The sequence below is a fragment of the Pseudorhodobacter aquimaris genome, from assembly GCF_001202025.1.
Classification (GTDB): Bacteria; Pseudomonadota; Alphaproteobacteria; order Rhodobacterales; family Rhodobacteraceae; genus Pseudorhodobacter; species Pseudorhodobacter aquimaris.
In genome coordinates this window covers 1-56,695 of record NZ_LGHS01000020.1, presented here as the reverse complement: position 1 = coordinate 56,695, position 56,695 = coordinate 1, and the positions used below count along the sequence as shown (strand labels likewise).

Genomic DNA, 56,695 nt, shown 5'->3' with positions numbered 1-56,695 from the left:
AATGCCTTGGCGCGATAGATGCCTTGGGAAAGCTGCAGGTGCCAAGCCAGCGCGCGCCATATGCGATCAGGCCAACCACGATCAGGACCTGCGCCGCCTCGGCCCCCAAGGGGCCAAGCATACCCGACATGACAACCGCCGTCACAAAGGCCACAATCCCCAGTATCGGCACAATCACTTGCCCCAAAGAAACCACAAAAGACCAAACCTCGCGCAGGCTGGAGGTGCCGCCTTCCAGCAATCGTTCTGCAAAGCGTTCAACCAGAAACCGTCCGCGAAATATTGTCAGGATGGCGATCAGCAGCAGGCCGACAATCGGCGGCAGCTTGTCCATAAGGTTGGCGCGCTTTGTCGGCTGTGCCCAATTGTCGGTTGCCTCTGCGCCCAAGGTCTTGCCTGCCTGCACAACCGCAGTCACGGCAGCCGGCCAGTTCGCGGGGTTGATCGGCAAGGGCCAAAGTTGCAAAAGAGCTTCGGCCTGCCGCTCGCGCAAAATCCCGTCAATCTCGCTAATTTGCCCGTCGGCACGGCTATATGCCTCGACGGCCGCAATCGCAGGGGCCTGCGCCACTGAAAGCTGTTTGGCCAGCGCCACACGCCGCTCCGCGATATCGGCCGCCTCTGTCGTGCCTTCCTCGGGAGGGGCACCCAGCGCATCGATCTGTGCGCGGATCGTGCCAATACGCGCAGAATTGGTTCCTTGCGCAGCCAGAAAACGTGTCCGCCACGTTGCGATCTGACTGCGTAGGGCGATCAACGCATCTTCTGTAACATCGGAATCGGCAATCGTCGCATCGGCGTTCTTGGACAGTTTTTCCCAAGCGTCATAATCCAGGGCGGCCTGGGCCGCACCCTCTTCGGTCGCAGGGTTGGCCGTTTGCGCCGGGGCCACGGCCGCAAGGCCAAACCACAAGGCCACGACGGCAAGAAACAGAATAGGGCCGAAAAAGGCCTGCCGCAGCGGGATCATTCTTCGAACACCGACGGGATATTTCGGGAGGCGCGATCCAGCCAATCCGGCACCGGCAACCCTTTGGCATGCAGGAATTCCGGATTGAACAGCTTCGACTGATAACGTGTGCCGTAATCGCACAGGATGGTGACAATGGTATGGCCCGGCCCCATCTCGCGCGCCATACGGATGGCCCCCGCGACGTTGATACCCGAAGAGCCGCCAAGGCAAATCCCCTCTTCCGACAGCAGGTCAAACACAACCGGCAGTGCCTCTGCATCGGGGATGCGGTAGCTGTAATCCGGGGTCAGCCCCTCAAGGTTGGCGGTGATGCGACCCTGTCCGATACCCTCGGTGATCGAGGAGCCGGGGCTTTCCATCTTTCCGGTGGTGTAAAAGGAATGAAGCGCCGCCCCTTCCGGATCGGCCAACCCGATCTTGACGCCTTTGGGCTGAAGGGCCAACGCCATGCCGGCCAAAGTGCCGCCCGATCCGACAGCACAGATAAAGCCGTCAACCTTACCGCCGGTCTGTTCCCATATCTCAGGGCCGGTGGTTTCCACATGGGCCTGCCGGTTGGCAGTATTATCGAACTGATTGGCCCAGATGGCGCCGTTAGGTTCGGTTTGGGCAAGTTTCTCGGCCAGACGACCTGAGTAGCGCACATAATTGTTCGGATTCTTATAGGGCGCGGCAGGCACCTCTACCAGCTCGGCCCCTGCGAGGCGCAGCATATCCTTCTTTTCCTGACTTTGCGTCTCGGGGATCACAATCACCGTGCGAAACCCCATCGAGGCCCCGACCAGCGCAAGCCCGATGCCGGTATTGCCCGCCGTCCCTTCCACAATCGTACCGCCGGGCTTCAATGTGCCCCGCGCCACCGCATCGCGAATGATATAAAGCGCAGCCCGGTCTTTGACCGACTGGCCGGGGTTCAGGAACTCCGCCTTACCCAGAATTTCGCAGCCCGTCGCATCTGACGCCTTGTTAAGCCGGATCAGAGGGGTCTTGCCAATGGCATCGGCCAGATCGCTGTAAATGCGCATGCGAATATCCTTTTTCTGTTGCTCAAGGTGTACGGGGTCGCAGACGACAATTCAAGCCTCGCGCCTAGCCTGCCGCGTCACGAACCTGTGCCCGCAGACGGGCGCGCTCTCGCTCCAGCCAATAGTAGCTGATCAACAGGGGGGCCGATGTCGCCTCCCCCCGCGCGACGAGCGCTGCAAAATCCTCAAACCCCATCAGATGGCCCTTGATATCCTCGGCCTCATCCTCTGCCCCGCCGATGATCGCCGTGCCGTCAGGCAGGCTGGTCAGCGCGACATAGGAATAGATATATTCGATCTTGGCCCCCGGCGAAGGGTAATAAGCCGAAACGGGAAGCAAGCCCCCCAAGGTCAGGCCAGCCTCCTCCAGCGCCTCACGGCGGGCGGCATCTTCGGGGGTTTCGCCCACATCGATCCGCCCGGCGATCGGTTCCAACTGCCACGGCTGAATGTCACCACGCGCAAACGGCCCCATACGGAATTGTTCAACCAATAAAACCCGATCCAGAACTGGATCATAGGGCAGCACCGTCACCGCATCGACCGAGATGAACACGGCCCGCTTCACCACCGGGCTTTGCGTGCCGTCAAAACGGCGGAATGACAGTTCATATTCCTCAACCGCAAAGAAATTCGCATAGGGCTGGCTGCGGTTTTGCACCTGAACCTCACGCTCTGCCAACGGGCGGCGCAGCTCATTCGCGCCCGGCACCGCCGCGCGCAGCCGCCCTGCCCCCCGCAGGACCATCGCGCCGCGACGCTCCATCGGGATTTCTGCGGGGTAAAGCGCCATCATGTCGCGGGCTGTGGCCACAATCACTTGCCCCCAACGTGTCACCCAGTCTTGCAATTGCCACCGCGCGCCGGGCTGCCAAAGCCCTGGCTTTGGCATAAAAACCAACGCCGACACCGTTTGTCCGCCCATGTTGAGCTGACGCTCTTGGGGGACATAGCCAAAGGGACCTTCATAGTAATCGAGCCGTGCAATATCTTCGGCCCCCAGATCGGTCAACAAATAGCCATGCGCTGCCGCGCCCGCTTGCGCAACCACAAGTGGGAAATCATGCCCTTCAGCCCAGTAAACCGCATGATCGGGAAGTAGCGCAGGCTGGAGCGCGGGCAGCCGTCCCAAGACCACCTCCAACAAGGGGAGATGGCACAGTGTACCGTAAATGAACAAAGGTTTCAAAACGTCAATCCCACCGCCGTTTGGCCCATTCGGCCCCGATCCCACCCAGTATTCCGCCCACAACCAACGCGCCCAGAACATCTGCCGTAAAAAGCAGTGCCCCGTATTCCAAAGCAAGTGCAAAGATGTCTACAATTGCCTCCATCGGGCCATCGTAGCGCTTTTTAAACGCTTTGCGCACCATAAGAACAGTGCAAAACAGCAGCATGGCCCATGCCACAATGATCGCGGATGTCCTGATCCCTGTTCCCAGCGCCATGCGGTAACCCCGACCCGTATGACGGCCCATGACCCGCCAGCCGCAAATCACACCGATCAACACGCAAAGCACTGAATACTGTCCGTATTGCATTCCCTCAGGCATGCCCAGTTTGAACGCCTCTCCTGCGAAAAACGCGGTTACACCAAACAGAACGGCTGCGATGAGCTTTGAAATCGTCGGCATTTGGTCCCTGCGAATATATGTTCCGGCCCCTGCGGCCCGGCACAGAGAATATGGCCGAAACATTACGAAAAGGTACCAAAACCCCGCGATTTAGAGTTAGTCAGCCGCGCCGCGCCGCATAGGCCTCCAGCGCGCGATTGCGCCCGACGGACAGATCCACCAAAGGGTCTGGATAGCGCGCCTGCATGTCCAACCCCCAAGCCTTTGGGACAGCGTCGAAAAACCCGCGCGCATCTGGTCCCGGCGGGCTTGCCAGTTCCGCAATGAAACGGTGCCGGTAATGCGCCTTGGGATCGAATTTTTTGATCTGCGTTTCGGGGTTGAACACCCGGAAATACGGCGCGGCATCCGGCCCCGATCCCGCAGCCCATTGCCAGCCCATCGCATTTGAGGCCGGATCCCAGTCAATCAGACAGTCCTCGAACCAGCGCAACCCCACGCGCCAATCTGTCATCAGATGTTTGGTCAGATAAGAGGCCACGATCATCCGCGCCCGGTTATGCATGGTACCAGTGACATACATCTCACGCATGGCGGCATCGACAAAAGGCTCTCCGGTCATGCCGCGCCGCCACCGCTCGGCATCGGCATTGTCGTCGCGCCAAGGGAATTCATCCCATTCCTCACGCCAGTTTTGGGTGGTGATATGGGGCGAGTGATGCAAAAGATGATAGGCAAATTCACGCCAGACCAGCTCTTTGAGGAAATGCTCGGCGCCGGCGCTGCCGTCATGCATCACCCTATATGCAGCATGCCAGATGCTGCGCGGACCGATCTCGCCATAGGTCAGATTTTCGGACAGGCGCGAGGTGGCCTCCTCTGCCGGAAAATCGCGGCGTTCCTTGTAGCGCATCACCGGACCCTCCAGAAAATCCGCCAAACGGGTCTGGGCCACTCCCTCGCCAACCCCTAGGTGGGGGGATACGACCGCCGCGCCGCGGTTCATCGCGCGGCCCATCTGCCAATCTTCCAAGCGGTCACTGTCAGGCCAGACCTCTGGCGGTTGCATCTGCGTGGGGGCGGCAAGCGGGGGCGGAACCTCACGGTTTTTGACATTGCGCCAAAAGGCCGAATAAACTTTGTAATAGCCGCCCTGCCCGGTCTCAACCGTCCAAGGCTCAAACAACAGATGGCCCGGATGACTTTGGGCGTCGATGCCATCGTCGCGCAGGGCGGATTTCACCTGTGTGTCGCGCGTCTTTGCAGGCCCGTCGTAAAGCCGCGCCCAATGCACAGCCCCCGCGCCCAATTGCGCAGATAGTTCGCGCAACACCTCCAAAGCGGGCCCGCGCCGCAAGATCAATCTGCTGCCGATCCCTTCGAGCGCCCGTGCGAATTGGGCCAGCCCAAGCCCCAATCGCCATTTCGCCGCCGCCCCGAGGTTTTCGGTTTCAGGGTCCAGAATGAACACAGGCACCACCGCACGACCGGACCGCGCCGCTTGGGCAAGCATCGGATTGTCCGACAGGCGCAGGTCACGGCGGACCCAAAGAATCAAAGGCGTATCAGGCATCACATTCCGAAATATTATTTGTTTATCCTTTATACGCGACTGGCCAACAAATGGATCATAAATCAGGTCACTACCGCGTCAATTCTTATGGCTTGGCGCAAAGCCCGGAACACAGACATAAAACGCCCAAGGCGCCGCTGTTTTCCCTCTTGAGTGGTCGCGCGCAAAGACCTAGCCTGACGTCAGCAAGCAAAGGTGATGAACATCTTGCGACCGTCCAACATTTAAGGGAATATCAATGAATATCAAAAGCAAACTCCTTCTTGGTGCGGCCTTGGTCGTGGCTTTGCCGCTGACGGCTGCCCAAGCTGCCGACCCCGACCTGATCGTTTTTGACTGGGCGGGATTTGAGGATGAAAACCTGCTCGGCTCTTATATCGAAAAGCACGGGAACATGCCGACCTATGCGCTTTACGGCGATGATGACGAGGCGTTTCAAAAGGTCGCGTCTGGCTTCAAAGCCGATGTTGCCCACCCGTGTTCGCAGATGGTGTCCAAATACCGCGATGCGGGTCTGATTGAGCCTTGGGATGTCTCGCGCATTGCTAACTTTGACCAGATCGCGCCGCGGTTCCTTGATTCCGCGATCTTCAAAGACGACACCGGTGTGTGGTATATCCCCACCGATTACGCCTATACCGCGATTGCCTATAACACCGGTGATGTTAGCAAAGAAGAGGTTGCTTCCGTCGATGTCTTCCTGAATCCGAAGTTCGCAGGCCGCATCTCCCTGCCCGATAACACCGATGACATCTGGTCGCTGGCCCTGCTCGCCACGGGGGTTTCCGATTGGACCAACCTGACCGAGGAGCAATTCCAGGCCGGTGCCGCATGGCTGCGTGAGGCGCACCCCAATGTCGTGGCCTATTGGGCGGACCCGTCGGAACTGTCACAGCTTATGGCGGGGGGTCAGGTGCAGGTTGCATGGACATGGAATGATTCCATCGCCCTTATGCGCGAGGATGGCCACGCGGTCGGTTTTCAACGTCAGGCCAAAGAGGGTGCCGCGACTTGGTTCTGCGGCTATGTGAACCTCAAGGACGCACCCGGCTCTGAGGATAAAGCCTATGATTTCATCAATGCCTGGCTTGATGACGGTTCGGCCAAAGGGCTGATGGACGGGTTCGGCTATGCCTCAACCAACACCCGCGCCATGGAAGCCATCCCGGCAGAAGAGCTGATCGCAGCGGATGTCAGCCCGATCGACACCACCTTGCTTGCGCAAACCCCGATCGACAACCAGATGCGCGACCGTATGCTGGAAGAATTCGAGAAAATCAAAGCGGGGTTCTAAACCCTTCCCCCTGTCCGGTTCATACCGGGCAGGGCCCTTGCCGCCCTGCTATCCCAATATGATCCAGAGCACGCCAAGAATGACCGTCAGGTAAAAGATCATATTGAACATAGAGCGGATCAGCCCCGCATCACCTTTCGGGTCCACCCCGAACCATTCACAGATCTTGGTCCCCGGCCAGAGAAGTGCATCGGCAATTTTCATAGTGCACCTATAATAAGCATTTCATATGCGTAATATATACACCTTCTAAATGCGCATTGCGAATGCTAATTAAAATCATGCAACTTGATAAATTCACCGACTATGCGCTGCGGGTGCTTGTTACCCTAGCCGTTCGCGCCCCTGACAGGGTTGCAGCCGCCGAAATCGCACGGCTTTACGGGCTTTCGGCCAACCATCTGGCCAAAGTCGCAACCGCGCTGGTACGAACGGGTTTTGTCAATTCAGAGCGGGGGCGCGGCGGCGGGCTTCGGCTTGCACGCCCGGCCTGTGGCATCAACATTGGCGCGGTCCTGCGCAGCCTCAAGCAGACAGAGCCGGTGGCGGAGTGTTTTTCCTCCGAAGGTATCTGTCTTATTGCGCCTGCATGTGGGCTGCGCGCCCCTTTGGCCGAGGCCCAAGAGGCGTTTTTTGCCAGCCTCGACCGCTATACCCTTGCGGATGTGACCAAATCCAAAGCGCCGCTTTTGGCCCTTTTAACCCCTTGACCCTGTTACGGATTGGGCATCACCCCGATGACAGGCGCATGAAGGTGGAACACCGCCGCCCAGATCACGACCGCCGCCCCCAGACGCCAAAGGCTCGGCCCCGTTTGCGGGTGCCAGCGCCCCGCCAGCAGGGCCTCAAAAGGCCAGACAGAGGTGTTTTTCGCCAAAGCATCCCAGCGCTGCCGCCCCATAACGCGCTGGTTGCGCCGGTCGATTGCAACCATGCCAAACACAGAGAACGCCGCAAAGCTGCCAAACAACAGCACATGCGCAAGCGTTCCATTCACCACCAGATGCGCCGTTGACCACAGCGCCAAAGCCCAAAGCAAGGGATGGCGCAAAACGCCCGCAATCCCCGGACGGTCGGGATCAAATCCGGTACTCTTTCCACCAAAAGACAGCGGATTGGGCGCGGCAATGCCGAACACCGCAAGCCCCAGCGCCACAGGCATTGCCAGATTGACCAGCCAGCGCTGCCAAAGCGCCTGATCCCACAGCACCACCACCGGTGCGCGCCCCGCAGCCACGATCAGCCAGATCAGCAGAACCGTCGATAAAAGACTATAGGCAAGCGTAAACCCCCGCGCACCAAGCCGCGCTTGCAACACCGCCTTGCTGCGCGGCGCAGTAGGAATACGGTGCGCGGCCATGAACACCGCGAAGGCCACGAAAAACTCTGCCCAAGTGCCAGTCATAATGCCACCCTTTCCTTTGCCGCCCAACCAGTATCACGACATATGCCACAGGGGCAATTCCGGCAAAGACTGATTTCACGCCATCGCTACAGATCTTGCCGGGCAATCCACACGGCCGCAAGGCAAGGCGCTGGTTGACATCTCCTTAAAATTTCTGCGTTACAGATACCCTATAATGACATCTCCACAAGACCGCTTGCGGGTGCTACTAAGCTTGCAACTCCGCGTGGCACCAGCGCCGCCCCATCAGGCGCATTGCTTTTTGCCAAGAGCCTGAACAAAGGATCGCTATGGAAAGTTTTCTGCTCCAAGCTTCAATCTATCTGGGTGCGGCCGTTTTGATCGTTCCACTTGCGGTCAGGCTTGGCTTGGGGTCGGTTCTGGGCTATCTGGCCGCCGGTATCTTGGTTGGGCCGGTGTTGGGCCTTGCAGGAACCGAAAGCGCAGATCTCCAGCATTTCGCGGAATTCGGCGTGGTCATGATGCTGTTCCTGATCGGGTTGGAGCTGGACCCCCGCGCACTTTGGGACATGCGCCACAAGCTGATCGGGCTGGGCGGGCTGCAGGTGGTCCTGACCACTGCGGTTATAGCGCTGGTTGCCAGCTGGCTGGGCCTAAGCCTGCAGATCGGGATAACATTGGGGATGCTGTTCTCGCTGTCATCGACCGCGATCGTCTTGCAAACCCTGTCAGAAAAGAACCTGATGCGAACGGGCGGCGGGCGTGCAACATTTGCTGTGCTGCTGACGCAGGATATCGCCGTCGTGCCAATTCTGGCCATCATTCCGCTGCTCGCGCTCAGCGGCACGGGCCTGCCCGAGGGCGTTACCGCGGCGACCTTTGGCATCTCCAACCCCGGCGAGGTCATCGAGCACCATAGCGCAGGCCCCGCCGAGCCGCTTTTGACGCTGGTGCAATCGCTGCCCGGCTGGGCCGTAACCCTTATGACATTGGGCATTGTTGCGGGCATCATCCTTGGCGGGCACTTCCTGACGCGCCCGGTGTTTCGCTTTGTCCACGCCTCGCGCCTGCCCGAGATGAGTACATTTATCTCATTGCTCATGGTCCTTGGCATCGCCTTTTTGATGATGCTGGTCGGGCTTTCGCCTGCTTTGGGCACATTCCTTGCCGGTGTGGTTCTGGCCAACTCGGAATTCCGGCACCAGCTAGAGGCAGATATCCAGCCCTTCAAGGGCATATTGATGGGTTTGTTCTTCATCACCGTGGGTGTCGGGATCAACTTTGACATTCTGCTGGCCAATCCGCTGCTGGTAGTATCGCTGACGCTGGCGATCATCGCGCTGAAGATGGGCGTCTTGCTACTGCTCTCCTTCATCTTCAAACTGCGCGGCCACAATCGCTGGCTTTTCGCGCTTGGGCTGGCGCAGGCGGGGGAATTCGGATTTTTGATCGTCAGCTTTGCACGCAAACAGTCCATCTTGCCGACCTCCATCGCCGAGATTGTCCTGCTGGTGATCAGCCTCTCGATGCTGCTCACCCCTGCGCTTTTCATCAGCTATGAGGCCCTTGCGCGGCGCATGAAGGCCCGTGAAACCGAACGCCCGGCCGACGTCATTGACGAACAGGGGCGGATCATTATCGCAGGCATTGGCCGTTTCGGGCAAACCGTCAACCGGATCGTCAGGATGTGCGGCGGCTCGACTGTGGTACTCGACAGCGATATGGCCGCGATTGAACAGATGCGCCGGTTTGGCGCCAAGGGGTTTTTCGGCGACCCGACCCGCCCCGAGTTGCTGGAGGCCGCGGGCCTTTCAGAGGCATCGGTGCTGGTCGTCGCCGTGGACAACCCAGAGAACACGCTGAAAATCGTAGCCCACGCCCGCCAGCAACGTCCCGACATCCATATCATCGCCCGCGCTTATGACCGCCCGCATGTATTCGCTCTTTACCGCGCCGGGGCCAATGACATCGTGCGCGAAACCTACGACAGCTCTATTCGCGCCGGGCGCTATGTGTTGGAGAACATCGGCTTTACTGATTACGAAGCCTCAAAGGTTACGCAGACTTATTTCAAGGTGGAACGTGCAGCGCTGCGCGATCTGGCGCAGGTTTGGGTGCCGGGACAGCCTGTCCACCTCAATGACGCCTATGTCGCCCGTGCACAGCAGCTGGAACGCGACCTTGCCGCCGCCATGACCGAGGATATCGACAAAAGCCGGGCCACGCTTGATGCCGCGCAATAGATGCGCCTAGCCGCCCGCAACCCCGGCCTCGGCGAAGGTCGCCATGCCCGAATGGCAGGCAATCGCCCCTTGCAACACCCCAAGCGCCAGTGCCGCACCTGACCCCTCACCAAGCCGCAAGCCCAGTGACAAAAGCGGCTCTTTTCCCAAATGCTGCACCAACGCGGGATGTGCCGTTTCGGCGCTGACATGCCCTGCAACGCAATGGTCCAACCCCTCTGGCGCCAGCTTGGCCAGAACCGAGGCCGCAGCACAACAAATGAACCCGTCAAGGATAACCGGAATATGCAGAACGCGCGCCCGCGCAATCGCCCCCGTCATTGCCGCAATCTCACGCCCGCCCAAACAGCGCAGAACCTCCAGCGGATCGCGGCTTTGATGCAACGCCAGACCTTCGGCGACCACATCCCGTTTGCGTGCAAGCCCTGCGTCATCAACGCCGGTTCCACGCCCCACCCATTCCACGACCGTGCCACCCCACAAGGCACAGCAGATCGCGGCGGCGGGTGTCGTGTTGCCGATACCCATCTCACCGGTCACCAACACATCCGAAGCCGGATCCACCGCATCCCAGCCCGTCTGCAACGCAGAAAGCAGCTCCTCATGCGACATCGCAGGCGCGGCGGTGAAATCGGCTGTCGGGCGGTCCAGGTCCAGTGAATGTACTGACATTTTCGCCCCGAACAACTCTGCCAACTGGTTGATCGCCGCGCCGCCGGTTTCGAAATTTGCAACCATCTGCACGGTCACCTCTGGCGGAAAGGCCGAAACACCGCGCGCGGCAACCCCGTGATTTCCCGCAAAAACGATAACTTGTGGCGCGACAATACGGGGGCGATCTGTACCGCGCCAGCCTGCATACCAAATCGCCAGATCCTCTAGCCTGCCCAATGCGCCCTGAGGTTTGGTCAACTGCGAATTGCGCTGCCGTGCCCGTTGACAATTGGCGTCGTCACGCCGCGCCGCAGCCACAAAAGCCGCCTGAAAATCAGAAATACCTGTAAAATCAGTCTTCACGCGGAGGATCTCCTTGTCGTTTATTGTCGCCTTGGATAACTAAGCAGCAAGGCTTTTACCAGCGCCGATAAGGATAACAACATGCCCCGGTGCAACAAACCCAGCCTTCACGATATCGTCGGTGCCCTGCGGCTGTTGACGCGCCTGCCTCTTCGCCCCGCCATGCAAATCGCTCCGCCGCACGCGGCTTGGGCATGGCCGATGGCCGGGGCAATTGTAGGCGCATTGGCGGCCCTTGTCGCGATGGCAGCGCAGCCCTTGGGGACCGGCGTCGCAGCAGCTTTGACGCTGGCTGCGCAAGCCGTCATAACCGGTGCCCTGCATGAGGATGGTTTGGCCGATACCGCCGACGGGCTTTGGGGCGGCTGGGACAAAGCGCGACGTTTGGCGATCATGAAAGACAGTCATATCGGCACCTATGGTGTCATGGCCTTGCTGGTTGTGGGGCTTGTCCGCTGGTCTGCATTGGCAGGTTTGATCGCGGCCGGACAGTTTTGGGTACTTGTGGTGGTCGGCGCGATGTCCCGCGCACCGATGGCCGTATTAATGGTCCTTTTGCCAAATGCGCGTGGGAGCGGGCTTGCACAAGCCTTAGGACAAATACCACGCGCTGCGGCGGGGGTTGGCGTGTTGATCGGTGCGGGATTCGCGCTCACGCTTGGGGCGTCGGGGTTGTTGGGCCTGTTTGGCATCCTATTGGTCACTACAGGGCTGGCCATGGTTGCACGCGCAAAAATCGGTGGCCAAACTGGCGATATTTTGGGGGCCAGTCAGCAATTGGCCGAAGCCACCGCCCTTTGCCTGATCGCGGCACAGCTGACCTAAAGCAAAACGGCGGCCCCTAAAGAGCCGCCGTATCCAAATCGTTGGAAAGCGTTTATGCCGCGCGCGACATCAGCACGTCACCCACGGTTTTCTGTGCAACCATTTCATCCACACTGGAAACGGCAGCGACCTCACGGGTCAAACGCTCCAAGGCCGCTTCGTAAAGCTGACGCTCGGAATAGGATTGTTCCCGCTGGTCATCCGTGCGGTGCAGGTCCCGCACCACTTCGGCAATCGACAGCAGATCACCGGAGTTGATCTTTTGCTCATATTCCTGCGCACGGCGCGACCACATCGCACGTTTTACGCGGGCTTTGCCTTTAAGCGTTTCCAACGCTTTATTGATCAGATCCGGCGAGGACAGTGACCGCATTCCAATTTCTGTTGCCTTATGGGTCGGAACCCGCAACGTCATTTTGTCCTTTTCAAAGGAGATGACGAACAGCTCCAAGTGGAGGCCTGCAATTTCCTGATCTTCGATGGAAACAATGCGACCAACCCCATGGGCAGGATACACAACAAACTCATTAGGACGAAAGTCGGGCTTTTTGGTCTTTGTCATTCAAATGCTTCCTCGTTAAGATGCAACCCCCGCTGGACGAAAAAAGCCACGCGCAACCAAAACGGCCGCCGCGATCAGATCTTATATCCAGAAATAGTCCCCCAGATGTGCTGGGGCGGGCATGGCATCCCTTGTTTATCTGTCAAGGATCATAGCACAGAATCAGCCTGATTCCAACAGCATAAGAATCGCACCGCCAGCGGGGCCCGCAAACGGGTTTTCTTTAGACCGGAACGGCACATCCAAACGCTCAACCGCCCTCGCCTGGTGCCTCCGAGAAGTACTTGGTCACCTTATCCAATTCACCGTCACGCTCTTCATACCCCGGCAGCGGATCTTTTTTCGAGACGATCACAGGCCAGTTTTCGGAATACTTGCGATTGAATTCCACCCATTTTTCCATATCCGGCTCGGTATCGGGGCGGATGGCGTCGGCAGGGCATTCCGGTTCGCAAACGCCGCAATCGATGCATTCATCCGGATGGATCACCAGCATGTTCTCGCCCTCATAGAAGCAGTCGACCGGACAGACTTCGACGCAGTCGGTATATTTGCAGGCGATGCAGTTATCGATAACCACATAGGTCATGGCTGGCCTCATCCATTTTCGGGGTCGCGAAACGCGTTGGCCCTTTGGATAAATCACCTGCGCCCATCATTCAAGCGGGGATGCTGTCGCAGGGGGCGATGATGGGTCAAGGTCAGTGTACATCGCCTGCGCCTCAGTAGCGGGGCCGCGACGATCATTCAGCCTTTCCACGCGAATAACACGGATTTGGCGGCCCATCGGAAAGGTCAGAACATCACCGGGCCCGACGCTATGGCCAGGTTTGGCTTGGCGTTGGCCGTTAACGCGCAACCTGCCCTTGGTGATGACAGCAGAAGCGAGCACCCGAGTTTTAAAAAAACGCGCGTAAAACAACCATTTATCAAGCCGGATTTTCCCACCGACTTCTTGGGCCGTATCGGGGGCGGCCGTTCCGCCCCCGGATTTTGTCTTTCGGCGCGCCAAAAGATCAGATCTTGCCCTTCAGGGCTGCCAAAGCCGCAAAAGGATTGTCCGGATCGATTTTCTTTTCTGCGCGCGCAGGGCGTGATTCGAATTTCTGCGGGCCTTTTTGGGGTGGTTTTCCGCCCTTGCCTTTGCCCTTGAACCCGCCTTCGGGACGCTTGCCCTTGCCGCCATCAGCGCGCTTGCCCTGCCTGGCCGGACGCTCGCCCCGTGGAGCAGCGCCATCAGCCTGAGGGGCATCACGACGCGCAGGCCGACGGTCGACACGCGGACGTGGGGCCCATGTGAAGGTGATGAAATGCTCCATCTCTACCGCTGGCGCTTCGGATGCATCCCCCTCGGCAACCGTCGCCTCTGGGGCCTGTGCATCTGTGGGGACGGCCTCGGTTGGCGTCTCTTCGGGCACGGCAATTTTGCTTGCCGCTGCGGCTGCTGCGGCTGCCGCGGCGATATCTTCGGCCGTCAGCTCTTTGGGGGCTGCGGGTTTGGATTTCGGACGCTCGCCCTTTTCCCCTTTATACCCGAGGCCACCCATCAAATCGCCGAACTGTTCCAACGTCAGGCCGGTAATCGAAAGCATGTCGGGAACTGCCTCAAACCCGCCACGGCTGTCTTGCCCGCGCAGCAGATCTGCAAGCCGTTCCAGCATATCGATACGGATCGCGCGGTTGCCCGCAGGGCGATAGCCGGCAAGCGTATAGTGTTGCTTGGGCACATCAGGGATGTTCGGGATCGTCACCAAACCGGGGGGCGGGCTTTCTGGAAATTCTTCCAACCCATTGGCAAGGGACCACAAAACCAGTCGCAACCGCGTTGGTGCCGGTTTGAGCAAGGCTTGCTGAAAGATGGTGTACTGACCAAAACGGATACCGTGTTTACGCAATTGCCCGCGGGCTTCCTGATCCAGCGCCTTGACCTCTTCGGCCACGTTTTCACGTGGCAGGATGCCCAGACCTTCGACCATCTGGAACGCAAAGCCGCGCGCGAGGCCCGCAAGGGTTTCATCGCGGCTCATGTTCAGCAAAGGTTCAAACAGCGTCGCCACCTTGCGGTCAATAAAATGCTGCAAGCGGCGTTTCACCTTTTCGGCGATCTCGGGGCCTGCGTCCTCATCAACAAAGGCCTCAACACCGGGGCGCAGCGCATCCGCGCCCGCAACCAGCTTGCCCATCGCAGAGCTGCCCCACATCAGGCCGCCTTGCTCGGTAAAGTCCAACTCCGTATCCGGCGCATTGTAAAACTTATCCGAGCGCAGGTGGAATTCAGGCTTGAGCGCCTGCACCGCAGCCTGGCGCAATGTGCGCGCTTCGTCCGCCGTGGCGGTCGCATCCTGACGAAAGCGAAAGCCTTCCAGCCTCCCCACAAATTCGCCCTCTACCGTCACTTCGCCTTTGTCATTCACCTCGGCCACAAGGCTCTCCTTCTGCTTCAACCGGCGCATGAGCACAGAAGTGCGCCGATCAACAAATCGTTGGGTCAGGCCCGCATGAAGCGCGTCTGACAAGCGGTCTTCTACAGCCCTGGTCTCTTGCTGCCAATGGGCTTCGTCTGCAACCCAGTTTTTACGTTGGGCGACATAAGTCCAAGTGCGGATAAAGGACAAACGTTTCGACAAAGTGTCAATATCGCCCTCGGTCCGGTCAATACGGCGAATTTGCGCGGCCATCCAGTCGGCGGGGACCTGCCCTCTGCGCAAATAATCAAAGATCCCTTGCAACAACGTCGCATGTTCCGTGCTGGAGATGCCACGAAAGTCAGGGATTCGGCACACATCCCACAACAGGCGCACGTCTTGCGGTGCCTTCACCTGATCATGGATTTCCGGCAGCGCCCAAAGCGTTTTCAGCGCGGTCACGTCATCCGCGTCGCGCGCGCGAGAGAGCCATTCATCATCGGTATGACGCTCCAGCGCTGCCAAAAGCCGCGGGACGGTGCCGAACTCCAGCTGCTCATTGCGCCATGATAATTTGCGCACGGGGGCAAAGCGGTGCTCTTCAATCGCTTCGATCACCTCATCGTGCAGCGGACGCGCCTCGCCGGTCACGCCAAAGGTGCCTGCGGTCATATGCCGCCCCGCGCGGCCCGCAATCTGTGCCAGCTCTTGCGGATAAAGCCCGCGCATCCGGCGGCCGTCAAATTTCGCGGTGGCTGAAAAGGCGACATGTTTGATGTCGAGGTTCAACCCCATACCAATCGCATCCGTGGCGACCAAATAGTCGACATCACCGTTTTGATACATCTCTACCTGCGCATTGCGGGTGCGGGGCGAAAGCGCGCCCATAACCACGGCACAGCCGCCCTTGGTGCGGCGGATTAGTTCGGCAATGGCATATACATTTTCAACAGAAAACCCGACAATTGCCGATCTTTCAGGCATGCGACTTATCTTTTTCGAACCTGCATAGGTAAGCTCGGACAATCGCGACCGTGCCATGAACTGCACATTGGGCACAAGTGCCGCAATCGCGGGGCGCATGGTGTCGGCGCCCAGAAACAAGGTCTCATGCAACCCGCGCGCCCGCAACAGCCGGTCGGTAAAGACATGGCCGCGATCGGGGTCAGCACAAAGCTGGATCTCGTCGATTGCGACGAAATCGGCGCCGATCTCCAACGGCATCGCCTCAACGGTACAGACCCAATATTGTGTGCGGTCGGGGACGATCCGTTCCTCTCCGGTCACCAAAGCCACCACGCCGGGGCCTCGCTGGGCGACGATACGGTCATAAACCTCGCGCGCAAGCAGGCGCAGCGGCAGGCCGATCACGCCCGTCCGATGGGCCAGCATCCGTTCAATCGCGTAATGGGTTTTGCCGGTGTTGGTCGGTCCCAGAACCGCCGTTACCTGTCCGGTGCTGCGCATGGGCCTGCCTGCCTGTCGTTACTATAGGTCCTGTCCGGCTGCGCGGGTTTGCAACCGGTCCACCGCCTCACTTACCCCTGAAAGATGGGGATGTATAGCAAGGGCAGCACGGTAAACCTGCAGGGCGCGATCAGGCTGTTCGGTTTCTTCCAATATACGGGCAAAGCCTGACATTGCGCCAAAGTGGCGGGGGTTGAGCCGTAAGGTCTGCGCAATATCGGCCACTGCCGGCCCATAAAGCCCCGCCTGAAAATAGGCCGTCGCACGCGCGTTCCAGCCTTCGGCAAAATCAGGGGCATGATCGATAAGGGCGGTGAAATGTTCAATTGCGTCCTGCGTCTCCCCCTCATCCAGCGCCTCACGACCGCGTTTGAGCAAAAGATCCATCGCCGCAGAACCCGATTTCGACCACTCCCGCCAGATCCGGCGTTCTACCCGCTCTGCCGCCTGCGGCTCTGCGGTTTGAAGTTCATCAAACAGGTCATCCAAACCATCTGCCATGGCAGGCAGGCCTGCCAATCCCGCAAAAATCAGGAAAACTGTCGTAACGATACGATTGTGAAAGGGCGCGCGTGGTTTCATAGTCGAAACAGTAGCGCGTGGGGCGGAAAAGACCATATGCTCCGCGTAATTTGATCTAGGATAAGGAAAGAAATACGATGAGCGCAGTGATTGAAACCGCCGTGATCAAACTGTCTGAAAAAGTGCAAAGCTTTGACGGTGTTGCAAAATTCGACATTGAGGGCGAAGGCACCATCATGATCGACGAAGACGGCGTCCGTGCCGACGACGGAGAGGCAGACGTCACCCTCACGGCCTCTGCCGAAGTGTTCCAAGCGATTCTTGAAGGCGAGATGAACCCGACCACCGCCTTTATGAGCGGGAAACTCTCGGTTGACGGCTCTATGGGCATGGCGATGAAGCTGGCCTCGGCGCTTGGCTGATGCCACAAGCCCCTTTCTTTGATGATCTGGCGCAAGGCCCCGAAGGGGGCCGCGCCTATTGGTTGACGGCATCTGATGGCCTGCGCCTGCGTATGTGCCTCTGGCCGAAGGGGGAAAAGGGCACGATTCTTCTGCTCCCGGGGCGCACCGAATACATTGAGAAATACGGCCGCACAGCCGCCGAGTTTGGCGCGCGCGGCTATGGCATTGCGGCGATTGACTGGCGCGGTCAGGGGTTATCCGACCGGCCGGAACCGGACCCGATGCTTGGCGATATCTCTGATTTCGCGCAATATCAGCAGGATTTCGCGGCGATGCTGGCCAAATTATCCAGCTTGGGTGTATCGGGTCCGTTTTATATGGTCTGCCATTCGATGGGCGGCTGTATCGGTTTGCGCACTTTGATGGGGGGGGCGCCGATCAAAGCGGTCGCGTTCTCTGCCCCGATGTGGAGCCTCAACTGGGCGCTGCCGGCGCGCATCCTGTCCAAGCTCGGCTGTGTCCTCGGCCTTGGGCGGCGTTATGTCCCCGGATATTCAGCAGCCAGCTATGTGGCCAGCACAGCTTTTGAGGGCAACGTCCTGACAAAAGACCCCGAGACCTATGCCTGGCTCCAATCCCAAGCCCACAGCCACCCCGAACTTACCCTCGGCGGGCCAAGCCTTAACTGGGTGGATGCGGCATTGCGCGAATGCCGGGCCCTCGCCCGCCTTCCCGCGCCCGATCTGCCTGCAATCGGTATGGTCGGCGATGCGGAAAAAGTGGTCTCTCGTCAGGCAATCCATGCCCGTATGGCGCAATGGCCAAATAGTCAGTTGACCGTGATCCCGCATGCCGAACATGACCTGATGGCCGAAACCCCCGAGAACCGTCGACAATTTTACGATAAGACAACGGCTTTATTCGACGCAAACCCATGACCCTTGTGACCGATCGCCTCTGCCAAAATTGTCAAAACTGAACATCTTTGCAATAAGCGCTCAACCTTTCACCCAATTAATTGCAGATATCATATATATTTCCCAGCAGCAGGGCGGCCCGAAAAGAAAGCCCGCTCAGGGTTGCACCCGGTGGTCACGCGCCCCTAGATAGAGAGAAATAATTGGATTGAGGTTTCCCCATGACGCTGTTTGACCGCCGCCCTGTATTTGATGCCAATGCCACCGCAAACGGGTCCGGGGGCTTGGGAAAGCTGCCTGATTGGGATCTGACCGACCTTTACCCAGCCCCCGATGCGCCGGAGTTTACCCGCGATATGACATGGCTGGAAACGGCATGCGCCGGGTTTGCCGTCAATTATGAGGGCAAACTGGCCGATCTTGACGCAGCTGCGATGCTGACCTGTGTTCACGAATATGAGGCGATTGACATCACTGCCGGTCGCATCATGTCCTATGCGGGCCTGCGCTATTACCAGAACACCACGGACAGCGACCGTGCCAAATTCATGGCTGACGCACAGGATCGCATAACCACATTCACAACGCCTTTGGTGTTTTTCGGACTTGAATTCAACCGATTGGATGACGCCCATCTGGCGGGTCTCTTGGCGGCCAATGCCGATCTGGCGCGCTACAAGCCGGTGTTTGAGCGGATGCGCGCCATGCGTCCGCATCAACTGTCAGACGAGTTAGAAAAATTCCTTCACGACCAATCCACCGTGGGCGCCGCCGCCTGGAACCGTCTTTTTGACGAAACCATGGCCGGTCTGATGTTTGAGGTTGAGGGCGAGGAAGAGCCTTTGAACCTTGAGGCCACGCTGAACCTGCTGACCGATTCTGACCGCGCCAAACGTGAGGCCGCATCACGCGCATTGGCCGCGGTGTTTGACAAGAACATCAAGCTTTTTGCCCGCGTCCATAACACCCTCGCCAAGGAAAAAGAGGTTGAGGATCGTTGGCGCAAGATGCCAACCCCGCAGACCAGCCGCCACCTTTCCAACCATGTAGAGCCCGAGGTTGTGGAGGCGCTGCGCGATGCCGTTGTCGCAGCCTACCCCAAGCTTTCGCATCGCTATTACCGCCTGAAGGCCAAGTGGATGGGCCTTGACACCCTACAGGTCTGGGACCGCAACGCGCCCCTGCCAACCGACGCCCCGCGTGTGGTCGACTGGGATGAGGCGCGCAAAACCGTGACCGACGCCTATGCCGCCTTTTCCCCGAAAATGGCCGAGCTGGCAGAACCATTCTTTACCAAAGGCTGGATTGATGCCGGCGTAAAACCGGGCAAGGCTCCGGGGGCCTTTGCGCATCCGACCGTGACGACGGTACACCCCTATGTCATGCTCAACTATCTTGGAAAACCGCGTGATGTCATGACCTTGGCGCATGAGCTGGGTCACGGCGTCCATCAGGTTCTGGCCGCCGATCAAGGAGAGCTACTCTCCTCAACCCCGCTGACCTTGGCGGAAACAGCAAGTGTTTTCGGCGAGATGCTGACCTTCCGCAAACTTCTGGACGGGGCAAAAACCAAGGCCGAGCGCAAGACCCTTCTGGCCGGCAAGGTGGAGGATATGATCAACACCGTCGTCCGCCAGATCGCCTTTTATGACTTTGAGTGCAAACTGCACGCCGCACGCCGCGAGGGCGAGTTGACGCCCGATGACATCAACGCCCTTTGGATGAGCGTTCAGGCCCAAAGCCTTGGCGATGCCTTTGAATTCATGGATGGATATGAGACCTTCTGGGCCTATGTTCCGCATTTCGTCCACTCGCCGTTCTACGTCTATGCCTATGCCTTTGGCGACGGCCTTGTGAACGCGCTTTACGCGGCCTATGCGGACGGGCTGCCGGGGTTTGAGGAGAAATATTTCGACATGCTCAAGGCGGGTGGGTCGATGCACCACAAAGACCTCCTGGCTCCCTTCGGGCTCGATGCTTCTGACCCTGCGTTCTGGGACAAGGGGTTGGACATGATTTCCGGCTTTATCGACGAACTTGAAGCGATGGAAGACTAATCCCCTGCGCCGCCCCCTTCTGCGATCGGGGCGGCGTCAGCCCAAGGCGATCAAATGATTGTCCCAAGCAACCGGCTGTTTGCCAAGCAATGTCAGCCTCTCTTCCCCCAGATGCCACGATGCGCCCAAACCGTCGGTGGCGATAAAATCGTCCCCCATGGCCGCGATGCCGCATAGGTCGGCACGAAAATGGCTGGCAAGCGGCGCGCCCTTGGCATCAAAGACCATCACCAAACCACCCGGCGCCGAGGTCACTGCAATACGGTCCGTGGTCGCCGCAATAGATCCGGCATAGCCCTTCATCGCCAACCCCATCGCCTCGGGCGCAGGACATAGTTCGGGGGTTTCACCCGGCTTCCACAGGCCCAACAGCGGCACCGGATCGGCCGGATCGCCGTGCCACTGCATCGCAAAGGCAATCGCATCCGGCATGAGCGCCAGATGACGGATAGAATTTTGATGATACTCCGGCGCAAGTTCCGCCCGGTCCACAATCGTCCCCTCTGACAAAAGGGTCAGATTGGGGCGCATCGTCTCGATATTCAGCTCGGTCCGGCCATTGGGCGTGGTCTGGATGCCGCCATTGGCCACGACCAGCCGTCCGTCCGCCAAAAGTTTGATGTCATGCGGACCGATGCCGCCGCTGTCCCATTCCCCGATGCGCCGAAAATCAGACGCATCCCACAGGCCGATCCGACCGGCCGAGGTTTCGGCCACCAGTTCGGAGGTCATCAACAACGCCCCATCCGCCGAAAACACACCATGCCCGTTAAAATGCCGCCCCTCAGGCGGGTCCAGCCGGTGCAAGACCGCCCCGCTCGCACAATCGATCACCAGCGCGAATGTTCCGGGACGTCGCGCAAAGGCCACGGCAAGCGCACGGGTCGGATGGGCACAGGCCGCATGACCCCGCGCGGGCAAGGGCAGTTCAAACAGGCTTTGCCCCTGTTGCGAAAGCCCGTGCAACACGAAACCGCTGGCCGATTTCGCCGCCGCCAAAAACGCCGGATTGCCAACATCGGCCCATGTCAGACGCGGCAAGCTGGCCATTGCAAGCCCGGCCAGAAAGGCGCGCCGTGTTGTCATCTTAGTCTCCATCCGCCGCGTTGAAACCAATACCGACGTCCAGCTCCGGCCCCAGTTCGGACAGCACGGTTTGCCGCAGGGCCTCAATGGCTTGTTGCAAAATCTCTACCTTCAGACGGCTTTCCGGTTCGGCCACCCCCGCCAAGAGCGGATCATCCAAAGCCTCACCCACCGCGATTGCATGATCAAACGCCGCGATGGTATGCGGCGCATCCGGCGTCAACGTCTCAACCATGGCGCGTTGGGCCTGCAAAGACAGCAGGATATTGCGCAGCGGACGACCGGATGCCAGCGCCTCGGCCCGTTCGGGACGCGGGCGGGTAAAACTGCCAAGGGGACGGCCAAGGCGGGTGTCATCGGTAAACTCAAGCGCCGTCGCAAGCTGGGTGAACAAGGCCTGACGGGCCTCGGGGCGGGTCAGATAGGTCGTATTGCCCGCCTCGCCCGCTGTCAGCAAGGTCTCGGCATAGCCGTCCTCCCACCCCGCATAGACCACCCCCGCAATCCGCGCCAGATCGGCAGTGGTCGCACGGATCAGGGGACAAGGATCGGCCGGCAGCTCTGCATTCGGATAGAGTAGCCGTTCCAGCGCAAACAACCCGCGTGCCGCCACGGATTGTTCGGCAAACCGCGCAGGTTCCAACACATCGGCATCGCCGGTCAGGATCGCCATTTGCGCCCGCCGCCCACTGCCTTTGGGGTCCGGCCAATAGGCGATAGCAAGGCCAAGCCCGCCCTGCTCTACCGGACCAAAGCGCAGGTGCTGCACCCCCATCCAGGCATCAAAAGCCGCATGATAGGCGGGGCGCAAATCCTGCGGATCACAGCTTTGCGCCGAGACATCCGCCAAATCTTGAGTGGCGGTCGCAAGACCCGCATAACCGGGAAGGATATGGTCGCGCACCGTTTCTGGAAAATCCGCCAATGCAGGTGTGGCAAGGCAAAGCGAAAGGGCAAGCGCGCGGATCATGTCAAAGGCTTTCCAGAAAGGCGATCAAAGCATCGCGGTCAGATGTATCAAGCGAGACGACGCCATCGCGGGCGGCCTCTGCCTCACCCCCATGCCAGAGAATCGCCTCAAGCACGGAACGGGCACGGCCATCATGCAGGAATTGGCTGTGCCCCGAAACCTGCTGTGTCAGGCCAATCCCCCAAAGCGGCGGGGTTTTCCATTCGCGACCTGTGGCACGCCCTTCGGGGCGATTGTCGGCCAGCCCCTCACCCATGTCATGCAACAGCAGATCGGTATAGGGCCAGATCAACTGAAAGCTTTGCTCGGGCTGGTCGGTCAGACGGTGGGTGACATATTTGGGGGTATGACAAGAGGTGCAGTTAAGGGAATAGAACACTTCTTTGCCGCGCAAAACGGTCGGGTCCGAGACATCGCGCCGCGCCGGCACGCCAAGGTTGCGCGAATAAAACGTCACCAGATCAAGCGAGAGCGTATCCACCTCCAGCCCCTCGCGGTTCTCGGCTTCCTGCCCGTGGGGGGCGGTGATGCAATCAGCCTGCGCCTCGGTGCAATCGCCCCATGGGGCGGTATGCAGCGGGGTCGAAAGCCCCATATCCCCCGAAAATGCCGCTGCTGATTGGTCCTTCACGGTGCCCGTGCCGCCCTTATAGCCAAAGCGCCCCAACACCGGTGTACCGAATGCCGCGCTTGGAACAATCGCCGCGCGGCCAGAAATACCGTCGCCATCGGCATCCTCGGGGTCGGCCTTGGCCAGAATATCGGCCACGGGGATCGCCTCTAGCAAGCCCAGCCCGATCATCTGCGGGGCCACGCGGGGCGACAACATCGCCTCATGGTGCAGGGGACCATAACCGGGGTCGCGCACCGCATAGCTTGGGTCGCGCAGGGTGATAACAGTGCCATCGGCCAGTTCTACCGGAACATCGGTATAGGTGATTTCCATTTGCCCTTCGGCACCATGACCGGGGGCGGCGAAATCCTGGAGCTGCCCACCGTAGGTCGGTTCATTGGCGGTGGCGATCCAGCCCTCGATTTCCTCGGCGCTGCTGGCGGCGGGCACCGAAAGGCGCAGGAACATCGACACCGCACGATCGTCCGGCCCCTCGGGCGTATGGCCGCGACCATCCTTGAGGTGGCAATCCTGACAGGCCCGCGCATTATAGAGCGGTCCCAGCCCGTCAGAGGCAAGCGTCGAGGAAGGAGAGGCAACCCATGACTTACGAAAGAGCGCATTGCCCAATTTGAAATCCATTTCATGGGCAAAGGGCATATTGGCCGAAAGCTGGGAAAAGGCATCGGCATTGGCCCAGACCCGAACCGTGGCGGCCCCCGCAGGCTTTTCCTCAAAGGCTTCGGCCTTGGTAAAACCATCGGTCAGGGCGGTGACGGCCGCAATTCGCGCGGCCTCGGCCTCTGTGCGCGGAACAAGCGGCAGATGCACATCCCCCAACGTTTGCGCCAAAGCAGGTGTGGCAAGGCAGGACAGGATCAGGGCTGCTCGAAACATGGAAAGACTCCTTACCACGCTTAAGTGCCAAAAATTCCCGACAAATTCAATCGGAAACCATTCCCCTGCCCTGCGACAATTTTAGCTTATTCTGCCTGATCAGCAGGCTTTGCGTTCAACTGGCCATATTGCTGGGCGCCAATCTCATCATAAAGCGAAATCTGGGTTTCGAGGAAATCGATATGACCCTCTTCATCGGCGATCAACTCCTCAAACAGTGTCTTAGATGTAAAATCGCCCACTGCGTCACAATGCTTGCGCGCCTCGATATAGAGGTTGCGCGCATCATGTTCACCCGCCAGATCGGCCTCCAATGTCTCACGCAGGTTCTCACCGATGCGCAGGGGATCAAGTTTTTGCAAATTCGGATGGCCCTCAAGGAACAAAATCCGCTCGATCAAACGATCGGCATGATTCATTTCCTCAATGCTTTCGGCGCGGGATTTGGCGGCAACATGGCCAAAGCCCCAATCCTCTTGCAGGCGGTAATGCAACCAGTACTGGCTTACGGCCGTAAGTTCAGACCGCAGAGCTGCGTTCAGATAGTCGATGACTTTGGGATCGCCCTTCATGGTATTTTCCTGTTCCAAGATTCGGGATTTCGTGGCTGGACCCTTCGGTCGTAGCTACCCCGAAACTCGCAGATTTACGCATGGTGTCAAGGAACAGCGGCATACACCCCCCGCAATCAGCGCGATGACCAAGGGCGCGATAGATCTTTCCGGGGGTAATAACCGTATCGGGGTCCGCCGAGCGCATCCAGTCTACCGCCGCCGTGATCTGGTGATTGGTGATGCCGGTGCAATGACAGATTATCATGGCGAACCCCTTTGTTTACAGGCTGATCACTGGAAAACAGCGCTTGGATTATCAAGGCTGTCAGAGCCTTCAAACGCCGCCGAAAGCCCCATCGCGGTCACCGCGCGGTTGATCGATGCGGTCTGCGTGACCAATGCATCGACGGCCCCCATGATCAAAGCTTCGCCCTCGGCATTGCCAACCGCAAGCATCTGGTCATAGGCCAGCCCGTCCTCCGCGGCGCTTTTTACCGCGCCAAGAGCGGCCACAGATGCGTCCAGCTCTGCCTTCAACTGCGCATCCACGCCCGAATCGGCCTCTGCGACCAGTTCGGAAAGGGAGGGGCCGGAAACCACGCTGCCATCAACGCGGGTGTAGCTGCCGGTATAGACGTTGCGAATCCCCAAACCGTCATAATAGTGACTGTTGTGGGTGTTATCGGAAAAACAGTCATGCTCTTCTTCGGGGTCGTTGAGCATGACGCCAAGGCGCATCCGCTCACCGGCCAATTCGCCATAGGACAGGCTGCCCATGCCCGTCAGCATCGCCGAGAGCGCCGCAGTTGGGTCAGCAAGCGTTGCCTCACGGGCCTCACCGCCATCCTCCCATTGTGCGACCATATATTCCAGATCAGTGATCAGCAGATCGGTTGCCGCCTTGAGGTATTCAGCGCGGCGATCACAATTGTCGTTGGTGCAATCCTCGCCCTGTGCGTAATCAGATGCCGGACGATCACCCGCCCCCGGCCCCGTACCGTTCAGATCCTGCCCCCAGAGCAGAAATTCAATCGCATGATAACCCGAAGCGACATTCGCCTCGATCCCGTCAACCTCATGCAGGGTTTCGGAGATAAACGCAGGCGTCAGCGCGCTTGCATCCACCTCGGCCCCTGAAAGGGTAAATGCGGGGTGCGCGATCACATTCAAGGTGGAAAGCGGGTTTTCGTCGGACTGGCCATAGCTGTTGTCGACATAGTCGATCAGCCCTTCGTCCAGCGGCCATGCATTCACACGGCCCTCCCAATCATCCACCACAGCATTGCCAAAACGATACACTTCAGTCTGCTGATAGGGGACGCGCGCGGCGATCCATGCGTCTTTGGCAGCCTGCAACGTCTCATCCGAAGGGGCCGCAATCAGGGCGTCCACAGCCGTCTGCAAGGCCTTCGCCGTGGCCAGGCTGTCACCATAACCTGCTGCCGCAATATCGGTATAGGTCTGGGCGACCTCTGCTGGTGTGGCGGCCAACGCAGGCGCCGCAAAGACGGTTGTGGTCAGGGCAGCAATTAGGGACAGACGCATAATATTTCCTTTTGGTCAGTGTCGTAAATATGGTGGTCGAGAGTAGCTTGGTTGCGACAGGCCCAAAAGAAACAACCCAACATCGCCCGCCAACTGAACCGCCTGAAAGGCCTGATCCGGATGCATAAGGGTCAGTGCAAAGGCCATTGCATCTTCGCGGTCGCCCGCAGCACTGGCGGCAACCATATGGGCAAAGGCGGATTCATCCCCGCCAAAACAACCACAATCGGAGCTGTGACGCATAAGTGGGCGACGGGGGCAACGTAAAACCACGTCAAGCAAATCAGCAAAGCGGTTCAACGCCTGCGCGGCCTGCGGCGCGTCAAGGCAGCGCGAGATCTCGACAGCGATCGCTTCGCGGCTTTTCGGGCCTTCGCACCACATACGCAGATATAAAATCGCGTAACGCTCCACCCCCGGTAATTCGGCAAGGGTGCCGACAGGGGCCGCACCACGCGGAGGGGGCGGAAATTTCGGAGTCCATGCAATTGTCATGCCAAAACTCTCATTTTGTCAGGATCAATTTGCCGGCCTTGGTGATGCGCAGGGTATAGACCTGCCCGTCCAAGGTGATATGCGCCATCGTCTGGCCGTTGGTCATCACGCGCGCATCATAAGCGGGAACGGTTTCTACCAAAACTTGCATGTTCATTTTTGGCCCTCCGAACGTATGGTCCGGTGGTCGACGTAATTGGCCCAAAGGGCACTATCGCCCAAGGCTGCAAAACTGAGCCAGTCGGACAGGTTCGGGATTCGGATCACTTCGGTATCAGGCCTCATCGGGCGATCTTGGATTGGCGCGGGCATTTTCGCTCTCCTTTGCAAAACTGTACCGGGCTTGCCCTATTCGCACTGGGGTGGCTTGGCTTGGACCTTTACCTTACTGATTCAATCAGGATTGTAAACCTGATTTTTTCAGTCGCCTATTAAAAACGGCAATTTTTGCCAGCCAGCATTTTACGAAGACCCTTCACATTCCCGTTAACTTTCGCTAGCACGAAGGGGCTTTGGTTCTGGCAATTTGCCATATGATTAAAAGGGAACGTGGTGCGGTGCCTGGCTCTTGGCACATACTCCACGACTGCCCCCGCAACTGTAAGCGGAGAGCGGGGCCGGAAAATGCCACTGCAGCGCAAAGCTGCGGGAAGGCCCGGCCAAGCGTTGACCCGCAAGTCAGGAGACCTGCCAAGGTGTTCACCCTGTTCGACCGCGAGGGGCGCGTCGGGCTGCGGAGCTTCCGCGCGTGGTGATTTCACCGGCTGCGGGGGAGTCATCGATCCCTCCAGTGTCAAAACAGGACCAAACGGCGATTCTGTGGCCGTAACCGAGGATATCATATGCTGGTTTCATCCGTACGCGCAGGCTTGCTGGCAACCGCCGCGACAACATTTCTGGCCACACAGGCGTTTGCGCAAGACGCATTCGATCTTGATACAATTATAATCTCTGGCGGGTTGAGCCCGATTGACGCGGCGAAATACGGACGTGCCTCCAGTGTTGTGACCGCACAAGACATCAAGAACCGTGGCATCACAACCGTCCAGGACGCCCTGCGCGCCCTGCCCGGGGTTTCGGTCAACGGATCCAGCGCCAGCATGACGGGCCTGCGCATCCGGGGCGGCGAGTCCAACCATACGATGGTGCTGATTGATGGGGTTTTGGCGTCGGGTGCGGATGAAGGCTATTCCCTTAGCGGGCTGGACGCTGCCAATATCGAACGAATCGAGGTGCTGCGCGGCCCGCAATCGGCATTTTACGGGGCCAGCGCCTCAACCGGCGTGGTGAATATCATCACCCGCAAGGCCGAGCCTGGCCAAACCGGACGCGCATCGCTTGAGGTGGGCGCAGGAACCTCGGCCAGTGTATTTTTTGGCCACCGCACCGAAGGCGGCGGGATCTCGCTGGCGCTCTCAAGCAGTGATGATCGCGGCTATGACGCCTCGGGCGATGGCGGCGAGAAAGACGGCGTGCGGCGGGATACCGCCATCCTGTCGGGGGATATCATGGCAGGCAAGGATCTGAAGCTCGGCTTCTCCATTCGCCGTTCCGAGGAAAAATTCGACTATGACGAAACCGCATGGGCCGCGACAGATGCCGCCTCCTATATCATTGACGACCCGTCAAAATACAGCGAGCGCGATGAGATCACCGCGAACCTCTTTGCCGAATACAGCATGATGGGCGGCCGGTTGGAGCATCGTTTCGCGCTGGAAACCACCCGCTATGATCAAAGCTATGACGGATGGGCACCAAGCAAGACCCGCGCCGATGTTGCGAAATACCGGCTGAGCTATGGCCTCGACGGCCCCGTAGACGAGGCCGATCATCTGCTTAATTTCCTTTTGGAAAAAGAAGAAAAATCCAGCAGCACCAACCCCGGCTATTCCCCCAAGGCCACATCGGTTGCGCTGGAATATCGGGGGAGCCTTGCCAACGGCCTGAATGTTCAACTTGGCGCGCGCCATATCCAGAACAGCACCTATGAGGACACCACGACATGGAATGTTGGCCTGTCTTATTTTCTGCCACAAAGCGGGGTGCGGCTGCACGCCTCGGCAGGAACAGGCGTGGTTGACCCTTCATATTTCGAACTTTTCGCCAGCAGCTACGGCTATAGCGGCAACCCCGATCTGACCCCGGAGACCAACCGCAGCTTTGATCTGGGCGCCACCTTCCCGATTTTTGCCGATCGGGGCAGCATCGATGTGACCTATTTCAACGAAACCTTGATCGACGAGATCACCGATATCCCTACCGGCGGCGGGACATATGGGTTCATCAACCAAAGCGGCAAAGCCAAACGCCAAGGGGTTGAGGTCAGCGGCGATCTGCAAGCGACCGATCTGCTCGCGCTGCGTATGGGCTACACCTATATCGACGCCGAAAACCCTGACGGCAGCGTTGAGACCCGACGTCCGCGCAATGAGCTGACTTTGGGTGCCACCTATGAAACCTTTGGCGGGCGCGGTTCGGTTTCGGCCGATTTGCGCCATGTCTCGGGCAATTATGACAAGCAGGGCTGGGGTGCAGGCGCGGTCGAAAAGCTACCCGCCTTCACCACGCTGGATGTTGCCGCGCGCTATGACCTCAATGACCGCGTTACATTGACGGGGCGCGTGACCAATGTCTTTGACAAGGAAACCTCGGATACTTGGGGCTATGCCAACCGGGGCCGTGCAATCTATGTCGGGTTGAATGCGAACTTCTGATCTGATCAGGGCAATCACTTTGGCGGTGGGGCTTATCGGCTCTGCCGTCAAGGCCGATGCGCCGCTGCGGGTGGTGTCGATGAACCTGTGCACCGACCAGCTGGCGATGTTGGTGGCCAGCGACGGGCAACTGGTGTCTGTCTCCAGACTGGCCCGCGATCCGCGCAGTTCGGCCATGGTGGAGCAGGCCAGGGGATTTCCCGTCAACCATGCGCAGACCGAAGAGATTTACCTGATGCGCCCCGATCTGGTGCTTGCGGGCCGCTATACCGCACGGGCTACGGTGGATATGCTGACGCGGCTTGGCGTGCCGGTTGCCATTTTTGACCCCGCCAATTCGCTAGAGGATGTCGCAAGCCGCTTGACCCAGATGGGCGAAGCCTTGGGACGCGAGGGCCGTGCCGCAGAAATCGTGACCCAATACCGCGACGGATTGACAGAATTTCAGGCCGAGGTCACTCGCAACCCGCGCGCGGCCCTTTTTTCGGCCAATGGCTATACCTCGGGCAACCATACCTTGGCGGGGCAGATTCTGCTGACAGCAGGCTTTGCCAATGTCGCCGCCGAGGCGGGCTATGCCATGGCGGGCAACATGCCGCTGGAAGTTCTGGCACTGGCCCAGCCAGAAGCGGTCATCACCTCGCGGCCCTATCCCGGCGGCTCGCGCGCCGAAGAGATTATGGACCACCCCCTCGTGCAATCCATGCGCAGAAACACCGCCGGTTTTACCGATCATGATTGGGTCTGCGGCACCCCTTTTGTGTTGCGCGCAATCGGCAATCTGGCCAAGCTGCGTCAAGAACTGGAAGCAGAATGAAACGGCTTTTTGCAATTCTCGCCGCGATGATGGTGCTTTTGTTTCTGGGCTCTTTGGTCATTGGCCCCGCCAAGACCGGCATAGGCGAAAACCTTGTCGCGCTATTGGCTGGCGGCGATGGCCCCCTGCCCCTGATCATGCGCGAAATCCGGCTGCCACGCGCGCTGCTGGCGGTGATGATCGGCGGCGGGCTGGGGCTGGCGGGGGCGGCGATGCAGGGCTATTTGCGCAACCCGCTGGCCGATCCGGGGCTGATCGGTGTGTCCAGCTCTGCCGCACTGGGGGCGGTTCTTGCGATCCAGACAGGCTTTGCCGCGATGGGCAGCCTTGCCCTGCCGGGGGCGGCGCTGGTGGGGGCATTGGCGGGGGTACTGCTGGTGATGCTCTTGGCAGGGCCGCGCGGGTCATCGCTGACGCTTATCCTCGCGGGTATCGCAATTTCGGCCTTGGCAGCGGCGCTGACATCTTTGGTGCTGAACCTTTCGCCCAACCCTTTTGCCTCGAATGAGATCATCTTCTGGATGATGGGATCACTGGCCGACCGCTCCATGACCCATGTCTCGATTGCCCTGCCGTTTATTCTGACGGGCGGGGCCATGCTGGCCAGCCTTGGCCGAGGGCTGGACGCCCTGACCTTGGGTGAGGATGCCGCAGAGGCGATGGGCATCAACCTGCACCGTCTGCGCCTGACGCTGATATTGGGGACGGCGGCAGTGGTGGGGGCGTCTACGGCGGTGGCAGGGGCGATCGGCTTTGTCGGTTTGGTGATCCCGCATATCCTGCGCGGCTTTGTCGGGGGGCGGCCCGGCGCGCTGCTTTGGGCATCCGCAATGGGGGGGGCGGTGATGCTTTTGGCGGCGGATATTGCGGTGCGCATGGTGCTGCCCGACCGCGACCTGAAGCTTGGGGTACTGACGGCGCTGGTCGGCGCGCCCCTGTTCCTCCATCTGATTTACCGCACGCGGAGGGCCGGACAATGACGCTGAATGTCTCGGGCCTTGGCGTGACCCTGCGCAAACGTCGGGTGTTATCCGATGTGTCGCTAACCATCGGCAAGGGAGAGCTGGTCGGGCTGATCGGCGCAAATGGCGCGGGCAAGACCACTTTGATGCGGGCAATATTGGGGCTGGTCCCGCATGAGGGGCAGAGCTCCCTTGCCGCAATGCAGCCCTTGGCGCGTGGGCGGGCCGCTGCGTGGATGCCGCAAACCCGCGAGATTGCTTGGGCGGTAACGGTGGAAACCCTGGTCACGCTGGGCCGCACGCCGCATCTGGGCATGGGGCAAAAGCCAAACGATGCCGACCGCGCCGCCATAAATCACGCAATCAACCGGATGGATCTGGGCCTTTTTCGCAAACGCGCCGCGACGCGCCTGTCAGGTGGCGAGCAGGCCCGCGCATTGATCGCCCGCGCTCTGGCCCAAGAAGCGCCACTTTTGATGGCCGATGAGCCGATCGCGGGGCTTGATCCTGCACATCAGATCGCCACGATGGAATGTTTTGCGGGACTGGCGGCAGAGGGGCGCTCCATACTTGTGTCCTTGCATGATCTGGGGTTGGCGGCACGCTATTGCACCCGGTTGATCGTCTTGGACAAGGGCCGGATTGCCGCCGATGGCCCCCCGCAAAAAGTGCTGACGCCGCAATTGCTGCGCGCGGCATTTGGTATCACCGCTTGGTTTGAACAAACTGCCCAAGGGCCCGTTTTCCAACCGCTAGACATCGTCAAATGAGCGCGATCACCCTGAACCGCCCATGGCTGGAATTCGATCTTGGCGCGGAAATGCAAGTGCTTAGCTGGGCCATCAACCGCCCCGGATTTACCATGGCCAAGCGCATCCTGTGGCGCGAAGTGCGCAATGACGACCTTCCCCAAGGGCTGGATGTGTGCGACTGGCTGAACGGTGAACTGATCGCCCATAAGGCTGCAGATGCCGTGACCTTCCTGACCTCGGCCAATGTCACGCGCTATGCGACCGCCACGGCCACGGCGGGGCGGTGCACGGCGCAATGTCTGTCCACCGTCGGCCTGTCCAATGCCGAGCGTGTGGGCCAGCGCATCCCCCGCCCAAACAGCGAATGGGGGACCATCAACATCGCCCTGCGGCTTGATTGCGGGCTGACACAATCCGCCCTGATCGAGGCGCTGAGCATCGCCACCCAAGCCCGTACCGCAGCGATAATCGATGCCGGCGTCACCCTGCCCACCGGCCGCGCGACCGGCACCGGAACCGATTGCATTGCCGTTGCCGCACCCGCTGGCCCCGCCCTCTATGCCGGGCTGCATACCGATATCGGTGAGGCGCTCGGCGCCGCCGTTTACCGCGCCACAGAAATAGGGGCGCAAAACTGGAAAGCGGAAATGGCCGTCCTTATGGCCGCACCCAAAGCCCGCCAATAACCTGCCGCGCCACCCGCGTGGCCACCGTCATCGCCAGCCCCCAGCCGGAGGTCACCGCGATGGCCACGCCAAACCAAACGCCCCAGATGCCAAGATCAAATACCCGCACCATCACCCAGACAAAAAGCGCCACCGCGATGCCTTGACGGTAAACGCTGATCCAAAGCGACCAGATCGGCCTTTGCATCGCTTGCAAGAAAGAGTTGATGGAAAACAACATCATATAGAACGGCAGCAAGAAACCATCGACGTGCAGATAGCTGACCCCAACGCGGATCACCTCGGCATCATCGGTGAAAAGCCCCATCGCCCACTCCCCGCCAAACCACAACACGGGACAGGCCACAGCCATCATCGCAAAGCCCAGCTTCCAGCAAAAGAACACCGCCTGACGCACACGGGCCGGATCCTCGGCGCCAAAGTTTTGGGCCGCGATGGGCAGCAGCGCACCGGTCATCCCCAGCACCGGCAAAAGCATGATCTGCTCTACCCGCAAGGCAATTCCGTAGGCCGCGACCGCTGAGCCGCCAAACGCCTTGAGGTAATATTGGATCACAAAGCCGGTGGTAAACATCACCGCGATTGACAGGCTGGTGGGCAACATCTGTCGCAAGATAACGCCGTAAACCGCCGGATCGGGACGGAACTCTGCCCACGTCAGCCCCTGCATGATCTTGCGCCCGAACACCTGGTACATGATATAGAGCATGACACCCGTCTGGCTGCACAGGGTCGAGAGCGCGATACCGTTAAATCCGATCCCCGGAACAACCCCCGGAACCCCGTATATGAACAAGGGATTCAGCCCGATATTGGCAAAAAACGCGACCATAAGCGCGCGCTGCAAGGATTTGGTATCCCCGCGCGCTTGCAACACCCCGTTCCCGCCATAGGCCAGCAAGAACCCCGGCAGCGCAAAGATAAGCCAGCGGAAATAGTTAGTCCCTGCATCGCGATATTCCCCCGCTTCCGAGACCAGCGCGATCATCGCAGGCCCCAACCAGACCGCAATCAGCATCAAACCAAGCGTCAGCAAAACACCAAGTGAGATACCCTGAACCGCAAGCCTGCGGGCCTGCGCCTCGTCGCGGCCACCCTTGGCCTTGCCGACCAGCGCGCCCATCGCACCGCCAAGGCCAAAACCCACGGCCATATTGATGAAAAACGCCTGAAACCCGATGGCAAGGCCCGCTTGCGCCTCGGTAGATATCTGGCCCGCAAAATAGACATCGACCACATTGTAAAGCGTGGAGAACAACATCCCCACAGCCGCAGGCAAAGCCAAGGCGCGAAAGTGGCCAGAAATGGCCCCGCGCGTCAAATCCCGATCACTCCTGCCACGCGCCATTGCCACCCCCTTTTTTTTCAGAAACGCTATGCGTCTGCTCCCAAGCGTCTATGGCGCACCGACGACACCAGCGACAGCCCGATAACACCCGCTCCCAAAAGGCCGGTAATGGCCTCAGGGATATGGACCAGCGTTTGCGCGAACATAATCACCGAGAGGATCAGGATCGACCAGAAGGCGCCATGCTCCAGATACCGAAACTCGGCCAGCGTCTGCCGCTCTACCAACATGATGGTCATGGAACGCACATACATCGCACCGACACCAAGGCCGATGGCGATCAGGAACAGATTCTGCGTCAGCGCAAACGCACCGATCACACCGTCAAAACTGAAGGATGCGTCCAGCACCTCGAGGTACAAGAACGCGCCAAGCCCGCCTTTGGCCGCGATATCCGTTGCGTCCTGACTGGCGTCCAACAGATGGCCCAAGACCTCCACCGCGAGGAAGGTCAGCAGGCCGGAGGTGCCGGCCAAAAGGAAGGTGCCAAGCTGCGCCTCTGGCAAAAGCTGGGCAAAGACCAACATGACGGAAAGCACCAGCGCCACCTCCAGCCCGCGCACCGAGGCAAAACGCGCCATATGGCGTTCCAGCATCGCAATCCAATGCACATCCTTGCCGTCGTCAAAGAAGTAGTTCAGCGCGACCATCATCAGAAACGCGCCGCCAAAGGCCGCAATGCCCAGATGCGCGTCGCCAATAATCTGCGCGTATTCATCAGGACGGGTCGCTGCCAGCTCAATCGCCTGCCATGGGCCAAGCTTGGCCGCGACCACAACGATCAACAGCGGAAATACGATCCGCATCCCGAACACCGCAATGACGATCCCCCATGTCAGGAACCTGTGCTGCCATTCTGGCGTCATGGATTTCAGCTTGTTGGCATTCACGATCGCATTGTCAAACGACAGCGAGATCTCCAGCACAGCCAGCACCGAGCCGATCATCAGGAATTTCAGCGCGCCGCCAATATTGCCGGAATAGGCCCAACCCAGACAAAAAGCAGCAACCAGCCCGGCAATGGTAAAGCCGATGGCCCAACGGAAATAGGTAAGTGTGGCGGCCATCATGGCTCCTTTTGCATATATTTGCAGTCACAATGGCCTAGCGGACCGGCGCATCCGGTGTTTGCGCAAGCAGCGCCCGGCCATCATCCGTCAAGACCGATACCTCACGCCCCTCAATCACCACAGCCGTCAACGGGCCACCATAGGCGGCAGAGCTGTCGATATTGACGCGGTTGCCATAATGCGTGGCAGCGGGCAGCGCAGTATGGCCATGCACCAGCAGCCAAGGAAAATCGCCGCGGTAATCCAGAAAATCAACGCGGATCCAAAGCAGGTCGTCCTCGGCCTGATCCTCGATTGCGATGCCGGGGCGCACACCTGCGTGGACAAACATCACCTCACCGCGCGCGAAATATGTGGGGCGACTTTGCAGGAAATCTCGATGCGATTGGGGCACGGCGGTCAAGGCCTCGCTATGCACAGGGGCAAGGGGGCGGTCGCCCGCATTTGCCACCCCATATGATTCCAGTGTGGTCCGACCGCCGATTTTGGGATGGAGATAGGAATACTCAACCTTCAGCCCCGGATCATGAGAGGCTGGATCATCCAGGAAATCGGTGAACATGCGGTCGTGGTTGCCCTTGAGTACCACCCAGTTTTCCCCCGCAGCAACGCCCTTGGCAAGATAGTCGATCACCCCGCGACAGTCTGGCCCGCGATCCACCAGATCGCCGATATGGACAATCGGCGCATCCGTATCGCCAATAGCTGCCATATCTGCGGCAATGCGGGCGTGGGCCGCCTGCAAAAGATCAAGGTGGCCGTGCATATCACCAATAGCATAGCTGCGCATGTCAGGTCTTTCTAGTTATGCAAAGGCGGGGAACCCTGTCCCCCGCCCCCCCCTCTGTCACAGAGGTATGTTTGCCAAGATCAATACACGCGGTTCTTACACAACGTCAAACTCCAAAGGTTTGACCTGAAGGAACATCCCCGTCCCTTCCAACAGCTTGACCACCTTCTGGTCCATTGGCTGATCGAGATACAAAATCGCAATCGCCTCTTTGCCCTCACCTGACCGGCCAAGCGTAAAGTTCGCGATGTTCACGTCGTTTTTCGCCATCGTCATCCCCAACAGGCCAATGATGCCGGGCACATCCTCGTTTGTGGTGTAAAGCATATGTGCGCCGATTTCGGCGTCGATATTGATGCCTTTGATCTGGATAAAGCGCGGTTTGCCATCGCTAAAGCAGGTGCCTGCAATGGAACGCTCGCGCTTGTCGGTGACCACGGTCAGCTTGATGAATGCATCAAAAACGCCCGATTTTTCTTGGCTTGTCGTGGCAACCTGGATACCGCGCTCTTTGGCGGCAATCGGGGCGGAAACCATGTTCACGTCAGGGTTGGTGGCCTTCATGATCCCCGCAATGGCCGAGCAGTTCAGCGCAGCAAGGTTCATATCGGCGACATGACCATCATAAAGCACGTTGATCGCCTTGATCGGCTCATCCGTCATCTGGCCGACGAATGCACCGATATGCTCGGCCAGTTTCAACCATGGGCCCATCACGGCGGCTTCCTCGGCGGTGACCGAAGGCATGTTCAGCGCGTTTTGCACCGCCCCTGTCAGCAGGTAATCCGACATCTGTTCGGCCACTTGCAACGCCACATTTTCCTGTGCCTCAGCGGTAGAGGCCCCCAGATGCGGGGTGCAGACCACGTTTGGCAGGTTGAAAAGCGGGCTGTCTTTGGCAGGTTCGGTCTCAAACACGTCAAAGGCAGCACCCGCAACATGGCCCGATTTCAAGGCCTCGGCCAAGGCGGCCTCATCGACCAGACCGCCACGGGCGCAGTTGATGATGCGCACGCCAGGCTTGGTCTTGGCAAGGTTTTCCGCGCCAAGGATATTGCGGGTTTTATCTGTCAGCGGCACGTGAAGGGTGATAAAATCGGCGCGGGCCAACAGCTCGTCCAGCTCCACCTTGGTGACGCCCATTTGCTTGGCGCGCTCTTCCGACAAGAAGGGGTCATAGGCAACCACTTTCATCTGGATGCCCAAGGCACGGTCACAAACGATGCCCCCGATATTACCGGCACCGATCACGCCGAGGGTCTTGTTAAACAGCTCCACCCCCATAAAGCGCGACTTTTCCCATTTGCCGGCATGGGTCGAGGCATTGGCCTCGGGCAGTTGGCGCGCCACGGCAAACATCATCGCAATCGCATGTTCGGCAGTGGTGATGGAGTTGCCAAAAGGCGTGTTCATCACGATCACGCCTTTTTTCGACGCAGCCGGAATATCGACGTTATCGACGCCAATCCCTGCGCGCGCGATAACCTTCAGACGGTCAGTGCTTTCCAACAGCTTGGCGGTAACCTTGGTGTTGGACCGAATGGCAAGGCCATCATAATTGCCGATAATCTCGGCCAGTTTTTCCTTGTCCTTGCCCAGCGTGGGCATGAAATCCACATCAATCCCGCGATCACGGAAAATCTGGACAGCGGTTTCGGACAATGCATCGGATACGAGAACTTTGGGGGCCATCTTGGGCGCTCCTATATAGAATATGTGAGGAGATAAGGCGGGCCAATGCCCACCCTACACGTCATAAGTGGGTTGCCCCACCGCATTTATGGTTCAGGAAAGAGCCGCGATTTCGGCCTGAAATGCCCAGTCGATCCACGGCATCAAGGTCGTCACATCCGAGGTCTCAACGGTTGACCCACACCAGATGCGCAAACCGGGAGGGGCATCGCGGTATGCACCGATATCCAGCGCCACGCCCTCTTTCTCCAGCCGCTTCGCAACAGCTTTGGCAAAGGTGGCACCGTCCGTGATGCGCGCATCCACAAATTTCAGGCAAACGCTGGTGGTCGAGGCCGTCGCCGGATCCACCGCCAGATTGGCGATCCAGTCATGCTTGGCCACAAACTCATTCACCGCCGCCGCATTGGCCGAGGCGCGCGCGATCAGCGCAGGCAGACCACCGATAAATTTGGCCCATTTCAGCGACACCAGATAATCCTCAACCGCCAGCATAGAAGGCGTGTTGATCGTCTCGCCGCGGAATATACCCTCAATAAGCTTTCCGCCCTTGGTCATGCGGAAAATCTTGGGCAGGGGCCATGCAGGTGTATAGGTTTCAAGCCGCTCTACCGCGCGCGGGGACAGGATAATCACGCCATGCGCACCCTCACCGCCCAGCACTTTTTGCCAGCTGAAGGTCACCACATCCAGCTTGTCCCAAGGCAGTTCCATCGCAAAAGCGGCCGAGGTCGCATCGCAAATTGTAAGCCCCGCACGACCCACCGGGATCGCATCGCCATTGGGCAAACGCACCCCGCTGGTGGTGCCGTTCCAAGTGAAAACAACATCCTTGTCAAAATCGACTTCGGCAAAATCAACAATTTCGCCGTAAGGTGCTTTGCGCACCACCGCGTCCAGCTTCAACTGTTTGATGACGTCCGTCACCCAGCCTTCGCCGAAACTTTCCCACGCCAGCATTTCCACAGGGCGCGCACCCAGCATCGACCACATCGCCATTTCCACAGCGCCAGTATCAGATCCCGGAACAATCCCGACGCGGTACCCTTCTGGCAGGCCCAGAATTTCCGCAGTGAGGTCAATCGCCTCGGCCAGTTTGGATTTACCAACAGCAGCCCGATGCGAGCGGCCCAAGGGCGCGTCTTCAAGCATGTTCAGGGAATAGTTGGGGATTTTGGCGCAAGGCCCGGATGAAAATCGCGGATTGGTCGGCCGAAGGGCCGGTAGCGTCGCGGTCATGATAGTATCCTCACAGATATGTGCCCTTCGTTGGGGAAGGGTGTCCCGCCGCAATCCCTACGCCTCTGCGAAAAAAACGTCAACTATCAAAGAAGGTAAGGCAAGTATTATATCGCCCAGATAAGACACAACTATCCGTGAGATGCCGCAACGCCGACCGCGCTTAATCGCCCAGCTTGGCGTGAACCTCGTCCAGATCAATTTCGCCGATAGGCATTTTGTTTCCAGCGTTCTCAAAATCATATTTGAACAGCTGGAAATCACGTTTGTAGATTTCCCAGACCAGATGCATCGAGAGGTCATCGAAATAATCCGCAACGGGGTGGGCACGCTTCGGGCCATGCCCCTCGCTTTCATTAAAGCGCGGAATCGTTTTCAGGTCGACTTGATGCGGTGTCTCGATTGCATCGAGCACGGCCTGCATCCCGTCGTCAAACCGCTCGGTGTGAAAAATTTGATTATAGCGCCCCCCGTTCGCGATAAAGGTCGAGACGTGGCCTGACATGGCGGACCAGTGGATATCGGGATCCATAGGCTTGCGCCAACGGATCGTATCCCGCGCAAAAAGTAGAAAACGGCGGAAACTCTTGATCTGGTCAAATTCCTGCTTGCCATCGATGCCGCCCACCTCAATTCCGTATTTCTGAACCAGAAGCGGGACCAGGTTGCCGCGATAGTGTTTGCCATTGCGTTGAATGCCACAAATCTTGTCGAAAAACGAGGAAAGCACCCGCGTATAAGGATTGCGTATGCAGGTAAAAGCATAGGTCTCGCGCGCTTTTGCACGCTGTTCGATCAAAGGCTGGCTATGCTCTTGCGCCCATTTGTGCAGGCCTGATGTTGAATCATGTATGTCGCCATCAAAAAAGCGCCCGTGATCGGAATAATACATGATCTGACCAATTGTCGAACACGCGCATTTCGGAACGACACGGTAAATGACGCTTTCACTTTCAGTCATCCACGTACCCGGAAAACCCATAACACGTCACCCCATAGTCTTTGATCCCTGCTTTAGGGAACATGGTGGAAATTCGTTGCTAAAAAGCAAAGAAAGGCTGTCTTTTCAATGGTTGTTAAAGACATTATGAAAACTATGACCCAAAAGAGGGCTTGGACAGACCATATGGCAAAAATAGCCTATATTCTTTTGTGCCACAAAGATCCGGACGGCGTTATCGCACAGGCAAATCGATTGACCGATGGTGGCGATTTTGTCGTGATACACTTTGATGCCCGCGCCAAAGCGACTGATTTCGACCGCATCCGCCTGAAGCTGGCCGGAAATACCTCGGTGGTGTTCACGCCCAAACGGCTTAAATGTGACTGGGGCGGGTGGAGCCTTGTTGCGGCGACGTTGCTTTCGGCGCGCACCGCGCTTGATGCCTTCCCGCTTGCCACCCATTTCTATATGCTTTCGGGCGATTGCATGCCGATCAGATCGGCAGAATTCATGCATGATTTTCTGGCACCTGCCCAAACCGACTACATTGAAAGTTTCGATTTTTTCAAGTCGGACTGGATCCGGACCGGGATCAAGGAAGAACGCCTTATCTATCGCCACTGGTTTAACGAGCGGACGCATAAGACATTGTTTTACGCCTCTTTGCAGGTCCAAAAACAGCTTGGGCTGACACGCAATCCACCGCCGGGCCTAGACATCCAGATCGGAAGCCAGTGGTGGTGTCTGCGCCGCAACACGGTTGAGATTTTGCTTGAATTTTGTGACGCGCGTCCCGATGTTATACGCTTCTTTCGCACAACCTGGATCCCGGATGAGACCTTCTTTCAAACCCTCGTGCGCCACCTCATCCCCCAAAAAGAGATAGAGACCCGCACGCTCACCTTCCTGATGTTCACCGACTACGGCATGCCCGTCACCTTCTACAACGACCATTACAACCTGCTTTTGAGCCAGAACTACCTGTTCGCCCGCAAAATATCGGATGAGGCCGTAGAGTTGAAAGAGCGTTTGGGCAAGCTCTATTCCGCCAAAGGGGTGGAATTTTCAGCGTCAAACGAAGGTCGGACCCTGTTTGAGTTTCTGACCGCACGCGGCCGTATCGGGCGCCGTTTTACGCCGCGATTCTGGGAAACCGGCAACAGCCTCGGTCGGGACCGCAAGTTGTTGATGGTGATCTCCAAGAAATGGCATGTCGCCAAAAACCTGGCTGAACGGATTCGCAATGTCACGGGGATACCAACCGTCGACTATTTGTTTGATGAGGCCGAAACCCCCCTGCCCGATCTGGGCGGCATCCAATCATCCTTGGAAAAACGTACCCGGCACCGGCGCGCTGTGGTTCGGATGCTGTACGATTACTGGCAGACGGACACTTTGATCATCTGCATTGACCCCGCCAATATCGACCTGATGCATGATTTCGCAACCGACCGGTCCACCTTGCGCCTGCTGGAGGTAGAGTGCAAATTCAGCGACACCTATCTGATTGGTCATGCAAAGCGGGTAAATCTTGCCGGCGACAACACCCCGCCCGAGGTGCTCAACAGCCTGCTCAACACAATCCGGCAAGATCTCCACTTTGAAAGCGAACGGATACGGGACGCCAATTTCGACAACCTGCAACGGATCCGCGAGGCGGCCCCTTTGGAAGAAAACACCGTGGCTTTGACCGCCTTCCTTGGTATACCACATGAGCGCGCGCGAGAAATCGCACGGACAAAAGACCTCTTTGTGGATTGAGCTATGGCCCTTCAATATGACGACCAGAATATTTTCGCCCGCATCCTGCGCGGGGAAATCCCGAACAAAACCGTGCTGGAGACCGAGCACACATTGGCGTTTCACGACATCAGCCCCTCGGCGCCGGTACATATATTGGTGATCCCCAAAGGGCCTTATGTCAGCTTTGACCATTTCTGTGCCGATGCCTCTGACGCCGAGATCCTGGACTTTCAACGCACGGCGGCAAAGGTCTGTGCGATGACCGGCGTGGCCCTTGACAAGGGCGAGGGGTTTCGCGCCATCACCAATGCCGGCGCGCATGGGGTACAAGAGGTGCCGCACTACCACCTGCACATCCTTGGCGGCAGGCCCATGGGCCGGATGTTAAGCACGGCTTAACCCGAACGGCCCCGACAAACGCGTACCAGATTGGCGGGGCCGGTTATACGGCTGCTTTTTTGGCGACTTTATCGTAAAAAAGTGTTAATCATAGGGTACCTCAAAAGGACGCTTTATTCTGCGTGGCCCCGTTTGTTTTGGGGGGGGCCACTTATTTATTAAGGCGCCCTAGTCATGACGCTCAAATCTCTTGCAATGGCCCTTTGCTTCACGTTTTCAGCCGTCACAACAGGGACAGCGACAACAATCGGTCAACCTTTGATCATCGCCGAAGCAGACGGAAACGCGTTCATCCTTGAGTACTTCGAGTTCTTATATCCCAGCGGGATAAAAGAGGTACGCGCATCCGCGATAGCCACCGAAGAATTCGGCACAACCGGCTTTGTCGGAAGCACCTTCAACTACGCGATGGATAGAAACGGCGACGGAACGCTGAGCATCGGCTCATATACTTTTGACATCGTCACATTTACCGATGGCTTTGCCGGTGCCTGAACCAGAAATTTTCGCGATACCGGTTTCATTGCAACAATGTTTCTTGTCAATTTTCCATTTCTATCAAGGGGATCGGATCCGACAACAGGCCGCGAAATTTTTTCAGTTGACTCGGACCCATTCGGCCCCGACCTTGCGATCGATGTGTTCGACGCGCCTTATGCCGAAATTGGGGTGAACATCTTCTATGATGGCGCGTTGCCAACGAATATGTCTTCGTCGAAGGTTTTTTCGCACCCACCCGGATCAAGGTTGGCCTGATCGGCGGCGATCCGGTGGCGCCTGTGCCGCTGTCTGCGGGTGGTATGCTTTTACTCACTGGTCTGACGGGTCTGCTTGGCTGGAAAAAGCGCAGCGCCTGATTTCCTCATGACAAGAGTTGCCTGCAGTAGCGTCCACAGCTTACAAGGACATGATGCAGGTAACGAGGGAAGATGATGCACCGGACCATTTTTTTGGCGCTTACCATAGCTGTTGTGGGGTTTATCCCAGGCCCCAAGCCCGCTAATGCCGCCACGCTCGGCTATTATGAGGTTTTCGGCGTCAAAGGCGACGATATGCTGAAAATGCGCGCGGGGCCGAGCGTCGGCTATAACATCATTCTTGGCCTGCCGAATGGCACTGTTTTGCGCGTCTATAGCTGTGAACAAACCGGCGGCACCCGTTGGTGCAAGGTATCGCTCAAGGAGGCGCGCGGGTTCAAGGGCTATGTTTCTTGGGCCTATCTGCGCGAAAACTGACGCAGCCTCAGGAATTGGGCTGCTTGGCCAGAAAATCCATCACAGCCGGGCGCACCGATTCCACACCCTTGGCACATTCCGCATCAATGACCTTGCGCAATGCAGCCAAATCCGTGCGCAAGATCAGGCTTTTCACCGGCCCGATAGAGGCCGGACGCATGGACAGCGAGTGAAGCCCCATCGCCGCAAGGCAAATCGCCTCAACGGGACGACCGGCATCTTCGCCACAAAAGGAAAGCCGCGTCGAGGTTTGCGCACAGCGGCTCACGATCTGCCCGATAAACCCGAGGAATGAGGCGTTCAACGTATCATAGCGGCGGCGCACGCGTTCATTCTCACGGTCGGCTGCAAAGAAAAACTGCTTGAGGTCATTGCCCCCGATAGAGATGAAATCGGCCATTTCGAAAAACGCCTGTGGTGCGAAAGCGAGGCTAGGAGTTTCCAGCATTGCCCCGATCTCCAGGGTTTCGGGCGTTGGACGGCCAAGGGCTGCCTCCCGCTCAACCTGACGCAACACATGGGCGCGGGCGCTGATGAATTCGGCATGTTCTGCGATAAAAGGGAACATGATAGACAAAGGCCGCCCGCGCGCCGCCCGGATCAGCGCCTGCGCCTGCATCCGTAACACACCGGGCTTGTCCAGCCCCACCCGGATCGCGCGCCAACCCATCGCGGGGTTCGGCTCATCCTGCGGCGTCATATAGGGCAGTACCTTGTCCGACCCGATATCAAGCGTGCGAAAGGACACACTCCGGCCATGCGCGGCATCCATCACATAGGCGTAAAGCTTGGCCAGCTCATCCCGTTTTGGCATCTTGTTGCGTATCAGGAACTGCAATTCGGTCCGGAACAGCCCGACGCCCTCGGCCCCCGAACCCTCAAGGCTTGGCAAATCGGCCATCAGGCCCGCATTCATCTGCAGGCAGATCCGCTGGCCGTCACGCGATATTGCAGGCTTGTCCCGCAAACCGGCATAACGTTGTTGTGCCTGTGTCTGCATCGCGATCTTGTCACGAAAACCCGTTGCGACCGAGGCTTCGGGTCGCAGATGGGCAATCCCCTGATCGCCGTCCACCAAAATATGATCGCCGTTCAGCGCCTCATTGATAATGCCCTTGGCGTTGATCACCAAAGGTATTGTCAGCGCCCGCGCCACAATTGCCGCATGTGACCCGACCGAGCCTTCTGCCAGCACCACACCGCGCAGCTTGCGCCCGTATTCCAGCAGTTCCGCCGGCCCAATATTGCGCGCCACAAGCACCGGATCATCCGGCATTTCCGCACCAGTATCCTGACCCTGCCCCGTCAGGATACGCAGCAGGCGGTTGGCGAGATCATCCAGATCGTTCAACCGTTCGCGCAAATAAGCATCGGGCACCTGGCTTAGACGTGCGCGGGTTGTGGATTGCTCCTTCTCCACCGCGGCCTCGGCAGAAAGCCCGGCTTGGATGTCTTCCTCCATCCGGCGCAGCCAGCCGCGCGAATGGGCGAACATCCGGTAGGCTTCCAGAACCTGCTTTTGTTCCTTATCAAGGCTTTGCGCGGCCAGCAGATCATCGACCGAGACCCGCAGCTTTCCAACCGCATCGCGGATGCGCAACGTCTCCACCTCGGGATCGTCAGCCACCGGATTGGCAACAACCACACGTGGTTCATGCAGCCAGACCTTGCCTTCGGCGCTGCCTTCCTGCCCGGTGCCGCCGCGAAACATCACCTGCTGTTTGTGCAACGCGCCAAGGGCCGCGCCGTCACCGATAAAGGCACCCAGTTCGGTCATCTCGGCCAGAACCATGGCGACGACTTCCAGCGCATAGACCTCGTCTTCGGAGAACTCTCGCGAGGCTTTTGACTGCACCACCAGCACGCCCAGCTTTTCGCCAACCCGCTGGATCGGCACACCAAGGAAAGAGGAAAAGCATTCCTCCCCCGTTTCGGCCATGAAGCGGAATCCCTTTTCGGCAGGGGCGTCGGCGGTATTGATCGGCACCGCGGTGCGCGCAACACGGCCCACAAGCCCCTCACCCAGACGCAAGCGGGTGTTATGCACTGCCTCGGCGCGCAGCCCCTCGGTGGCGCATAGCTCCAATGTTTCGGCATCGCGGAAAAGGTAGATCGAACACACCTCTGTGCCCATCGAATCCGCGATAAGCGTAGTTACATAGTCAAGCCGTTCCTGGCCCTGCCCTGGTTCGGCCAAGCTATCGCGCAAGCGTTTAAGCAGCTTGCGACTGTCATTGTCACTTCGGTCTGGCATAGGCCCCCGGGCGTGGTCTGCGGATTATCCCGCCTTGTCCAAGTCAAAGGCATCATGCAGTGCCTGAACAGCAAGTTCCATATATTTCCGGTCGATCAAGACAGAGATTTTGATTTCCGATGTAGAAATCACCTTGATATTGACGTTTTCCTTGGCAAGCGCCTTAAACATAATCGCGGCAACCCCTGCATGGGAGCGCATACCAATGCCAACCACCGACACTTTGGCGACATCGCTGTCGATGCTCAGATCCTCATATCTGATGGTGCCTGCGGCCTTGGCATCTTCCATCGCCTTACGGGCACGCGCCACCTGATTGATCGGACAGGAAAATGTCATATCCGTCACGGACCCGTCACCGGCCTTTTCCGAGATGTTCTGAACGATCATATCGACGTTCACACCTGCTTCGGACAAGGGGCCAAAGATGGCCGCGGCAATGCCGGGGCTGTCTTCGACCGTCACCAGGGTGACCTTCGCCTCATCGCGCGAGTAGGCAACGCCAGAAACAACTTTCGATTCCATGATTTCATCCTCATCGCAAAGAAGCGTGCCAGAGCTGTCGTCGGTATCCTCGAACGAGGACAACACACGCAGCGGCACCTTAAAGCGCATTGCAAGTTCAACCGACCGCGTTTGCAGCACCTTCGCCCCAAGCGAGGCCAGTTCCAGCATCTCCTCAAAGGCGATACGGTCCAGTTTGCGCGCTTTGTCGGTGATGCGCGGGTCGGTGGTATAAATGCCGTCGACATCGGTGAAAATATCACAGCGTTCCGCGCCAAAGGCGGCAGCAAAGGCCACGGCCGTGGTATCGGAACCGCCTCGCCCCAGCGTGGTTATGCGTCCTTCGGGGGAAACCCCCTGAAAGCCTGCGACAACGGCAACCTTGAAGCCTTCAGCAAATTTAGCGTTCAGATTTTCGGTCGGAATAGAAGAAAACCGCGCCGAGGCGTGGGTGGATGTTGTGTTGATCGGCACCTGCCAACCTTGCCAGCTGCGTGCCGGCACGTCCATTTCCTGCAAGGTCAGCGCCACCAAACCCGCAGTGACATTTTCACCGCTAGAGACAACCGCATCATATTCTCGCGCATCATAAAGCGGCGAGGTGCTTTCCACCCAGCCGACCAGCTCATTGGTCTTGCCCGACATCGCGCTGACAATGACAATTACGTCATAGCCGCGCTCTACCTCACGCTTTACCTTTCGGGCCACATTCTTGATGCGGTCCAGATCGGCAACCGAGGTGCCTCCAAATTTCATTACGAGAAGCGGCATGGTCCCTCCCACGGCCTCAAAAGTTGCGGCCTTTTATGCGTCAAACCCAGCGAACGCAAGGGGCAAGAACAACGCCCCCCGGCGGGTTTTCATCGCGCTCCAGTCACCCGATAAGGAACATCAAAGCGCGCGCCAGCCGATATCACGTCGACAAAACCCGCCGGGCCAATCGATTTTATCAACCATCGCATAGGCGCGCGCCTGCGCCTCTTGCAACGAGTTACCGCGCGCGGTCACGTTCAAGACCCGCCCGCCTGCAGCCACGATTGCGCCGTCCTTTCGGGCGGTTCCGGCATGGTACACCATGTTGAAGCTGTCCCCGCCCAAGCCGGACAATCCGTTAATTACACTGCCCTTTTCAGGTATTCCCGGATAACCTTTCGCCGCCATGACAACCGAGATCGCGTGATCCTCGGCCCAATTGACCTGCGCGCCCGCCAGATCGCCTTTGGCACAGGCCAGCATCAGGTCCAGCGCCTGTGCGCCAAGCCGCATCATCAAGACCTGACATTCAGGATCGCCAAAGCGCGCGTTATATTCCACCAGCCGCGCGTGGCCGTCCTTGATCATCAAACCCGCATAAAGCACCCCTTCAAACGGTGTGCCGCGCGCGGCCATTTCCGCCACGGTCGGACGCACGATCTGTGCCATCACATCCTCCAGAATGGCATCGCTCAGCACAGGTGCCGGGCTATAGGCCCCCATACCGCCCGTATTGGGTCCGGTATCACCCTCGCCCACCCGCTTGTGGTCTTGGGCCGTGCCGATGGGCAGACAGTTCACCCCGTCGGACAGGATGAAAAGGCTTGCCTCTTCGCCCTCCATGAACTCCTCGATCACAACCTCGGCACCGGCCGCGCCAAAGGCACCACCGAAAATCTCATCGATGCCACCCAAGGCTTCGGGCAATGTCATGCCCATGATGACACCCTTGCCCGCCGCCAAGCCATCGGCCTTGATCACCAAAGGCGCGCCATGTTTTTCCACATAAGCCTTGGCCGAGGCCGCATCGGTAAAGCGGGCATAGCCTGCGGTGGGGGCCGCACAGGCATCGCAAATCTCTTTGGTAAAGGCTTTTGACGCCTCCAACCGCGCCGCCGCCGCCGACGGGCCAAAGGTCAGCAGTCCCGCGGCGCGGGTGGCATCGGCAATACCGGCCGCCAAGGGGGCCTCTGGCCCGATCACCACGAAATCCACCGCGTTGGCCGCGCAAAAGGTGACGACCTCGGCCGCGTCCAGAATGTCGAAATCCGCACATTCCGCGATCTGTGCGATGCCCGCATTGCCCGGTGCGACAATCAGCCGGTCGCATTTCGGGTTTTGCTTGATCGCCCATGCAAGGCTGTGCTCGCGCCCGCCGCTGCCCAAAATCAAGATATTCATTGCGTCCCCCGCTTGGCCTTTGTGTTGCGGCGTTCTAAGGTCTGACGACAAAGACCACAAGAAGGCGCGTATGTCCGACCTGTTTGAAGACGGCCCCAGCGGCAATTCCCCCGAATACACGGTCTCCGAACTTTCGGGCGCGGTGAAACGCGTGATCGAGGGGGAATTCGGCCTTGTCCGAGTGCGCGGCGAAATTGGGCGGGTGTCGCGTCCCGCCTCGGGGCATATGTATTTCGACCTCAAGGATGATCGCAGCGTGGTCGCCGCGATCAGCTGGAAGGGTCAGGTCTCCAAGATGCAGGTCAAGCCCGAGGAAGGGATGGAGGTCATCGCCACCGGCCGCATGACCACCTTTCCCGGCCAGTCGAAATATCAGCTGATCGTCGAGAGTGTCGTTCCCGCGGGTGCGGGCGCATTGATGGCCATGCTTGAGGCGCGGCGCAAGGCGCTGGCGGCCGAAGGTCTGTTTGATGCCGGTCGCAAACGCCCCCTGCCCTATTTGCCAGCGGTGATCGGGGTTGTCACCTCGCCTTCGGGTGCGGTGATCCGCGATATCCTGCACCGGCTGCGCGACCGCTTTGCGCGTCATGTCCTGATCTGGCCGGTGGCCGTGCAAGGACAGGCCTGCGCACCAGAGGTGGCCGCAGCGATCAAAGGCTTCAACGCCATCGCCCCCGGCGGCCCGATCCCGCGCCCTGACCTGATCATCGTCGCACGCGGCGGCGGCTCGCTTGAGGATCTTTGGGGCTTTAACGAGGAAATCGTGGTGCGCGCGGCAGCCGAAAGCCAGATCCCGCTGATTTCCGCGGTGGGGCATGAAACCGACACCACCTTGATTGACCACGCCAGCGACCGGCGCGCGCCCACGCCCACGGCCGCGGCTGAAATCGCCGTGCCAGTGCGGATGGAGCTGATTGCAGCGCTTGACGGGCAAACGGCACGGTTGACGCGCGCCGTGGCCCAAGGCCTCGGGCGGCGCGGAGAGCGGTTGCGCGATCTGGGGCGCGCCCTGCCCCGCATAGAAACCCTGACCCAAGGACCCGCGCAACGCTTTGACCTTTGGGGCGGGCGTTTGGGCGGGGCATTGACGCTTGCCACCGGCGCCAAACGCGCCGGCCTTGACCGGATCGCCGCACCAATGCGCCCGCGCTTGCTGCTGGATATGGTGGCACGCCGCCGTGACCGGCTGGAGGAACGCCACCGCGCGCTTGGCCAATCCCACGCCCGCCGGATGGAGCGTGCCGCCGAACGGCTGGCCTCCCAATCGGAACGGCTGCAATCGTCGATCACCAATGCGTTTTCCAAGGCAGGCCGCGACATTGCCAAGGATCGCACGCGCCTAACATCACTTGAGGCGCGCTTGCATGCCGCCCCTGGATTGCAGCTTGGTGCCCTAAGCAAACGCCTTGATGCGCTGGACCGCACACGCCAAACCCTTGGATATGGCGAAACCTTGCGGCGCGGCTATGCGGTGGTGCGCGGTGAAGACGGGGTTGTGACCTCGCGCGCCGATGCGGCCAAGGCTGGCGCACTGGAGGTCGAATTCCACGATGGACGCTTGCCGGTCGGTGCCGCCGCCAAACCGGTCAAAGCCAAACCGCGTCCGCCCAAATCCGGCGGCAAGCAAGGCAGCCTGTTTTAACCCAGCCCCTAGACCCCGATATCAGGGCCGCTACAGGCCAGCGGCGCATCGGTCTGGGACAGCTCCTTTAACTCGGTCGAGGGTGGATCGGACATGAACCGCGCCGTCAGCGCACCGCCCTGCAAATAAAACATCCAGCACTGCGGGGTGGCGTCATGCTCATAGACAAAACAGATGCTTTCCGCATCCTCATACCAATGGCCAATGCGGCAGGTGTCATCGACAAAGGCCCAGCGGACACGGCGGTTTGGCAGATATTGCTCTATGCCATAAACCTCGCCGCCCACCGCATAGGTCAGGGTTTTTCCGGTCGCATAGGCGTCAAACTCTGCGCCGGTCAGCGGGGTTTCGGCCAGCGCAGGAGTTGCCACGGCAAGAAGAAGGGTCAGAGGAACAAAGCGCATGATCGGCCTTTTTGCTGAAGCTTTCACCCAGCTTGCCCCAAGGCGGCGGGTATTTCCAGTCACGCCTTCGTTTCCAGCGAATGTGTGGCGCAATCCTGCTGCCATTTTGCCAACCTGCGCCGGATCACCCGCCGCCAAAGACGCGGGAAAAGCGCCAGCGTACAGCAAACCGGCAGCGGGTAGGGCAGATAGGGCGCATCCCCCTTGGCGGGCAGGCGCAGCGCGGGATAGGGGCGGCCCGGATGTGCATGGTGGTCGGAATGGCGCGGCGCGTTCAACATCAGCGACGAGGAAAACCAATGCGGCGCATTCCAACTATGGCGCGCCGAGACCGGCTCCAGCCGACCATTTGGCAGGCGCGCGCGGCGCAATCCGTAATGCTGCACATAATCGGCCAACAGCAGTTGCATTTGCCCGTGCAGCGCCAAAAGCGCCCAGACCAGAACCCCGCCCCAGCCAGCAATAACAAACGCCAATCCCAAGGACACCGCCGAGATCGCGGCATAATGGAAATAAGGGTGCAGCCCCCTATCCCCGCGCAATCTGGCCTCCGCCCGCCAGCCCTGTCGGAAGGATCCGCCCCATGCCCGCCACCAGAAATGGTAAAAACTCTCCCCCTCGCGCGCGGTATTGGGGTCGTCAAGGCTGGCCGCGAAACGGTGATGCACCAAGCGGTGCGCCGAGGCGTGATGCCCGAAGAGCAGCGTGGCATAGACCACAACCCCCAAACCATAAAGCACGCGGTTGCCCCTGTGGATCAGCTCATGCGCGCAGGGGTTGGAAACCTGCCCGAACCAAAGCCCTGCCGCAAAGCCCAGCAACAGCTTTTGCCCGATGCGCAGCCCGCTTGGCCCCGCGATGGCCCAGACAACCAGTGGAAAGGCCAGCAGATGCGCCAGCGCCAGAACCACCAGCAGCGCATTGGCGGCGGGAAACTCTGCCCCCTCGGGCGCGTCGGGCATCACCCAGCGCACCGCTTGGTCCAAGGTTGCCGTCAGCACGGTCATATAAAGCACCGCCGCCCAGACCCACAGCCCGCCAAAACCGGCGGCAAGGCAGATCAGCGCGAAGGGCATCAGCGCGGCAAGGGCAAAAAGCGGCATTCGGGGCATGGACCGCTCCTGTCTTAACGGGTCTCGGATTTCGCTCAGCATAAATGCCTTGTGATTTAGGAGAAGTAAAATGATCCCGCAAAGAGACGGCCAAATGCCGCGGCACGGGTGCTTTTTCCGGCGTTCAGCACAAGATTGGCGTGCTTGCGCCCTTCCTTTGCCGGTTCGGATTGATTAGGTGAATAACAACGCAATCTGTGCAAGGGGCCACCATGTCGTTCTTGAAGAAACTCCGCGACAAGATGTTTCGTTCTTCGGACAAGATCACCGATGGGTTGGATGCGCTGGTCGCCCCCGACCCCGACGATGCGCCACAAACCGACCCACAGGCTGAGGCGGAAATCACACCGGATGTCGCGCCCGCGCCGACCGCGCAACCAGAGGCCGCACCAGCGCCAAAACCGGGTATCCTTGGGCGGTTTATGGGGCGCGCCCCCGAAGAGGCAAAGCGCGAATTTGACGATGCCATGCTCGAAAGCCTTGAGGAGTTGTTGATCGAGGCCGATATGGGCGTGGAAACCGCCCTGCGCGTCACCGCCAATATCGCCGAGGGGCGCATGGGCAAACGGGTCAGCGCGGCAGATATCAAACAGGCATTGGCCGCCGAGGTGACGCGGATCATGGAGCCGGTCGCCCGTCCGATGCCGCTTTATGCCAAGCGCCCGCAAGTGGTGCTGGTCGTGGGGGTCAACGGTTCGGGCAAGACCACAACCATCGGTAAGCTGGCCAGCCAGTTCAAGGCGGCGGGGAAATCCGTGGTGATTGCGGCGGGCGATACCTTTCGCGCGGCGGCCGTCGAACAGCTTCAGGTCTGGGGTGAACGCGCGGGCGTGCCGGTGCTGACGGCCCCCGAGGGCTCCGACCCCGCCAGCCTTGCCTTTGAGGCGATGACCAAGGCGCAGGAAAGCGGCGCGGATCTTTTGATGATCGACACCGCCGGCCGTTTGCAAAACCGCGCCGACCTGATGGAAGAGCTGACCAAGATCGTCCGCGTCATCCGCAAGAAAGACCCCGAGGCGCCGCATAACACGCTGTTGGTGCTGGATGCGACCACGGGGCAGAACGCCGTCAATCAGGTGGAAATTTTCCGCAAGATTGCGGATGTCTCGGGCCTTGTGATGACCAAGCTGGACGGCACCGCCAAGGGCGGGGTTCTGGTGGCGCTGGCCGATAAGTTCGGCCTGCCGATCCATGCAATCGGTGTGGGCGAGCAGATCGACGACCTTGCCCCGTTCGACCCCGAGGATTTCGCGGCAGCCCTTGTCGGCCTCGATAAGTAAACGGTTAGCGCCGCGGGCGCGCCTTGCCCCCGCGCATACCCGCCCGACCGGCGGTCGAACGCCCTGCGGTCTTCCTTGCGTCTTCCAAGGCACCCTCGACCACTGATTGCCGCGCAAGCGGATCATCGGCGATGGTAAGCTCCACGGTTTCCAGACGTTTGACCTCATCGCGCAGGCGGGCGGCCTCCTCAAACTCAAGGTTCTCGGCGGCTTTGCGCATTTGCACCCGCAAGGCATCCAGATGCGCCGCAAGATTGCCGCCAAGCAGGGGTTCGACCTTGGCGGTGATACGCGACTGATCGGTATCGCCCTGCCACAGCCCCGCCAGAATATCCTCGACGTTTTTCTTGACCGTGGTGGGGGTAATGCCGTGCAGTTCGTTATAGGCGATCTGTTTGGCACGACGACGGTCGGTTTCACCCATCGCGCGCTCCATCGAGCCGGTGATCCGGTCGGCATACATGATCACCCGCCCGTCAGAGTTTCGGGCCGCGCGACCGATGGTCTGGATCAATGAGGTTTCCGAGCGTAGGAAGCCCTCTTTATCGGCGTCCAGAATGGCAACCAAGCCGCATTCGGGGATATCCAGCCCCTCGCGCAACAAGTTGATCCCGACCAGAACGTCAAACGCCCCCAACCGCAAATCCCGAAGGATCTCAATACGTTCAATCGTATCGATATCCGAATGCATATAGCGGATACGGATGCCTTGTTCGTGGAAATATTCGGTCAGATCCTCGGCCATGCGCTTGGTCAACACCGTGACCAGAACCCGCAGGCCCGCTTGGGCCACACGTCGGATTTCATCCAGCAGGTCATCAACCTGTGCCTCAACCGGACGGATCTCTACCTTGGGGTCAAGCAACCCCGTAGGGCGAATGACCTGTTCGGTAAAGACACCGCCAGCTTGCTCCAACTCCCATTTCGCGGGAGTGGCGGAAACGAAGATGGACTGCGGGCGCATCGCATCCCATTCCTCAAACTTGAGGGGGCGGTTGTCCATGCAGGACGGCAGGCGGAACCCGTGTTCGGCCAGCGTCATCTTGCGCCGAAAGTCGCCCTTGTACATGCCCCCGATCTGCGGCACAGAAACATGGGATTCGTCGGCAAAGACAATGGCATTATCGGGGATAAATTCAAACAACGTCGGCGGTGGCTCGCCCGGTGCGCGGCCCGTCAAATAGCGGGAATAGTTCTCGATCCCGTTGCAAACACCCGTGGCCTCCAGCATCTCCAGATCAAAGGAACAGCGTTGTTCCAGCCGCTGCGCCTCCAAGAGCTTGCCCTCGGCGGTCAACTGATCCAGCCGCATCCGCAGCTCTTTCTTGATGCCGATGATGGCCTGATTCATCGTCGGACGCGGGGTGACATAGTGGGAATTCGCATAGATACGAATCTGCTTGAAACTGTCGGTCTTGGCCCCCGTCAGCGGGTCAAATTCGATAATCGCCTCCAGCTCCTCACCAAAGAAGGAGAACCGCCAGGCGCGATCTTCAAGGTGGGCAGGCCAGACCTCTAGCGAATCGCCCCGCACCCGAAAGCAACCGCGCTGAAACGCCTGATCGTTGCGGCGGTACTGCTGGGCCACCAGTTCCGCGATCATTTGCCGCTGGTCATAGCTTTCGCCCGTCACAAGGTCTTGGGTCATCGCGGAATAGGTTTCAACCGAGCCGATACCATAGATACAGGATACCGAGGCGATGATGATCACATCATCGCGTTCCAATAGCGCCCGCGTGGCCGAGTGGCGCATCCTGTCGATCTGCTCGTTGATCTGCGATTCCTTTTCGATAAAGGTATCGGAGCGGGCGACATAGGCCTCGGGCTGATAATAGTCATAATAGCTGACGAAATATTCAACGGCGTTATCGGGGAAAAACCCTTTGAATTCACCATAAAGCTGGGCGGCCAGCGTTTTATTGGGTGCCAGAATGATGGCCGGGCGCTGCGTTTCCTCGATTACCTTGGCCATGGTAAATGTCTTGCCGGTGCCGGTCGCCCCCAGCAAAACCTGATCACGGTCCCCGTCCAAGATGCCGCCTGCCAGCTCTTTGATCGCTGTGGGCTGGTCGCCTGCGGGCTCAAACGGTGTTGACAGCTTGAACTTCCGCCCGCCTTCCAGTTTGGGGCGGGTCAGAACATCTGGGCGCGTGGAGGGTTCGTTCGTATTGTTATGGGGCATGCTGATTCCTTCGGCCCCAAGATTGGTCTGTTTTTGTTCCGGTTCAAGGGCTGTTAACAACTTGTTAGCCAAGGTTCCTGAAATCTTAGCATTTGAATGTCAATTTTATGGAATAACCAAGGCAGCAGTGCATCTTTGGGTTGAGTTATCGGCGATCTTGATGCAAGGTAATGAGGCAAGCAGCTTTAGACTGTCGACCGATCGCACCACACACCCCACCACACTCCCAGTGATTGGTCGACAGCACCAAACCGTAAAACCCTTGCAAATCCCCTGCTTTGTCCGGCATATGGTGGTAAGCCACGTCCAAGGAGCCTTCTCATGCGCGCCCGCATTTATCAACCCGCCCGCAATGCCATGCAATCAGGAACAGCCAAGACCAAAAACTGGGTTCTGGATTTTGTACCTGCATCCGCACGGTCCGTGGATCCGCTGATGGGCTGGACCTCTAGTGCGGATATGAACGCACAGGTCCGCTTGCGTTTCGAAAGCAGGGAAGCCGCAGAAACCTACGCTAAATCCCATGGCATTGAGTACTCGGTGACCACGCCAAAAACACGCAAAGCCAATATTCGGCCCGGCGGCTACGGCGACAATTTTGCAACCAACCGTCGCGGTGTTTGGACCCATTGAATGCTGTAAATCGGGGTAAAGATCCGGTGAAGCTGATATTTGGTCTTTTGGCGCATTCTGCCACCCGCCCTGAACCGAAAGCGGAACCATTCATAAACCGAATTTACGGGCGGCCTCATCGGCTGCCTAAATTAATTTTAGCCTTGCTGAAGCCCGTCAGGACCATCACCCACCTTGTCGCCCATTCCGGCGGTTTCACGCGGATGGGCTGTTGTCCTCGGTCATTCTGACACGGCTGATTCCCGATGCGACGCCGACCCGCACCCGTGACAAAGCACGGATCACCCCCCCCGCCGTCGACCGTATCATCTATGACGTGGGCGGTGATTTTAACGCCGAGGCGCAGATTTTCGACCGCCACCAGCGCCCGAACCCGCTGCGTAAAGACGGCCAGCCCTACAGCTTTTTCGGGCTGGTCTGGGCGCAATATGGCCGCGATTACCTGCGCACGATGGATGTGGCAGATCATGATAATGAGGCGACCTGGGGTTCATTCGATCGTGCCTTTGTGTTGCGGGTTGATCTGGGCGATAACGGCGCGGTCAACACGTCCGAGGCTTGCTGGAAAGCCTGAAAACCGTGTTCGACGACACTGCCGAAGGCGCCAACGCGCGCACCCTTACGGCCGCCTAGCCCATAGCCCGCGCCTTTGTCTAGGCGCAGATCCGACGCAAGGCCGCGAGCGGTGTAAAGGGCGCCAAATCCTGCCATAACGGCCGCTTCATCGCGGTGGCTGCCAGCTGTAAGGCTGTGCTGAAAATACCAAAGCTGGCGGTAGCCGAAGCTTTGGTTTGATCGCCTTGGCCTTATGGTAACCGTTCCATTTTTGCCGTCCGTCTGACCTAACGTTAAGGTTTCTGGCCTTCGAACCCATTCGCCAACGATCGCAACCTGCGCTTCAAAGAGCAAAGCCGTGACTGTTCGCATCTATTGGATATCCCCGCCCACTTTCTTAAATTTTTCCACAAACGAAGAAAACTTCTGGAATACCGTTTGCTTTTTAGTCCGGAATTGCGGGTTTAATGAGCTCTTTTTTTTGACAAAATGACATTCAGATCCACGCCGTTCTCGCTCGCAAATTCTCGCTTGACGGCAGTTGCAATAAAGCGCTTTGCAGCATTTTGATCTAGCCCTTCCGACTTGTTGAGCACCTCAACTTCCCGCGCTTGCTCTGCCCGAGCGAAAGCATGAAATGCATCAATGATAGGGCACAGGACCTTTATACAGACGGAGGACACCATCAATGATGGGGTGGATGCGCCACCCGGCGGCATCGCAATGTGCCAGAATGATAGCAGTTTAAACTGTCATACAAAGGAAGAGCATCCATAGAGAATGTTAGCGTAGTAGGAATTGATTTAGCAAAACGGGGCTTCCAACTGCACGGGGCTTCCAACTGCACGGGGCTGCCACCGATGGTTCCGTTGTGTTCCGCAAGAAATTGTCGCGGCCTCAGCTTATTGCGTTCCTGAGTAAGCTTCCAAGGTGCGTTGTTGCTATGGAGGCTTGCGCTACGTCCCATTATTGGGGGCGTGAGATTGGCAAGCTCGGTCACGAGGCGCGTCTAATCCCACCTGTTTACGTTAAGCCGTTTGTGAAGCGTCAAAAGAACGATGCAAATGACGCAGAAGCGATCGCGGAGGCGGCATCGCGCCCGACCATGCGCTACGTCTCGGTTAAAAGCGCAGAACAACAGGCGCAGTGCATGGTCTGTCGAAGACGCGATTTAAAGGTCCGCCAACGCTCCCAGTTGGTA

At 58.9% G+C, this 56,695-nt stretch carries 55 protein-coding genes, 1 pseudogene and 1 riboswitch (1 of these 57 cut by a window edge); of the genes and pseudogenes, 21 read left to right on the top strand and 35 right to left on the bottom strand.

Translation table 11 applies throughout. The features are described from left to right. The 5 genes from AKU94_RS03270 to AKU94_RS03250 form a co-directional block, all read right to left on the bottom strand. On the bottom strand, window positions 1-970 hold the beginning of the coding sequence (locus AKU94_RS03270) for a DUF3772 domain-containing protein (protein WP_050525912.1). Its footprint begins 1,433 nt before the window's first position; the window shows 970 of its 2,403 coding nt (coding positions 1-970); the start codon lies at window positions 968-970; its stop codon lies off the left edge, out of view. Continuing rightward, window positions 967-1,998: a cysteine synthase A gene (locus tag AKU94_RS03265; protein WP_050525911.1), complete on the bottom strand. Its 1,032-nt coding sequence runs from the start codon at window positions 1,996-1,998 to the stop codon at window positions 967-969. The genes AKU94_RS03270 and AKU94_RS03265 overlap by 4 nt, the downstream gene beginning before the upstream one ends. Window positions 1,999-2,062: 64 nt before the next feature. After that, window positions 2,063-3,187, bottom strand: a complete 1,125-nt coding sequence (locus AKU94_RS03260) for an NUDIX domain-containing protein (RefSeq protein WP_198144810.1) — start codon at window positions 3,185-3,187, stop codon at window positions 2,063-2,065. A 4-nt stretch (window positions 3,188-3,191) separates the two neighbouring features. Continuing rightward, a complete protein-coding gene (locus tag AKU94_RS03255; protein ID WP_050525910.1) occupies window positions 3,192-3,632 on the bottom strand; it encodes a TrgA family protein in 441 nt (146 codons plus the stop codon). A 100-nt stretch (window positions 3,633-3,732) separates the two neighbouring features. After that, the gene (locus AKU94_RS03250) at window positions 3,733-5,145 is read right to left on the bottom strand and encodes a cryptochrome/photolyase family protein (protein ID WP_050525909.1); all 1,413 of its coding nucleotides are present in this window, start codon (window positions 5,143-5,145) and stop codon (window positions 3,733-3,735) included. Window positions 5,146-5,383: 238 nt separating this feature from the next. Between AKU94_RS03250 and AKU94_RS03245 the strand changes: the two genes are divergently transcribed. Continuing rightward, window positions 5,384-6,439 (top strand): ABC transporter substrate-binding protein, encoded by a 1,056-nt coding sequence (locus AKU94_RS03245; protein ID WP_050525908.1) that lies wholly within the window; start codon window positions 5,384-5,386, stop codon window positions 6,437-6,439. 48 nt (window positions 6,440-6,487) lie between these two features. On the opposite strand, the gene AKU94_RS19900 is transcribed toward AKU94_RS03245, so the two are convergent. Then, on the bottom strand, window positions 6,488-6,643 hold the full coding sequence (locus AKU94_RS19900; protein ID WP_198144809.1) for a hypothetical protein: 156 nt from the start codon (window positions 6,641-6,643) through the stop codon (window positions 6,488-6,490). 62 nt (window positions 6,644-6,705) lie between these two features. Here AKU94_RS19900 and AKU94_RS03240 point away from each other — a divergent pair, with 62 nt between their 5' ends. Then, window positions 6,706-7,149: an RrF2 family transcriptional regulator gene (locus AKU94_RS03240; RefSeq protein ID WP_332307205.1), complete on the top strand. Its 444-nt coding sequence runs from the start codon at window positions 6,706-6,708 to the stop codon at window positions 7,147-7,149. A 5-nt stretch (window positions 7,150-7,154) separates the two neighbouring features. On the opposite strand, the gene AKU94_RS03235 is transcribed toward AKU94_RS03240, so the two are convergent. Next, window positions 7,155-7,844 carry an NnrU family protein gene (locus tag AKU94_RS03235; RefSeq protein ID WP_050525907.1) on the bottom strand — a complete coding sequence of 230 codons (690 nt, stop codon included), beginning with the start codon at window positions 7,842-7,844 and terminating at the stop codon, window positions 7,155-7,157. 290 nt (window positions 7,845-8,134) lie between these two features. On the opposite strand from AKU94_RS03235, the gene AKU94_RS03230 reads away from it, so the two are divergent. Next, on the top strand, window positions 8,135-10,048 hold the full coding sequence (locus AKU94_RS03230; RefSeq protein WP_050525906.1) for a cation:proton antiporter domain-containing protein: 1,914 nt from the start codon (window positions 8,135-8,137) through the stop codon (window positions 10,046-10,048). Window positions 10,049-10,054: 6 nt separating this feature from the next. On the opposite strand, the gene cobT is transcribed toward AKU94_RS03230, so the two are convergent. Next, window positions 10,055-11,065, bottom strand: a complete 1,011-nt coding sequence (gene cobT, locus AKU94_RS03225; RefSeq protein WP_083444906.1) for a nicotinate-nucleotide--dimethylbenzimidazole phosphoribosyltransferase — start codon at window positions 11,063-11,065, stop codon at window positions 10,055-10,057. Between the two features lie 81 nt (window positions 11,066-11,146). On the opposite strand from cobT, the gene AKU94_RS03220 reads away from it, so the two are divergent. Further along, a complete protein-coding gene (locus AKU94_RS03220) occupies window positions 11,147-11,890 on the top strand; it encodes an adenosylcobinamide-GDP ribazoletransferase (RefSeq protein ID WP_050525905.1) in 744 nt (247 codons plus the stop codon). A gap of 52 nt (window positions 11,891-11,942) precedes the next feature. Here the strand turns inward: AKU94_RS03220 and AKU94_RS03215 are convergent, their stop codons facing one another. The 5 genes from AKU94_RS03215 to AKU94_RS03195 all read right to left on the bottom strand — a co-directional run bounded on the left by AKU94_RS03215 (window position 11,943) and on the right by AKU94_RS03195 (window position 16,906). Continuing rightward, window positions 11,943-12,452 (bottom strand): CarD family transcriptional regulator, encoded by a 510-nt coding sequence (locus tag AKU94_RS03215; RefSeq protein ID WP_050525904.1) that lies wholly within the window; start codon window positions 12,450-12,452, stop codon window positions 11,943-11,945. Between the two features lie 250 nt (window positions 12,453-12,702). Then, complete coding sequence (gene fdxA / locus AKU94_RS03210; RefSeq protein WP_050525903.1) at window positions 12,703-13,041, bottom strand: ferredoxin FdxA; 339 nt, start codon at window positions 13,039-13,041, stop codon at window positions 12,703-12,705. Between the two features lie 66 nt (window positions 13,042-13,107). Then, the gene (locus AKU94_RS03205) at window positions 13,108-13,464 is read right to left on the bottom strand and encodes an RNA-binding S4 domain-containing protein (RefSeq protein WP_083444905.1); all 357 of its coding nucleotides are present in this window, start codon (window positions 13,462-13,464) and stop codon (window positions 13,108-13,110) included. A gap of 4 nt (window positions 13,465-13,468) precedes the next feature. Continuing rightward, entirely contained in the window at window positions 13,469-16,324 is a 2,856-nt protein-coding gene (locus AKU94_RS03200) for a helicase-related protein (protein ID WP_050525902.1), read from the bottom strand. Window positions 16,325-16,345: 21 nt separating this feature from the next. Next, complete coding sequence (locus AKU94_RS03195; RefSeq protein WP_050525901.1) at window positions 16,346-16,906, bottom strand: tetratricopeptide repeat protein; 561 nt, start codon at window positions 16,904-16,906, stop codon at window positions 16,346-16,348. Between the two features lie 77 nt (window positions 16,907-16,983). On the opposite strand from AKU94_RS03195, the gene AKU94_RS03190 reads away from it, so the two are divergent. From AKU94_RS03190 to AKU94_RS03180, 3 genes are all read left to right on the top strand, one after another. Further along, entirely contained in the window at window positions 16,984-17,268 is a 285-nt protein-coding gene (locus AKU94_RS03190; protein WP_050525900.1) for an SCP2 sterol-binding domain-containing protein, read from the top strand. Continuing rightward, complete coding sequence (locus AKU94_RS03185; RefSeq protein WP_050525899.1) at window positions 17,268-18,188, top strand: alpha/beta fold hydrolase; 921 nt, start codon at window positions 17,268-17,270, stop codon at window positions 18,186-18,188. Before AKU94_RS03190 ends, AKU94_RS03185 begins: the two co-directional genes overlap by 1 nt. 200 nt (window positions 18,189-18,388) lie before the next feature. Further along, on the top strand, window positions 18,389-20,224 hold the full coding sequence (locus AKU94_RS03180) for a M3 family oligoendopeptidase (RefSeq protein ID WP_050525898.1): 1,836 nt from the start codon (window positions 18,389-18,391) through the stop codon (window positions 20,222-20,224). A gap of 36 nt (window positions 20,225-20,260) precedes the next feature. On the opposite strand, the gene AKU94_RS03175 is transcribed toward AKU94_RS03180, so the two are convergent. From AKU94_RS03175 to AKU94_RS19500, 9 genes are all read right to left on the bottom strand, one after another. Beyond that, window positions 20,261-21,310 (bottom strand): DUF1513 domain-containing protein, encoded by a 1,050-nt coding sequence (locus AKU94_RS03175; protein ID WP_050525897.1) that lies wholly within the window; start codon window positions 21,308-21,310, stop codon window positions 20,261-20,263. A 1-nt stretch (window position 21,311) separates the two neighbouring features. Then, on the bottom strand, window positions 21,312-22,280 hold the full coding sequence (locus AKU94_RS03170) for an imelysin family protein (RefSeq protein WP_050525896.1): 969 nt from the start codon (window positions 22,278-22,280) through the stop codon (window positions 21,312-21,314). A 1-nt stretch (window position 22,281) separates the two neighbouring features. Then, a complete protein-coding gene (locus AKU94_RS03165) occupies window positions 22,282-23,790 on the bottom strand; it encodes a di-heme oxidoreductase family protein (RefSeq protein ID WP_050525895.1) in 1,509 nt (502 codons plus the stop codon). A gap of 86 nt (window positions 23,791-23,876) precedes the next feature. After that, complete coding sequence (gene bfr, locus AKU94_RS03160) at window positions 23,877-24,362, bottom strand: bacterioferritin (protein ID WP_050525894.1); 486 nt, start codon at window positions 24,360-24,362, stop codon at window positions 23,877-23,879. Then, window positions 24,310-24,549, bottom strand: a complete 240-nt coding sequence (locus tag AKU94_RS18930) for a (2Fe-2S)-binding protein (RefSeq protein WP_408633658.1) — start codon at window positions 24,547-24,549, stop codon at window positions 24,310-24,312. Before AKU94_RS18930 ends, bfr begins: the two co-directional genes overlap by 53 nt. An 86-nt stretch (window positions 24,550-24,635) precedes the next feature. Continuing rightward, a complete protein-coding gene (locus tag AKU94_RS03155; protein ID WP_050525893.1) occupies window positions 24,636-25,889 on the bottom strand; it encodes an imelysin family protein in 1,254 nt (417 codons plus the stop codon). A 15-nt stretch (window positions 25,890-25,904) separates the two neighbouring features. After that, on the bottom strand, window positions 25,905-26,384 hold the full coding sequence (locus tag AKU94_RS03150) for a hypothetical protein (protein WP_050525892.1): 480 nt from the start codon (window positions 26,382-26,384) through the stop codon (window positions 25,905-25,907). A gap of 10 nt (window positions 26,385-26,394) precedes the next feature. After that, the gene (gene hemP / locus AKU94_RS18925; protein WP_083444903.1) at window positions 26,395-26,541 is read right to left on the bottom strand and encodes a hemin uptake protein HemP; all 147 of its coding nucleotides are present in this window, start codon (window positions 26,539-26,541) and stop codon (window positions 26,395-26,397) included. Next, entirely contained in the window at window positions 26,538-26,696 is a 159-nt protein-coding gene (locus AKU94_RS19500; RefSeq protein ID WP_157056383.1) for a hypothetical protein, read from the bottom strand. The genes hemP and AKU94_RS19500 overlap by 4 nt, the downstream gene beginning before the upstream one ends. A 184-nt stretch (window positions 26,697-26,880) precedes the next feature. Beyond that, window positions 26,881-27,093, top strand: a riboswitch (cobalamin riboswitch). A gap of 133 nt (window positions 27,094-27,226) precedes the next feature. Here AKU94_RS19500 and AKU94_RS03145 point away from each other — a divergent pair. Genes AKU94_RS03145 through AKU94_RS03125 form a run of 5 tightly spaced genes read left to right on the top strand, consistent with a single transcriptional unit; the run spans window position 27,227 to window position 32,315 of the window. After that, complete coding sequence (locus AKU94_RS03145; RefSeq protein ID WP_050525891.1) at window positions 27,227-29,098, top strand: TonB-dependent receptor plug domain-containing protein; 1,872 nt, start codon at window positions 27,227-27,229, stop codon at window positions 29,096-29,098. Beyond that, window positions 29,085-29,915: an ABC transporter substrate-binding protein gene (locus AKU94_RS03140; protein WP_050525890.1), complete on the top strand. Its 831-nt coding sequence runs from the start codon at window positions 29,085-29,087 to the stop codon at window positions 29,913-29,915. The genes AKU94_RS03145 and AKU94_RS03140 overlap by 14 nt, the downstream gene beginning before the upstream one ends. After that, window positions 29,912-30,895: a FecCD family ABC transporter permease gene (locus tag AKU94_RS03135; RefSeq protein ID WP_050525889.1), complete on the top strand. Its 984-nt coding sequence runs from the start codon at window positions 29,912-29,914 to the stop codon at window positions 30,893-30,895. The genes AKU94_RS03140 and AKU94_RS03135 overlap by 4 nt, the downstream gene beginning before the upstream one ends. Beyond that, a complete protein-coding gene (locus tag AKU94_RS03130) occupies window positions 30,892-31,647 on the top strand; it encodes an ABC transporter ATP-binding protein (protein ID WP_050525888.1) in 756 nt (251 codons plus the stop codon). Before AKU94_RS03135 ends, AKU94_RS03130 begins: the two co-directional genes overlap by 4 nt. Further along, a complete protein-coding gene (locus AKU94_RS03125; protein ID WP_050525887.1) occupies window positions 31,644-32,315 on the top strand; it encodes an adenosylcobinamide amidohydrolase in 672 nt (223 codons plus the stop codon). Before AKU94_RS03130 ends, AKU94_RS03125 begins: the two co-directional genes overlap by 4 nt. On the opposite strand, the gene AKU94_RS03120 is transcribed toward AKU94_RS03125, so the two are convergent. The 6 genes from AKU94_RS03120 to AKU94_RS03095 form a co-directional block, all read right to left on the bottom strand. Continuing rightward, complete coding sequence (locus AKU94_RS03120; protein WP_050525886.1) at window positions 32,287-33,663, bottom strand: MATE family efflux transporter; 1,377 nt, start codon at window positions 33,661-33,663, stop codon at window positions 32,287-32,289. The genes AKU94_RS03125 and AKU94_RS03120 overlap by 29 nt on opposite strands. A 26-nt stretch (window positions 33,664-33,689) precedes the next feature. Continuing rightward, window positions 33,690-34,730 carry a DUF475 domain-containing protein gene (locus AKU94_RS03115; protein WP_157056382.1) on the bottom strand — a complete coding sequence of 347 codons (1,041 nt, stop codon included), beginning with the start codon at window positions 34,728-34,730 and terminating at the stop codon, window positions 33,690-33,692. A gap of 37 nt (window positions 34,731-34,767) precedes the next feature. Further along, entirely contained in the window at window positions 34,768-35,523 is a 756-nt protein-coding gene (locus tag AKU94_RS03110; protein ID WP_050525884.1) for a metallophosphoesterase, read from the bottom strand. A gap of 96 nt (window positions 35,524-35,619) precedes the next feature. After that, window positions 35,620-37,215: a phosphoglycerate dehydrogenase gene (serA, locus tag AKU94_RS03105; protein ID WP_050525883.1), complete on the bottom strand. Its 1,596-nt coding sequence runs from the start codon at window positions 37,213-37,215 to the stop codon at window positions 35,620-35,622. A gap of 93 nt (window positions 37,216-37,308) precedes the next feature. After that, window positions 37,309-38,454: a phosphoserine transaminase gene (locus AKU94_RS03100; protein ID WP_050525882.1), complete on the bottom strand. Its 1,146-nt coding sequence runs from the start codon at window positions 38,452-38,454 to the stop codon at window positions 37,309-37,311. 163 nt (window positions 38,455-38,617) lie between these two features. Next, a complete protein-coding gene (locus tag AKU94_RS03095) occupies window positions 38,618-39,436 on the bottom strand; it encodes a sulfotransferase family protein (protein WP_050525881.1) in 819 nt (272 codons plus the stop codon). Between the two features lie 144 nt (window positions 39,437-39,580). Between AKU94_RS03095 and AKU94_RS03090 the strand changes: the two genes are divergently transcribed. The 4 genes from AKU94_RS03090 to AKU94_RS03070 all read left to right on the top strand — a co-directional run bounded on the left by AKU94_RS03090 (window position 39,581) and on the right by AKU94_RS03070 (window position 42,774). Continuing rightward, window positions 39,581-41,158, top strand: coding sequence for a DUF5928 domain-containing protein (locus AKU94_RS03090; RefSeq protein WP_050525880.1), 1,578 nt, complete (start codon window positions 39,581-39,583; stop codon window positions 41,156-41,158). 3 nt (window positions 41,159-41,161) lie between these two features. After that, window positions 41,162-41,539 (top strand): histidine triad nucleotide-binding protein, encoded by a 378-nt coding sequence (locus AKU94_RS03085; RefSeq protein ID WP_050525879.1) that lies wholly within the window; start codon window positions 41,162-41,164, stop codon window positions 41,537-41,539. A 174-nt stretch (window positions 41,540-41,713) separates the two neighbouring features. Further along, window positions 41,714-42,034, top strand: coding sequence for a hypothetical protein (locus tag AKU94_RS03080; RefSeq protein WP_157056381.1), 321 nt, complete (start codon window positions 41,714-41,716; stop codon window positions 42,032-42,034). Window positions 42,035-42,471: 437 nt separating this feature from the next. Continuing rightward, complete coding sequence (locus AKU94_RS03070) at window positions 42,472-42,774, top strand: SH3 domain-containing protein (protein WP_050525922.1); 303 nt, start codon at window positions 42,472-42,474, stop codon at window positions 42,772-42,774. A 7-nt stretch (window positions 42,775-42,781) separates the two neighbouring features. On the opposite strand, the gene ptsP is transcribed toward AKU94_RS03070, so the two are convergent. From ptsP to purD, 3 genes are all read right to left on the bottom strand, one after another. After that, the gene (gene ptsP, locus AKU94_RS03065; RefSeq protein ID WP_050525876.1) at window positions 42,782-45,028 is read right to left on the bottom strand and encodes a phosphoenolpyruvate--protein phosphotransferase; all 2,247 of its coding nucleotides are present in this window, start codon (window positions 45,026-45,028) and stop codon (window positions 42,782-42,784) included. A 24-nt stretch (window positions 45,029-45,052) separates the two neighbouring features. Beyond that, window positions 45,053-46,303 carry an aspartate kinase gene (locus AKU94_RS03060; protein ID WP_050525875.1) on the bottom strand — a complete coding sequence of 417 codons (1,251 nt, stop codon included), beginning with the start codon at window positions 46,301-46,303 and terminating at the stop codon, window positions 45,053-45,055. A gap of 120 nt (window positions 46,304-46,423) precedes the next feature. Next, window positions 46,424-47,686, bottom strand: coding sequence for a phosphoribosylamine--glycine ligase (gene purD, locus AKU94_RS03055; protein ID WP_050525874.1), 1,263 nt, complete (start codon window positions 47,684-47,686; stop codon window positions 46,424-46,426). 70 nt (window positions 47,687-47,756) lie between these two features. On the opposite strand from purD, the gene xseA reads away from it, so the two are divergent. Next, window positions 47,757-49,328 (top strand): exodeoxyribonuclease VII large subunit, encoded by a 1,572-nt coding sequence (xseA, locus tag AKU94_RS03050; protein WP_050525873.1) that lies wholly within the window; start codon window positions 47,757-47,759, stop codon window positions 49,326-49,328. A gap of 8 nt (window positions 49,329-49,336) precedes the next feature. On the opposite strand, the gene AKU94_RS03045 is transcribed toward xseA, so the two are convergent. After that, on the bottom strand, window positions 49,337-49,735 hold the full coding sequence (locus AKU94_RS03045) for a hypothetical protein (RefSeq protein ID WP_408633657.1): 399 nt from the start codon (window positions 49,733-49,735) through the stop codon (window positions 49,337-49,339). A 56-nt stretch (window positions 49,736-49,791) separates the two neighbouring features. After that, the gene (locus AKU94_RS03040) at window positions 49,792-50,844 is read right to left on the bottom strand and encodes an alkane 1-monooxygenase (protein ID WP_332307204.1); all 1,053 of its coding nucleotides are present in this window, start codon (window positions 50,842-50,844) and stop codon (window positions 49,792-49,794) included. A gap of 212 nt (window positions 50,845-51,056) precedes the next feature. Here AKU94_RS03040 and ftsY point away from each other — a divergent pair, with 212 nt between their 5' ends. Continuing rightward, entirely contained in the window at window positions 51,057-52,124 is a 1,068-nt protein-coding gene (ftsY, locus tag AKU94_RS03035; RefSeq protein WP_050525870.1) for a signal recognition particle-docking protein FtsY, read from the top strand. A gap of 4 nt (window positions 52,125-52,128) precedes the next feature. Here the strand turns inward: ftsY and uvrB are convergent, their stop codons facing one another. After that, window positions 52,129-54,306 (bottom strand): excinuclease ABC subunit UvrB, encoded by a 2,178-nt coding sequence (gene uvrB / locus AKU94_RS03030; RefSeq protein WP_050525921.1) that lies wholly within the window; start codon window positions 54,304-54,306, stop codon window positions 52,129-52,131. 321 nt (window positions 54,307-54,627) lie between these two features. Between uvrB and AKU94_RS03025 the strand changes: the two genes are divergently transcribed. Together AKU94_RS03025 and AKU94_RS18920 are read left to right on the top strand one after the other, a co-directional pair. After that, entirely contained in the window at window positions 54,628-54,939 is a 312-nt protein-coding gene (locus AKU94_RS03025; protein ID WP_050525869.1) for an ETC complex I subunit, read from the top strand. 146 nt (window positions 54,940-55,085) lie between these two features. After that, window positions 55,086-55,734, top strand: a pseudogene (locus AKU94_RS18920) (MYG1 family protein). 224 nt (window positions 55,735-55,958) lie between these two features. On the opposite strand, the gene AKU94_RS20175 reads toward AKU94_RS18920, so the two are convergent. Next, complete coding sequence (locus tag AKU94_RS20175) at window positions 55,959-56,180, bottom strand: type I restriction endonuclease subunit R, EcoR124 family (RefSeq protein WP_050525867.1); 222 nt, start codon at window positions 56,178-56,180, stop codon at window positions 55,959-55,961. Between the two features lie 155 nt (window positions 56,181-56,335). Between AKU94_RS20175 and AKU94_RS03010 the strand changes: the two genes are divergently transcribed. After that, a partial coding sequence (locus AKU94_RS03010) for an IS110 family transposase (RefSeq protein WP_198144812.1) occupies window positions 56,336-56,695 on the top strand: 360 nt, incomplete at its 3' end.

Coding starts and splice junctions, on each gene's coding strand:
- AKU94_RS03265 (WP_050525911.1), bottom strand. CDS start 1,998: ATGCGCATTTACAGCGATCTGGCCGATGCCATTGGCAAGACCCCTCTG.
- AKU94_RS03255 (WP_050525910.1), bottom strand. CDS start 3,632: ATGCCGACGATTTCAAAGCTCATCGCAGCCGTTCTGTTTGGTGTAACC.
- AKU94_RS03250 (WP_050525909.1), bottom strand. CDS start 5,145: ATGCCTGATACGCCTTTGATTCTTTGGGTCCGCCGTGACCTGCGCCTG.
- AKU94_RS03245 (WP_050525908.1), top strand. CDS start 5,384: ATGAATATCAAAAGCAAACTCCTTCTTGGTGCGGCCTTGGTCGTGGCT.
- AKU94_RS19900 (WP_198144809.1), bottom strand. CDS start 6,643: ATGAAAATTGCCGATGCACTTCTCTGGCCGGGGACCAAGATCTGTGAA.
- AKU94_RS03240 (WP_332307205.1), top strand. CDS start 6,706: ATGCTAATTAAAATCATGCAACTTGATAAATTCACCGACTATGCGCTG.
- AKU94_RS03235 (WP_050525907.1), bottom strand. CDS start 7,844: ATGACTGGCACTTGGGCAGAGTTTTTCGTGGCCTTCGCGGTGTTCATG.
- AKU94_RS03230 (WP_050525906.1), top strand. CDS start 8,135: ATGGAAAGTTTTCTGCTCCAAGCTTCAATCTATCTGGGTGCGGCCGTT.
- AKU94_RS03220 (WP_050525905.1), top strand. CDS start 11,147: ATGCCCCGGTGCAACAAACCCAGCCTTCACGATATCGTCGGTGCCCTG.
- AKU94_RS03215 (WP_050525904.1), bottom strand. CDS start 12,452: ATGACAAAGACCAAAAAGCCCGACTTTCGTCCTAATGAGTTTGTTGTG.
- fdxA (WP_050525903.1), bottom strand. CDS start 13,041: ATGACCTATGTGGTTATCGATAACTGCATCGCCTGCAAATATACCGAC.
- AKU94_RS03200 (WP_050525902.1), bottom strand. CDS start 16,324: ATGCGCAGCACCGGACAGGTAACGGCGGTTCTGGGACCGACCAACACC.
- AKU94_RS03195 (WP_050525901.1), bottom strand. CDS start 16,906: ATGAAACCACGCGCGCCCTTTCACAATCGTATCGTTACGACAGTTTTC.
- AKU94_RS03190 (WP_050525900.1), top strand. CDS start 16,984: ATGAGCGCAGTGATTGAAACCGCCGTGATCAAACTGTCTGAAAAAGTG.
- AKU94_RS03185 (WP_050525899.1), top strand. CDS start 17,268: ATGCCACAAGCCCCTTTCTTTGATGATCTGGCGCAAGGCCCCGAAGGG.
- AKU94_RS03180 (WP_050525898.1), top strand. CDS start 18,389: ATGACGCTGTTTGACCGCCGCCCTGTATTTGATGCCAATGCCACCGCA.
- AKU94_RS03175 (WP_050525897.1), bottom strand. CDS start 21,310: ATGACAACACGGCGCGCCTTTCTGGCCGGGCTTGCAATGGCCAGCTTG.
- AKU94_RS03170 (WP_050525896.1), bottom strand. CDS start 22,280: ATGATCCGCGCGCTTGCCCTTTCGCTTTGCCTTGCCACACCTGCATTG.
- AKU94_RS03165 (WP_050525895.1), bottom strand. CDS start 23,790: ATGTTTCGAGCAGCCCTGATCCTGTCCTGCCTTGCCACACCTGCTTTG.
- bfr (WP_050525894.1), bottom strand. CDS start 24,362: ATGAAGGGCGATCCCAAAGTCATCGACTATCTGAACGCAGCTCTGCGG.
- AKU94_RS18930 (WP_408633658.1), bottom strand. CDS start 24,549: ATGCGCTCGGCGGACCCCGATACGGTTATTACCCCCGGAAAGATCTAT.
- AKU94_RS03155 (WP_050525893.1), bottom strand. CDS start 25,889: ATGCGTCTGTCCCTAATTGCTGCCCTGACCACAACCGTCTTTGCGGCG.
- AKU94_RS03150 (WP_050525892.1), bottom strand. CDS start 26,384: ATGACAATTGCATGGACTCCGAAATTTCCGCCCCCTCCGCGTGGTGCG.
- hemP (WP_083444903.1), bottom strand. CDS start 26,541: ATGAACATGCAAGTTTTGGTAGAAACCGTTCCCGCTTATGATGCGCGC.
- AKU94_RS19500 (WP_157056383.1), bottom strand. CDS start 26,696: ATGCCCGCGCCAATCCAAGATCGCCCGATGAGGCCTGATACCGAAGTG.
- AKU94_RS03145 (WP_050525891.1), top strand. CDS start 27,227: ATGCTGGTTTCATCCGTACGCGCAGGCTTGCTGGCAACCGCCGCGACA.
- AKU94_RS03140 (WP_050525890.1), top strand. CDS start 29,085: ATGCGAACTTCTGATCTGATCAGGGCAATCACTTTGGCGGTGGGGCTT.
- AKU94_RS03135 (WP_050525889.1), top strand. CDS start 29,912: ATGAAACGGCTTTTTGCAATTCTCGCCGCGATGATGGTGCTTTTGTTT.
- AKU94_RS03130 (WP_050525888.1), top strand. CDS start 30,892: ATGACGCTGAATGTCTCGGGCCTTGGCGTGACCCTGCGCAAACGTCGG.
- AKU94_RS03125 (WP_050525887.1), top strand. CDS start 31,644: ATGAGCGCGATCACCCTGAACCGCCCATGGCTGGAATTCGATCTTGGC.
- AKU94_RS03120 (WP_050525886.1), bottom strand. CDS start 33,663: ATGGCGCGTGGCAGGAGTGATCGGGATTTGACGCGCGGGGCCATTTCT.
- AKU94_RS03115 (WP_157056382.1), bottom strand. CDS start 34,730: ATGGCCGCCACACTTACCTATTTCCGTTGGGCCATCGGCTTTACCATT.
- AKU94_RS03110 (WP_050525884.1), bottom strand. CDS start 35,523: ATGCGCAGCTATGCTATTGGTGATATGCACGGCCACCTTGATCTTTTG.
- serA (WP_050525883.1), bottom strand. CDS start 37,215: ATGGCCCCCAAAGTTCTCGTATCCGATGCATTGTCCGAAACCGCTGTC.
- AKU94_RS03100 (WP_050525882.1), bottom strand. CDS start 38,454: ATGACCGCGACGCTACCGGCCCTTCGGCCGACCAATCCGCGATTTTCA.
- AKU94_RS03095 (WP_050525881.1), bottom strand. CDS start 39,436: ATGGGTTTTCCGGGTACGTGGATGACTGAAAGTGAAAGCGTCATTTAC.
- AKU94_RS03090 (WP_050525880.1), top strand. CDS start 39,581: ATGGCAAAAATAGCCTATATTCTTTTGTGCCACAAAGATCCGGACGGC.
- AKU94_RS03085 (WP_050525879.1), top strand. CDS start 41,162: ATGGCCCTTCAATATGACGACCAGAATATTTTCGCCCGCATCCTGCGC.
- AKU94_RS03080 (WP_157056381.1), top strand. CDS start 41,714: ATGACGCTCAAATCTCTTGCAATGGCCCTTTGCTTCACGTTTTCAGCC.
- AKU94_RS03070 (WP_050525922.1), top strand. CDS start 42,472: ATGCACCGGACCATTTTTTTGGCGCTTACCATAGCTGTTGTGGGGTTT.
- ptsP (WP_050525876.1), bottom strand. CDS start 45,028: ATGCCAGACCGAAGTGACAATGACAGTCGCAAGCTGCTTAAACGCTTG.
- AKU94_RS03060 (WP_050525875.1), bottom strand. CDS start 46,303: ATGCCGCTTCTCGTAATGAAATTTGGAGGCACCTCGGTTGCCGATCTG.
- purD (WP_050525874.1), bottom strand. CDS start 47,686: ATGAATATCTTGATTTTGGGCAGCGGCGGGCGCGAGCACAGCCTTGCA.
- xseA (WP_050525873.1), top strand. CDS start 47,757: ATGTCCGACCTGTTTGAAGACGGCCCCAGCGGCAATTCCCCCGAATAC.
- AKU94_RS03040 (WP_332307204.1), bottom strand. CDS start 50,844: ATGCCCCGAATGCCGCTTTTTGCCCTTGCCGCGCTGATGCCCTTCGCG.
- ftsY (WP_050525870.1), top strand. CDS start 51,057: ATGTCGTTCTTGAAGAAACTCCGCGACAAGATGTTTCGTTCTTCGGAC.
- uvrB (WP_050525921.1), bottom strand. CDS start 54,306: ATGCCCCATAACAATACGAACGAACCCTCCACGCGCCCAGATGTTCTG.
- AKU94_RS03025 (WP_050525869.1), top strand. CDS start 54,628: ATGCGCGCCCGCATTTATCAACCCGCCCGCAATGCCATGCAATCAGGA.
- AKU94_RS20175 (WP_050525867.1), bottom strand. CDS start 56,180: ATGGTGTCCTCCGTCTGTATAAAGGTCCTGTGCCCTATCATTGATGCA.